This is a genomic window from Actinokineospora inagensis DSM 44258 (genome assembly GCF_000482865.1).
Taxonomy (GTDB): Bacteria; Actinomycetota; Actinomycetes; order Mycobacteriales; family Pseudonocardiaceae; genus Actinokineospora; species Actinokineospora inagensis.
On record NZ_AXWW01000029.1, the window covers coordinates 1 to 54221 of the forward strand.

At 70.7% G+C, this 54221-nt stretch carries 66 protein-coding genes; 27 read left to right on the top strand and 39 right to left on the bottom strand.

The features are described 5' to 3' along the window. Positions 1 to 33 precede the first annotated feature (33 nt). The 3 genes from H504_RS0112415 to dnaG are packed head-to-tail and all read right to left on the bottom strand — an operon-like array spanning position 34 to position 3286. Positions 34 to 798 (bottom strand): trans-aconitate 2-methyltransferase, encoded by a 765-nt coding sequence (locus tag H504_RS0112415; protein WP_026423034.1) that lies wholly within the window; start codon positions 796 to 798, stop codon positions 34 to 36. A 51-nt stretch (positions 799 to 849) separates the two neighbouring features. Next, on the bottom strand, positions 850 to 1377 hold the full coding sequence (locus H504_RS0112420) for a hypothetical protein (RefSeq protein WP_051385768.1): 528 nt from the start codon (positions 1375 to 1377) through the stop codon (positions 850 to 852). Positions 1378 to 1381: 4 nt separating this feature from the next. Then, positions 1382 to 3286: a DNA primase gene (gene dnaG / locus H504_RS0112425; protein WP_026423036.1), complete on the bottom strand. Its 1905-nt coding sequence runs from the start codon at positions 3284 to 3286 to the stop codon at positions 1382 to 1384. A gap of 90 nt (positions 3287 to 3376) precedes the next feature. On the opposite strand from dnaG, the gene H504_RS34700 reads away from it, so the two are divergent. Next, a complete protein-coding gene (locus tag H504_RS34700; protein WP_084467615.1) occupies positions 3377 to 4354 on the top strand; it encodes a sigma-70 family RNA polymerase sigma factor in 978 nt (325 codons plus the stop codon). A 367-nt stretch (positions 4355 to 4721) separates the two neighbouring features. Here the strand turns inward: H504_RS34700 and H504_RS0112435 are convergent, their stop codons facing one another. The 3 genes from H504_RS0112435 to H504_RS0112445 all read right to left on the bottom strand — a co-directional run bounded on the left by H504_RS0112435 (position 4722) and on the right by H504_RS0112445 (position 7788). After that, positions 4722 to 5801 (bottom strand): serpin family protein, encoded by a 1080-nt coding sequence (locus tag H504_RS0112435; RefSeq protein WP_026423037.1) that lies wholly within the window; start codon positions 5799 to 5801, stop codon positions 4722 to 4724. 121 nt (positions 5802 to 5922) lie between these two features. Further along, entirely contained in the window at positions 5923 to 7185 is a 1263-nt protein-coding gene (locus H504_RS0112440) for a deoxyguanosinetriphosphate triphosphohydrolase (protein ID WP_035304183.1), read from the bottom strand. Positions 7186 to 7203: 18 nt separating this feature from the next. Continuing rightward, complete coding sequence (locus H504_RS0112445) at positions 7204 to 7788, bottom strand: YdcF family protein (RefSeq protein ID WP_425394056.1); 585 nt, start codon at positions 7786 to 7788, stop codon at positions 7204 to 7206. Positions 7789 to 7999: 211 nt separating this feature from the next. On the opposite strand from H504_RS0112445, the gene H504_RS34705 reads away from it, so the two are divergent. Next, positions 8000 to 8806, top strand: a complete 807-nt coding sequence (locus H504_RS34705) for a hypothetical protein (protein ID WP_157440367.1) — start codon at positions 8000 to 8002, stop codon at positions 8804 to 8806. A 170-nt stretch (positions 8807 to 8976) separates the two neighbouring features. Here the strand turns inward: H504_RS34705 and H504_RS0112455 are convergent, their stop codons facing one another. Together H504_RS0112455 and H504_RS0112460 are read right to left on the bottom strand one after the other, a co-directional pair. Continuing rightward, a complete protein-coding gene (locus H504_RS0112455; protein ID WP_026423040.1) occupies positions 8977 to 10371 on the bottom strand; it encodes a glycine--tRNA ligase in 1395 nt (464 codons plus the stop codon). 89 nt (positions 10372 to 10460) lie between these two features. Beyond that, on the bottom strand, positions 10461 to 10835 hold the full coding sequence (locus H504_RS0112460) for an antibiotic biosynthesis monooxygenase (RefSeq protein WP_026423041.1): 375 nt from the start codon (positions 10833 to 10835) through the stop codon (positions 10461 to 10463). Between the two features lie 26 nt (positions 10836 to 10861). On the opposite strand from H504_RS0112460, the gene H504_RS0112465 reads away from it, so the two are divergent. The 3 genes from H504_RS0112465 to H504_RS34715 all read left to right on the top strand — a co-directional run bounded on the left by H504_RS0112465 (position 10862) and on the right by H504_RS34715 (position 12185). After that, a complete protein-coding gene (locus tag H504_RS0112465) occupies positions 10862 to 11179 on the top strand; it encodes a DUF6703 family protein (RefSeq protein WP_342668773.1) in 318 nt (105 codons plus the stop codon). A gap of 152 nt (positions 11180 to 11331) precedes the next feature. After that, entirely contained in the window at positions 11332 to 11712 is a 381-nt protein-coding gene (locus H504_RS34710; protein ID WP_084467602.1) for an ArsR/SmtB family transcription factor, read from the top strand. Further along, positions 11709 to 12185, top strand: a complete 477-nt coding sequence (locus H504_RS34715) for a Fur family transcriptional regulator (RefSeq protein WP_245614217.1) — start codon at positions 11709 to 11711, stop codon at positions 12183 to 12185. Before H504_RS34710 ends, H504_RS34715 begins: the two co-directional genes overlap by 4 nt. Before the next feature lie 20 nt (positions 12186 to 12205). On the opposite strand, the gene H504_RS0112480 is transcribed toward H504_RS34715, so the two are convergent. The 18 genes from H504_RS0112480 to hemW form a co-directional block, all read right to left on the bottom strand. Further along, complete coding sequence (locus tag H504_RS0112480) at positions 12206 to 12970, bottom strand: TIGR03943 family putative permease subunit (RefSeq protein WP_026423043.1); 765 nt, start codon at positions 12968 to 12970, stop codon at positions 12206 to 12208. Next, entirely contained in the window at positions 12970 to 13995 is a 1026-nt protein-coding gene (locus H504_RS0112485; protein WP_051385771.1) for a permease, read from the bottom strand. The genes H504_RS0112480 and H504_RS0112485 overlap by 1 nt, the downstream gene beginning before the upstream one ends. A 235-nt stretch (positions 13996 to 14230) precedes the next feature. Then, the gene (locus tag H504_RS0112490) at positions 14231 to 14632 is read right to left on the bottom strand and encodes a hypothetical protein (RefSeq protein ID WP_026423045.1); all 402 of its coding nucleotides are present in this window, start codon (positions 14630 to 14632) and stop codon (positions 14231 to 14233) included. After that, positions 14629 to 15477 carry an isoprenyl transferase gene (locus H504_RS0112495; protein ID WP_026423046.1) on the bottom strand — a complete coding sequence of 283 codons (849 nt, stop codon included), beginning with the start codon at positions 15475 to 15477 and terminating at the stop codon, positions 14629 to 14631. Before H504_RS0112495 ends, H504_RS0112490 begins: the two co-directional genes overlap by 4 nt. 73 nt (positions 15478 to 15550) lie before the next feature. After that, positions 15551 to 16333, bottom strand: coding sequence for a DNA repair protein RecO (gene recO, locus H504_RS34720; RefSeq protein WP_051385772.1), 783 nt, complete (start codon positions 16331 to 16333; stop codon positions 15551 to 15553). Between the two features lie 28 nt (positions 16334 to 16361). Continuing rightward, positions 16362 to 16655, bottom strand: coding sequence for a DUF2752 domain-containing protein (locus H504_RS34725; RefSeq protein WP_051385773.1), 294 nt, complete (start codon positions 16653 to 16655; stop codon positions 16362 to 16364). Between the two features lie 17 nt (positions 16656 to 16672). Then, the gene (era, locus tag H504_RS0112510; protein WP_035304185.1) at positions 16673 to 17581 is read right to left on the bottom strand and encodes a GTPase Era; all 909 of its coding nucleotides are present in this window, start codon (positions 17579 to 17581) and stop codon (positions 16673 to 16675) included. A 50-nt stretch (positions 17582 to 17631) separates the two neighbouring features. Continuing rightward, entirely contained in the window at positions 17632 to 17961 is a 330-nt protein-coding gene (locus H504_RS34730; RefSeq protein ID WP_035304186.1) for a hypothetical protein, read from the bottom strand. Continuing rightward, on the bottom strand, positions 17958 to 18293 hold the full coding sequence (locus H504_RS0112520) for a hypothetical protein (protein ID WP_026423048.1): 336 nt from the start codon (positions 18291 to 18293) through the stop codon (positions 17958 to 17960). The genes H504_RS34730 and H504_RS0112520 overlap by 4 nt, the downstream gene beginning before the upstream one ends. A gap of 2 nt (positions 18294 to 18295) precedes the next feature. Next, positions 18296 to 19636, bottom strand: a complete 1341-nt coding sequence (locus H504_RS34735; RefSeq protein WP_084467605.1) for a hemolysin family protein — start codon at positions 19634 to 19636, stop codon at positions 18296 to 18298. Between the two features lie 6 nt (positions 19637 to 19642). Next, the gene (gene ybeY / locus H504_RS0112530; protein ID WP_026423049.1) at positions 19643 to 20182 is read right to left on the bottom strand and encodes an rRNA maturation RNase YbeY; all 540 of its coding nucleotides are present in this window, start codon (positions 20180 to 20182) and stop codon (positions 19643 to 19645) included. Between the two features lie 22 nt (positions 20183 to 20204). Continuing rightward, on the bottom strand, positions 20205 to 21269 hold the full coding sequence (locus H504_RS0112535) for a PhoH family protein (RefSeq protein ID WP_084467607.1): 1065 nt from the start codon (positions 21267 to 21269) through the stop codon (positions 20205 to 20207). A gap of 99 nt (positions 21270 to 21368) precedes the next feature. Then, positions 21369 to 21710 (bottom strand): histidine triad nucleotide-binding protein, encoded by a 342-nt coding sequence (locus H504_RS0112540; protein WP_026423051.1) that lies wholly within the window; start codon positions 21708 to 21710, stop codon positions 21369 to 21371. A gap of 603 nt (positions 21711 to 22313) precedes the next feature. Beyond that, on the bottom strand, positions 22314 to 23048 hold the full coding sequence (locus H504_RS0112545) for a 16S rRNA (uracil(1498)-N(3))-methyltransferase (protein ID WP_026423052.1): 735 nt from the start codon (positions 23046 to 23048) through the stop codon (positions 22314 to 22316). Further along, positions 23045 to 24199, bottom strand: coding sequence for a molecular chaperone DnaJ (gene dnaJ / locus H504_RS0112550; protein ID WP_026423053.1), 1155 nt, complete (start codon positions 24197 to 24199; stop codon positions 23045 to 23047). Before dnaJ ends, H504_RS0112545 begins: the two co-directional genes overlap by 4 nt. Positions 24200 to 24259: 60 nt before the next feature. After that, positions 24260 to 25282: a heat-inducible transcriptional repressor HrcA gene (gene hrcA / locus H504_RS0112555; protein ID WP_026423054.1), complete on the bottom strand. Its 1023-nt coding sequence runs from the start codon at positions 25280 to 25282 to the stop codon at positions 24260 to 24262. 66 nt (positions 25283 to 25348) lie between these two features. Further along, entirely contained in the window at positions 25349 to 25630 is a 282-nt protein-coding gene (locus tag H504_RS0112560) for a HEAT repeat domain-containing protein (protein ID WP_026423055.1), read from the bottom strand. Positions 25631 to 25881: 251 nt separating this feature from the next. Then, positions 25882 to 27087 (bottom strand): radical SAM family heme chaperone HemW, encoded by a 1206-nt coding sequence (gene hemW, locus H504_RS0112565; RefSeq protein ID WP_026423056.1) that lies wholly within the window; start codon positions 27085 to 27087, stop codon positions 25882 to 25884. Positions 27088 to 27237: 150 nt separating this feature from the next. Here hemW and H504_RS44015 point away from each other — a divergent pair, with 150 nt between their 5' ends. From H504_RS44015 to H504_RS0112630, 13 genes are all read left to right on the top strand, one after another. Further along, positions 27238 to 27324 (top strand): putative leader peptide, encoded by an 87-nt coding sequence (locus tag H504_RS44015; protein WP_425394057.1) that lies wholly within the window; start codon positions 27238 to 27240, stop codon positions 27322 to 27324. Positions 27325 to 27441: 117 nt separating this feature from the next. Then, positions 27442 to 29130 carry a nitrite/sulfite reductase gene (locus H504_RS0112575; RefSeq protein WP_026423057.1) on the top strand — a complete coding sequence of 563 codons (1689 nt, stop codon included), beginning with the start codon at positions 27442 to 27444 and terminating at the stop codon, positions 29128 to 29130. Further along, positions 29127 to 29285 carry a hypothetical protein gene (locus H504_RS0112580; protein ID WP_026423058.1) on the top strand — a complete coding sequence of 53 codons (159 nt, stop codon included), beginning with the start codon at positions 29127 to 29129 and terminating at the stop codon, positions 29283 to 29285. Before H504_RS0112575 ends, H504_RS0112580 begins: the two co-directional genes overlap by 4 nt. Beyond that, positions 29282 to 29968 (top strand): phosphoadenylyl-sulfate reductase, encoded by a 687-nt coding sequence (locus H504_RS0112585; RefSeq protein WP_026423059.1) that lies wholly within the window; start codon positions 29282 to 29284, stop codon positions 29966 to 29968. Before H504_RS0112580 ends, H504_RS0112585 begins: the two co-directional genes overlap by 4 nt. Then, on the top strand, positions 29968 to 30900 hold the full coding sequence (gene cysD, locus H504_RS0112590) for a sulfate adenylyltransferase subunit CysD (RefSeq protein ID WP_051385775.1): 933 nt from the start codon (positions 29968 to 29970) through the stop codon (positions 30898 to 30900). Before H504_RS0112585 ends, cysD begins: the two co-directional genes overlap by 1 nt. Beyond that, on the top strand, positions 30900 to 32255 hold the full coding sequence (locus H504_RS34740; RefSeq protein ID WP_035304187.1) for a sulfate adenylyltransferase subunit 1: 1356 nt from the start codon (positions 30900 to 30902) through the stop codon (positions 32253 to 32255). Before cysD ends, H504_RS34740 begins: the two co-directional genes overlap by 1 nt. Before the next feature lie 33 nt (positions 32256 to 32288). Next, complete coding sequence (locus tag H504_RS0112600) at positions 32289 to 33377, top strand: ABC transporter substrate-binding protein (RefSeq protein WP_026423061.1); 1089 nt, start codon at positions 32289 to 32291, stop codon at positions 33375 to 33377. A gap of 28 nt (positions 33378 to 33405) precedes the next feature. After that, the gene (locus H504_RS0112605) at positions 33406 to 34194 is read left to right on the top strand and encodes an ABC transporter ATP-binding protein (protein ID WP_026423062.1); all 789 of its coding nucleotides are present in this window, start codon (positions 33406 to 33408) and stop codon (positions 34192 to 34194) included. Beyond that, a complete protein-coding gene (locus H504_RS0112610; RefSeq protein ID WP_084467609.1) occupies positions 34181 to 35167 on the top strand; it encodes an ABC transporter permease in 987 nt (328 codons plus the stop codon). Before H504_RS0112605 ends, H504_RS0112610 begins: the two co-directional genes overlap by 14 nt. A gap of 7 nt (positions 35168 to 35174) precedes the next feature. Continuing rightward, the gene (locus H504_RS0112615) at positions 35175 to 35900 is read left to right on the top strand and encodes a sirohydrochlorin chelatase (protein WP_026423064.1); all 726 of its coding nucleotides are present in this window, start codon (positions 35175 to 35177) and stop codon (positions 35898 to 35900) included. 298 nt (positions 35901 to 36198) lie between these two features. After that, complete coding sequence (locus H504_RS0112620) at positions 36199 to 36816, top strand: hypothetical protein (protein ID WP_026423065.1); 618 nt, start codon at positions 36199 to 36201, stop codon at positions 36814 to 36816. 75 nt (positions 36817 to 36891) lie between these two features. Next, a complete protein-coding gene (locus tag H504_RS0112625) occupies positions 36892 to 37344 on the top strand; it encodes a DUF4396 domain-containing protein (protein WP_035304188.1) in 453 nt (150 codons plus the stop codon). Positions 37345 to 37354: 10 nt separating this feature from the next. Then, positions 37355 to 38131: an enoyl-CoA hydratase family protein gene (locus H504_RS0112630; protein WP_026423067.1), complete on the top strand. Its 777-nt coding sequence runs from the start codon at positions 37355 to 37357 to the stop codon at positions 38129 to 38131. 445 nt (positions 38132 to 38576) lie between these two features. On the opposite strand, the gene H504_RS0112635 is transcribed toward H504_RS0112630, so the two are convergent. From H504_RS0112635 to H504_RS0112650, 4 genes are all read right to left on the bottom strand, one after another. After that, the gene (locus tag H504_RS0112635; protein WP_026423068.1) at positions 38577 to 38831 is read right to left on the bottom strand and encodes a hypothetical protein; all 255 of its coding nucleotides are present in this window, start codon (positions 38829 to 38831) and stop codon (positions 38577 to 38579) included. Positions 38832 to 38940: 109 nt separating this feature from the next. Continuing rightward, positions 38941 to 39234: a barstar family protein gene (locus H504_RS0112640; RefSeq protein WP_026423069.1), complete on the bottom strand. Its 294-nt coding sequence runs from the start codon at positions 39232 to 39234 to the stop codon at positions 38941 to 38943. After that, complete coding sequence (locus tag H504_RS0112645) at positions 39231 to 39617, bottom strand: guanyl-specific ribonuclease (protein WP_026423070.1); 387 nt, start codon at positions 39615 to 39617, stop codon at positions 39231 to 39233. Before H504_RS0112645 ends, H504_RS0112640 begins: the two co-directional genes overlap by 4 nt. A 9-nt stretch (positions 39618 to 39626) precedes the next feature. Further along, entirely contained in the window at positions 39627 to 39842 is a 216-nt protein-coding gene (locus H504_RS0112650; RefSeq protein ID WP_026423071.1) for a hypothetical protein, read from the bottom strand. Between the two features lie 67 nt (positions 39843 to 39909). Here H504_RS0112650 and H504_RS0112655 point away from each other — a divergent pair, with 67 nt between their 5' ends. Continuing rightward, the gene (locus H504_RS0112655; RefSeq protein ID WP_026423072.1) at positions 39910 to 40875 is read left to right on the top strand and encodes a zinc-binding dehydrogenase; all 966 of its coding nucleotides are present in this window, start codon (positions 39910 to 39912) and stop codon (positions 40873 to 40875) included. Here the strand turns inward: H504_RS0112655 and H504_RS0112660 are convergent. From H504_RS0112660 to H504_RS0112670, 3 genes are all read right to left on the bottom strand, one after another. Further along, positions 40865 to 41914, bottom strand: a complete 1050-nt coding sequence (locus tag H504_RS0112660) for an alpha/beta fold hydrolase (protein WP_026423073.1) — start codon at positions 41912 to 41914, stop codon at positions 40865 to 40867. The genes H504_RS0112655 and H504_RS0112660 overlap by 11 nt on opposite strands. 82 nt (positions 41915 to 41996) lie before the next feature. Continuing rightward, positions 41997 to 43019, bottom strand: coding sequence for an NAD(P)H-dependent flavin oxidoreductase (locus H504_RS0112665; RefSeq protein ID WP_051385784.1), 1023 nt, complete (start codon positions 43017 to 43019; stop codon positions 41997 to 41999). Positions 43020 to 43772: 753 nt separating this feature from the next. Next, entirely contained in the window at positions 43773 to 44690 is a 918-nt protein-coding gene (locus tag H504_RS0112670) for a TIGR04222 domain-containing membrane protein (protein WP_026423075.1), read from the bottom strand. Between the two features lie 93 nt (positions 44691 to 44783). Between H504_RS0112670 and H504_RS0112675 the strand changes: the two genes are divergently transcribed. Then, positions 44784 to 45209: an HD domain-containing protein gene (locus H504_RS0112675; RefSeq protein WP_026423076.1), complete on the top strand. Its 426-nt coding sequence runs from the start codon at positions 44784 to 44786 to the stop codon at positions 45207 to 45209. A 187-nt stretch (positions 45210 to 45396) separates the two neighbouring features. Here the strand turns inward: H504_RS0112675 and H504_RS0112680 are convergent, their stop codons facing one another. Beyond that, entirely contained in the window at positions 45397 to 45771 is a 375-nt protein-coding gene (locus H504_RS0112680; protein WP_026423077.1) for an MmcQ/YjbR family DNA-binding protein, read from the bottom strand. A gap of 97 nt (positions 45772 to 45868) precedes the next feature. Here H504_RS0112680 and H504_RS0112685 point away from each other — a divergent pair, with 97 nt between their 5' ends. Further along, a complete protein-coding gene (locus tag H504_RS0112685) occupies positions 45869 to 46261 on the top strand; it encodes a DUF3224 domain-containing protein (RefSeq protein WP_026423078.1) in 393 nt (130 codons plus the stop codon). Position 46262: 1 nt separating this feature from the next. On the opposite strand, the gene lepA is transcribed toward H504_RS0112685, so the two are convergent. Further along, complete coding sequence (gene lepA, locus H504_RS0112690; protein ID WP_026423079.1) at positions 46263 to 48110, bottom strand: translation elongation factor 4; 1848 nt, start codon at positions 48108 to 48110, stop codon at positions 46263 to 46265. Between the two features lie 98 nt (positions 48111 to 48208). Between lepA and H504_RS0112695 the strand changes: the two genes are divergently transcribed. Then, the gene (locus H504_RS0112695) at positions 48209 to 48502 is read left to right on the top strand and encodes an ArsR/SmtB family transcription factor (protein ID WP_026423080.1); all 294 of its coding nucleotides are present in this window, start codon (positions 48209 to 48211) and stop codon (positions 48500 to 48502) included. A gap of 9 nt (positions 48503 to 48511) precedes the next feature. On the opposite strand, the gene H504_RS0112700 is transcribed toward H504_RS0112695, so the two are convergent. Further along, positions 48512 to 48892, bottom strand: a complete 381-nt coding sequence (locus H504_RS0112700; RefSeq protein ID WP_026423081.1) for a VOC family protein — start codon at positions 48890 to 48892, stop codon at positions 48512 to 48514. An 82-nt stretch (positions 48893 to 48974) separates the two neighbouring features. On the opposite strand from H504_RS0112700, the gene H504_RS0112705 reads away from it, so the two are divergent. Beyond that, positions 48975 to 49412: a type II toxin-antitoxin system PemK/MazF family toxin gene (locus tag H504_RS0112705; RefSeq protein ID WP_026423082.1), complete on the top strand. Its 438-nt coding sequence runs from the start codon at positions 48975 to 48977 to the stop codon at positions 49410 to 49412. Here H504_RS0112705 and H504_RS34745 read toward each other — a convergent pair. From H504_RS34745 to H504_RS0112720, 3 genes are read right to left on the bottom strand one after another with little or no spacing between them, the layout of a single operon-like run. After that, entirely contained in the window at positions 49397 to 49885 is a 489-nt protein-coding gene (locus H504_RS34745) for a hypothetical protein (RefSeq protein WP_051385777.1), read from the bottom strand. The two genes, H504_RS0112705 and H504_RS34745, sit on opposite strands and share 16 nt — an antisense overlap. Positions 49886 to 49918: 33 nt before the next feature. After that, a complete protein-coding gene (locus tag H504_RS0112715; protein ID WP_245614219.1) occupies positions 49919 to 51070 on the bottom strand; it encodes a helix-turn-helix domain-containing protein in 1152 nt (383 codons plus the stop codon). Continuing rightward, positions 51045 to 51761 (bottom strand): hypothetical protein, encoded by a 717-nt coding sequence (locus H504_RS0112720; protein WP_026423084.1) that lies wholly within the window; start codon positions 51759 to 51761, stop codon positions 51045 to 51047. Before H504_RS0112720 ends, H504_RS0112715 begins: the two co-directional genes overlap by 26 nt. 157 nt (positions 51762 to 51918) lie before the next feature. Between H504_RS0112720 and H504_RS0112725 the strand changes: the two genes are divergently transcribed. The 4 genes from H504_RS0112725 (at position 51919) to H504_RS0112740 (ending at position 54045) form a co-directional block, all read left to right on the top strand. Next, entirely contained in the window at positions 51919 to 52863 is a 945-nt protein-coding gene (locus H504_RS0112725) for an SPFH domain-containing protein (RefSeq protein WP_026423085.1), read from the top strand. Then, positions 52863 to 53069, top strand: coding sequence for a type II toxin-antitoxin system antitoxin (locus tag H504_RS0112730; RefSeq protein ID WP_026423086.1), 207 nt, complete (start codon positions 52863 to 52865; stop codon positions 53067 to 53069). Before H504_RS0112725 ends, H504_RS0112730 begins: the two co-directional genes overlap by 1 nt. 142 nt (positions 53070 to 53211) lie before the next feature. Next, on the top strand, positions 53212 to 53475 hold the full coding sequence (rpsT, locus tag H504_RS0112735; protein WP_026423087.1) for a 30S ribosomal protein S20: 264 nt from the start codon (positions 53212 to 53214) through the stop codon (positions 53473 to 53475). Positions 53476 to 53544: 69 nt separating this feature from the next. Next, on the top strand, positions 53545 to 54045 hold the full coding sequence (locus H504_RS0112740) for an acyl-CoA thioesterase (protein ID WP_035304190.1): 501 nt from the start codon (positions 53545 to 53547) through the stop codon (positions 54043 to 54045). Positions 54046 to 54221: the final 176 nt, after the last annotated feature.

Consider the following 54221-nt stretch of genomic DNA (forward strand, 5'->3'; position numbering starts at 1 on the left):
CCCCCCCGGCGCGGCCGGGGGGTACCACCGAGTTCAGCGGACGCGGGCGACGAAGAAGACGCGGCGGAACGGGAACCAGGTGGTGCCGTCCGGGCGGCGGGGGTAGGCCTCGGCCAGTCGCGGGGCGAGCTGGGACCGGAAGTCCGGCCACTCGTCGTCGGTGAGCTCGGCGCGGATGGGGCGCAGGGCGGTGCCGGTGATCCACTCCAGCACGGCGTCGTCGCCGTCGAGGCGCTGCAGGTAGGTGGTTTCCCAGGCGTCCACCTCGCAGCCCGCGGCGCTGAGGAGTTCGGCGTAGCCGTCGGGGTTGAGGGTGGCGTCCTCCTCGCGCAGGCGCACCCGTTCGAGGCGGTCGTACCACTGGGGTTCGGCGACGAGCTCGCGGATCAGGGCGTGCGACGGGGCGTTGAAGTTGCCGGGGACCTGGACACCGAGCCAGGCGCCCGTGGGCAGCGCGGCGACCCACCGGGGCAGCAGGTCGGGGTGCTCGGGGACCCACTGCAGGGCCGCGTTGCTGATCACCACGTCGGTCAGCTCGTCGGGAACCCACGCGCGCAGGTCGGACTGGCCGGCCGCGACCCCCCGGGACTGGGCCGCGGCGACCATCTCGGCCGAGGAGTCGATCGCCGTAAGGCGGGTGTTCGGCCAGCGCTGGGCCATGGTGACGGTGAGGTTGCCGGGGCCGCAGCCGAGGTCGACCACCGCCCGCGGGCTCTCCGCGCGAACCCGGGCGAGCAGGTCGAAGAAGGGGCGGGCCCGGTGGTCGCTGAAGCTCAGGTATTTCGCCGGATCCCACATGGACGCCTCCCAAATAAACCGTACGTACGTACTGTTACAGTACCGCGTCGGTCAGACGTCCGCGAGCCCTTCACCCATCCGTTCGGCGACCTCGTGCGCGATGGACCGCACCAGGTCCAGGTCGGCCCCGGGATCGGGCCGGACCTGCAGCACCGTGCCGTCCCGACCGGGCACCTTGCGCTGCACGAACCACGCGCCCCCACCGGGCAGATCGCGGTGGTGGCGGGACCGGATCGACCCGGTGACCCGCCGGTGCACGGCCTGCGGCAGCTTCCCGGGGCGCTCGACGACGAACCGCAGGGGCGCCCGGTCGGCGAGCACCACGGCCTCCCCGGCGGACTCCACCTCGTCCGCCTCGGTGATCACGAAGGTGCCGTTGTCCCAGGTCGCCTTGGACACCAGGTGCCAGCCGATCCGCCGCGGGCCGTCGTCGGTGGGCACCCACAGGCCCAGCGTGGACGCGGCCAGCAGCCCGCCGCCGCGCACCGGCGACCAGGACACGATCGCCTCGGTGGGCGCCAGCGCGCCGGTGAACCCCGGGGGCGTGCCCCGGAACAGCCTGGCCAGCAACCCGCTCACCGGGTCACTCCATGCCGCCGCGGGCCTGCATCCCCAACGCCTTGTGCCACTCCTCCATTGCTACCAGATCCCCCCAGAGCGCCCGCGCCTCGTCCGGCTGTTCCACCGGGGACACCCGCTGCAGCCGGGACTTGATGTCGGCGATCTGCCGTCCGACCAGTTCCCGCTGCAGCGCGGCGAGGATGGCGGCGGCGTAGCGCTCCGCGGCGGCGTTCTTGTTCGGCAGCGGCATCGGCTCCACGGCCAGTTCGCTGACCAGCCTGCGCACGGTCGGCGCGACGCAGTTCCTGGTGACCGCCTCCAACAGCTCCGCGCCCGCGAGCCCGCTGGCGGCGCCGCCCGCGTCGAGCACGGCCCGGTGCACCACGGTGTACGCCGGGTGGGTGAACGCGTCGACCGGGATCGAGTCGTACATCGGCCCAGCCAGCGCGGGCTCCTGCAGGGCCAGCTTGAGGACCTCCCGCTGGGCGCGCAGCAGCACGTCGTCCGGGGCGGGCCGCGGCGGGCCGTCGGCCTCGACGGCCAGGGCGCCCTGGTTCGGGTTCGCCGCGACGCGCGCCCGCCGGGCCGGGGCGACCCCGGCGGTCTCGCGGACCCGGCGGACCACGGTCAGCGGGTCGTCCCAGCCGACCCAGCCCGCGAGCTGGCGGGCGTAGTCGTCGCGCAGCGAGTGGTCCTTGATCCGGGCGACCAGCGGGACGGTGCGGCGCAGCGCCTCGACCCTGCCCTCGGCGGTCTCCAGGTCGTGGGTGGCCAACTCGGCGCGGATGGCGAAGGTGAACAGCGGCCGCCTGCGCGCCACCAGGTCCTTCACCGCCACGTCGCCCTTGGCCTGGCGCAGCTCGCACGGATCCATGCCGTCCGGGGCGATGGCGATGAAGGTCTGCGCGGCGAACTCCTGCTCGCCCTCGTCGAACGCCTTGCGCGCGGCCTTCTGACCGGCCTCGTCGCCGTCGAAGGTGAAGATCACCTCACCGCGGAAGGCGTCGTCGTCCATCAGCAGCCTGCGCAGCACCTTGATGTGGTCGACCCCGAACGCGGTGCCACACGAGGCGACCGCGGTGGGCACCCCAGCGGCGTGCATGGCCATCACGTCGGTGTAGCCCTCGACGACGACGACCTGGTGCCGCTTGGCGATCTCCCGCTTGGCCATGTCCAGGCCGAACAGCACGGTGGACTTCTTGTAGATCGGGGTTTCCCTGGTGTTGAGGTACTTGGCCTGGATCTGGTCGTCGTCGAAGATGCGCCGCGCGCCGAAGCCGACCACGTCGCCGCCGATGTCCTTGATCGGCCACAGCAGCCGCCGGTGGAACTGGTCGATCGGCCCCTGCCTGCCCTCCTTGACCAGACCGCCCTTGATCAGCTCGTCCACCTCGAACCCGCGACCGAGCAGGTACTTGGTGAGCTTGTCCCAACCCACCGGGGCGAACCCGCAACCGAACGTGGTCGCGGCGGCCTCGTCGAAACCGCGCTGGGCGAGGAACTCGCGGGCCTTCACCGCTTCCGGGGTGCGCAGTTGCTCCGCGTAGAACTCCTGCGCGGCCTTGTGCGCGTCGACCAGCCGGGACCGGGTGCCGCGGTCGCGCTGAACGCTGGTGCCGCCGCCCTCGTAGGTCAACTGCAACCCGACCCGCTCGGCGAGCCGCTCCACGGCCTCGACGAACGACAGGTGGTCCATCTTCATCACGAACGCGATGACGTCGCCGCCCTCACCACAGCCGAAGCAGTGGAAGGTGCCGTGCGTGGACCGCACGTTGAACGACGGCGTCTTCTCGTCGTGGAACGGGCACAGCCCCTTGAGCGCCCCCCCACCGGCGCGGCGGAGCTGCACGTACTCGCCCACCACGTCGTCGATCCGGCTGCGCTCACGGACCTGCGCGATGTCACTTTCCCGGATGCGTCCAGCCACGGTCGTCCAGTCTATGCGTGCGGTGCGGCTCACCCCGACCAGGGCGGGGCCGCTCATTACGATGGCGGTGTGACGGTCACCGACGAGGCCATGGCCCGGGACTTCCAGGCGCACCGCGACCACCTGATGGGCGTGGCCTACCGACTCACCGGCACCCGCGCCGACGCCGAGGACGCCGTCCAGGAAACCTGGCTCCGACTGTCCACAGTGGAGGAACCTGGCGCCATCCGGAACCTGCGCGCCTGGCTGACCACGGTGGTCGGCCGGGTCTGCCTCGACCGGTTGCGCTCCGCCACCGCCCGCCGGGAGAGCTACGTCGGCCCGTGGCTGCCCGAGCCGGTGGTGACCCCGCTGGGCTCCCCGGTCGGCGAGGACCCGCTCGACGCCGCCGTCCGCGACGACGGCCTGCGCATCGCCGCCCTCCTCGTCCTCGACCACCTCACCCCGGAACAGCGGGTCGCGTTCGTCCTGCACGACGCCTTCGACGTGCCGTTCGCCGACATCGCGGGCACCCTGGGCTGCACCGAGGCGACCGCCCGCCAGCACGCCACCCGGGCCCGGCGGGCCATGGCCAAAGCCGATCCGCCCGCCAGGGCAACGCTCGACGAGCAACGCGCCGTGGTCGAACGCTTCGTCGCCGCCATCGCCTCCGGTGACATCAGCCGGGTGCTGTCGCTGCTCCACCCGAACACCGTCCTGATCGGCGACGGCGGCGGCAAGGCCCGCACCGCCCGCCACCTCATGGTCGGCCCGGACAAGGTGGCCCGGTTCTTCCTCGGCCTGTACCGCCTGCACGGCTTCCTCACCCTCGCGGGCCAACCGGTCCTGGTCAACGGTGACCTCGGTGTCCTGCTCACCGAGATCCCAGCGGGCCCGCACAACGGCGGCCGCGACCGCCGCATCACCACCTTCGCCCTCCGCGACGGCCTCATCACCGCCATCTACGACATCGTCAACCCGGACAAGCTGACCACCATCCCCGACCAGCCCGACGACTCGACTCCGACCACCCCGAACGGCAACCCGGCCGAACAGCCCCACCAGTCCCACGACCAGCCCGGCGACTGACGTCCAGCGATCACCCAGGCCAGACCACACTCGCCTGAAGACGCCCGGCAACCACGCCCAACGAGCCCCCTTTACCCAACGGTCTCCGCTTGCCCTACGGCTTCCGCCTGCCCTACCGACTCCACCCGGCCGGCCAGTCCCACCCGACCATTGAGTTCCGCTCGCCCAACGGACTCTATCCCTCCAACGGGCTCCGACACGGACCCCGCTCGTCCAACAGGCTCTGCTCGTCCAACGACCTCCGCGCACCGGGTGACCATCCCGGCGCGAACGGTGCCCGGCGGACCGGGAGTCCACATGCGACGCTCGGAACGCGCCCAGAACCACCTCACTCATGATTGTCCCCCTTTTTCAGTCAACGATTCGGTCAAGACGGGTCGGTGACCCGGGCCAGGAAGTACACGGCGCCCGCCGTGCGGTGGCGGACGACGAGCAGGAACGGGCGGTCGACGGTGATGTCGATCGGCTTGGGCGGGATGGACATCAGGCCGATCAGACCCGCTGTCGCGGCGGCGCCCTCCAGGCCGTTCTCGTCCACGCGGAGCACCGACTCGTGCAGGATCGACTGGGCGTACAGCGGCGCGGAACTGATCGCGGACAGGTCGGCCGCCGGGGTGAAGACGGTGGTGACACCGAGTTGGTTGAGCGGACCGGTGAGATCGGCCTGGGTCGAGATGTCCAGCTTCGGCATGCGGAGGTGGACCTGGGTCGGTTCGAGCGCGGCGAACAGCGCGGCCAGCGAATCCCCGGTCAGGTTTGCCTCGGCCGGGGCGAACGGGCCCTCGGGCAACAGGACGACGGCTTGGACGGCGCCGACAGCGGGGATGCCGATGGCCTGCCAACCTCCCCGGGACACGTACGGCAACTCGCCGGTGACCCGCATCATCGGCAGGTTGACGCTGCCCACCGGCGTGGCGAACGGGCTTTCGCCCTCCTCCGGGTCGAACTTGTGCAGCCAGGAGGACTTCAGGTACAGCGCGTTGACCACTGTGGACACTGTGTCGGAGCGGATCGACCCGGCGGGCAGCAGTTCCGGGATGAGGCCGCGGGTGGTCTCGGCGACGTCGGCGTTGATGTCGGCGCGGGCCTTCTCCGGCTCGGCCAGGAACGGGGCGTTGCGGACCGTTCCCGCCAAATCCGCCAGGCGCTCGGTGAAGCCGGGGTCGATGTCGATGGCGGCGTCGGCCCACAGGGTGTTCGCCACCGCGATGGCCGGGGTTTCCTGGCCTTGCCAGGGCTCGTCGAGCGTGCTCGCGGCGGTGAGCACGCGGGTTGTCTCGTCGAGATCTCCGAGCAGGGCGCGCAACTCCGCCTCGGTCTGACCGCGGGCTCCCCTGGTCAGCAGGGTGAGCGCGCTCGCCGCCGAGAACGGTGACCAGCACACCTGCACGGTCGGGTTCTCGGCGACGACGCGGTGCACGGCGAGGGCGAAGTCCAAATGCGACACTGTGTTCTCCCGCTGGTCGTGGCCGGTTCCTCCGGATGCCGACCAGTGTGCCGGCTCAGCGGGATTCGTCGCGGAAGTTGTCCACAGGCCCTTGACAAGGCTCCCCGTGGCGGAACACCGCCTAACAGAACGCGGAGTGCCAGCTCGCGGCCTGCGCGTCGGTCAGCGAGGCGACCTGGTCGACGACCACACGCAGCCGTCCGGCGTCGTCGGCGGCCGCGTGCCAGGCGGGTTGGAAGGCGGGTTCCAGCGCGGTCGGGGCGCGGTCGGCGAGGGTGGCGACCAGGTCGGCGATGACCTCGCGTTGGCGGGCCTGCAGGGCGAGCCGGTCGGGGTCGCTCATCACGTAGTGCACGGCCATCGCCTTGAGCAGGGCGACTTCGGCGGCGACCAGCGGTGGCACGACCAGGTCGGCGGCGTACCTCGTCAACGGGTCCGGGCCGTGGACCGAGCGGGTTCCGGTAACGGCTGCCGCTGCGAAGCGGCCGACCAGTTCACTGGTCAACCGCTTGAGCGCCACCTGCGCGCCGAGCGACCCGTCGTACTCTTGGCCGACCAACTCACGCACGACAGGTAGCGCCAACAGTCCCGTGGCCGCTTCTTCCAGCAGTGACAAGGGTTCTGTGGAGAAGTGCTTGGCAGCGAGCTCCGCGACAACTGCCCGTTCTACCGGATCTGCCAACGACGGCAGGGAGATCCGGCCGGAGCGCACTCCGTCTTCGACGTCGTGCACGGAGTAGGCGACGTCGTCAGACCAGTCCATTACCTGCGCCTCTAGGCACTGTCGGCCATCGGGCGCACCGACGCGCATCCAGTAGAAGACAGGCAAGTCGTCGTCGTAAGCACCGAACTTGGCCATCCCGGGTCTACGCGGCCACGGGTACTTGGTGGCGGCGTCGAGGGAGGCTCGCGCGAGGTTGAGACCGTGCAGGGCACCGTCGTCGCCGAGGACCTTCGGTTCGAGGCGGGTCAGGATCCGCAGGGTCTGCGCGTTGCCCTCGAAGCCGCCGCAGGGCTCGGCGACCCGGTTGAGAGCCTGCTCCCCGTTGTGACCGAACGGCGGGTGACCGATGTCGTGCGCCAACCCGGCCGTGTCGACGACGTCCGGATCGCAGCCCAGTTCATCGGCGATACCGCGACCGATCTGCGCCACCTCCAACGAATGGGTCAACCTCGTTCGGGGGATGCCGTGTACCTCTGAACCCTCGTGTGGTCCGACCACCTGGGTCTTACCCGCGAGCCTGCGCAACGCGGCCGAGTGCAGCACCCGCGCACGATCCCGGTTGAACGCCGTTCTGGCAGCGGGGGTCGACCCTGCCAGCACCGCACCCTTGGGCGGCTCGGCGAACAGGCGCTCAGTGTCCTGATCGGTATAACCGTGCACAGACAGAGCCTACGTCCGTCAGCCGACTTCTTCGTCCAGAGCGATGCCGTCGGCGGAAGCGTTGGTCGAGCGGTAGTACAAGAGGGCCGCCGTCTCCCGCAGGATGTAGCGCGCCTGGGTCTCCCGCGTCTGGACGATCGGGCCCGAGTGTGTCGGCGAGGTCCAGGCGTCCAGGCCAGCGTCCTTGGCCATGGTGCGGGCGCGCAGCGAGTGCCACGGGTCGCTGACGATCACCGCCGTCGACCAGCCGCTCTGCTTGGCCTTCTCGGCGACCGCCTTCAGCGTCCCGAGCGTGTCGTTGCCTTCCCCGACCGTGACGACCTTGTCGTCGGGGACCCCGTGCTCGACCAGCCACCGGCGACCGGCCTCGGCCTCGGTGAACCGATCACCGGCCCGACGCCCACCGCCGGTGACGATGTGGTTCGCCACGCCCTGCTCGTAGAGGGCCTTGGCCTGGCGCAGCCGGGCCTCCAGCACCTTGGACGGTTTGCCCGCGTACTGCGCCGCGCCCAGGACGACCACGATGTCGGCCCGGTCCCGGTTGTCGATGCGGGCGACCTGCCACACCCGGAACGCGGTACCGCCCACGACGAGGATCCCCATCAACAGCACGCCGATGAGCAGCCTGCGCAGGAACCGGCGAACCGGGCGGGGGTGGGGAGGCACGCGGAGCATCCTTCCAGAACGGTCGGTCGTCGCCCTGGGTCGGGCCGGTCAAGGCGAATCCCCGGAAGTTATCCACAATCGCCACGGCTGTACACAGGTCCGCGGCCGGGGGTTCCGAGTACTCGTGAACCAGGGTTACCTCGGTCCCATGCGAACGAACCGCACGAACGCCGATGTGATCGTCCTGGCCGACTCCGGACCGGGCAGGCTCCGCCGACTCCGCGCCGCGCTGCACCTCGCCCACCCCGACGCCGTTGTCACCGGGCGGGAAGCCCTGTGGCTCAACGGGGTGTCGGTGCCGCCGCGGGGCGCGGTGCACCTCGTCGTCCCGGTCGAACGGCCCAGCCGGGCAGACGGGTCGGTCATCGTGGAGCACTCCACGCGCATGCCGGACCCGTTGTGGCGGCGCGGCATCCCGACCGCCCCGGTGGCGCGGGCGACGGTCGACGCGTGTCGGCGGATGTCCGTGGCCGAGGAGGTCCGCGCGCTGATCCGGACCACCGAGGATCACGTGCCGATCGGGGATCTGCACGGGGAACTGGCTCGGGCGCCTGCCCGGGGGACCATGACGCTGCGCCGGGTGCTGGCGGACATCGATCGTGGGTTGCGCGCGGACTCGGCGCGGGCGGCGGCCGACCTGATCGCGCTGGCCGGGTTGCCGCCGCCGAGGTGGACAGCCCGGCTGAGCACCGTGGCGGACGTGCACCTGGCTGTGGTGGACGCGTGGTGGGACGACATCGGGCTGGCGTGGGACTGCGACCTGCACCAGCCCTGGAACCCGCGACCGGAGACCAGGGCACTCACCCGCGCGGCCCGGCTGACTGCGGTGGGCATCGTGCCGGTGCACACCGATCCGGCGCGGGTGCTGCTGGAACCCCGAGCGGTGGCGGGCGAACTGCGCGGCGCCTACCAGTTGGCGACGGCTCGCCCGCGGCCGCGGGTGGTCATGTCCTGAAGTGGAACGAGGTCCGGACCATGCCGTGTACACGAACCGAGGAGGAGACCATGGTTGAGATCACCCCGAGCGCCCGCCCTGAGCACCGGGGCAAGCGAGATCGCCGGAGGCACGCCCTAAGACCACCCCGAGCCCGCAGACCAGGAGAGCGCCGGGGTGCCCTGCTGGAGTCAGCAGCCGATGAGGTGGCCCGCGAGATAGGACTCGAGGTTGTCGATGGAGACGCGGTTCTGCGACATCGTGTCGCGTTCGCGGACGGTGACGGCGTGGTCGTTGAGGGTGTCGAAGTCGACGGTCACGCAGAACGGGGTGCCGATCTCGTCCTGCCTGCGGTAGCGGCGGCCGATGGCGCCCGCGTCGTCGAAGTCGACGTTCCAGTGCTTGCGGAGGGCGGCGGCGACGTCGCGCGCCTTCGGGGACAGATCCGCGTTGCGGGACAGCGGCAGCACGGCGACCTTGACCGGCGCCAGACGGCGGTCGAGGCGGAGGACGACGCGCTTGTCGATGCCGCCCTTGGCGTTGGGGGCCTCGTCCTCGACGTAGGCGTCCAGCAGGAAGGCCATCATGGGGCGGCCGACACCGGCCGCCGGTTCGATGACGAAGGGGCGGTAGCGGGAGTTGGTGGCCTGGTCGAAGTACGACAGGTCGACACCGGAGTGGTTGGAGTGCGTGGTCAGGTCGAAGTCGGTGCGGTTGGCGACGCCCTCCAGCTCGCCCCACTCCTGGCCGCCGAACTGGAAGCGGTACTCGATGTCCACCGTGCGCTTCGAGTAGTGCGACAGCTTCTCCCGCGGGTGCTCGTAGAGCCGCAGGTTGTCCTTGCTGATGCCCAGGTCGGTGTACCAGCGGGTCCGCTCGTCCACCCAGTACTGGTGCCATTCGTCGTCGGTGCCGGGCTCGACGAAGAACTCCAGCTCCATCTGCTCGAACTCGCGGGTCCGGAAGATGAAGTTGCCCGGGGTGATCTCGTTGCGGAACGACTTGCCGATCTGGCCGATGCCGAACGGCGGCTTGCGCCGCGAGGTGGTCTGCACGTTGAGGAAGTTCACGAAGATGCCCTGCGCCGTCTCCGGCCGCAGGTAGTGCATGCCCTCCTCGCTCTCGACCGGACCGAGGTGGGTCTTGAGCATCATGTTGAACTCGCGCGGCTCGGTGTACTGGCCGCGGGTGCCGCAGTTCGGGCACGGCACGTCGGACACGTCGTTCTCGGCGTTCTCGGCGACGTCCTTGCCGGTGCGGGCCGCGTACTCCTCCGCCAACTGGTCCGCGCGGAACCGCTTGTGGCAGGACGTGCACTCCACCAGCGGGTCGTGGAACGCGTTGACGTGCCCGGAGGCCGCCCACACCTGGCGCGGGAGGATCACCGACGAGTCGAGCCCGACCACGTCCTCCCGGCCCTGCACCACGCTTTTCCACCACGCGCGCTTGATGTTGTCCTTCAGCTCGACCCCGAGCGGGCCGTAGTCCCAGGCCGACCGCGTCCCGCCGTAGATCTCCCCAGACGGGTAGACGAAGCCACGGCGCTTGCACAGGCTGACGACGGTGTCGATCCGGTCGGCTGGCACGACCCCTCCTGCTCGGGACTCAACGGGCGAGGTAGCCAGCGTAGTCTCCGCGGCCCGCTGGGCCGTCCGGGGGACGCCTCCGCGCGAGATCAGCGGGCGGTGGTAGGTCCCGACGCCTCACCGAGGCGCACCGTGTCCGCGTCGGCGGCGAGCAGGCTGACGTGCTGCCGGACCTCGCCGGTCTGCGCCTCCAGCACGACCTCGTACGCGGCGGGTTCGGTGGTGTCGGCCCGGCCGAGGAACGGGATGACCTCGGTCCGCACGTCGAACGGCGACAGCGCCCGCCGGTACGCCGACACGGACGCGAACTCGACGGTCAGCACCCACGTGTCGGCCACCTCGGTGGAGCGCGCCAGCAGACCGCGCAGGCACCCGGGTTGGGCCAGCAGCAGTTCGAGCGCGCGGCGGGCCCGTTCGGTGAACGGCTCCGCCTCGGCGGCGGTGAACCTGGCGATCAGCAGCACGTGGTGCGCCCTTCTCCGGCAACGGGATGCGAGGATGCGGCACCGTATACCCACCGAGCCGGGGAGGGATCGTGCGGCGGACGCGTGCGACGAGGACACCGCTGCTGGCGGGCAGCGGACCGCTGGCCAAGGTGCCCGCGGGCCTGGTTTTCCTGCTGGTCATCGCCCTGTTCACCACGGGGGTGCTGGTCGGCGGCCCGCTCGGGGCGCTCCTGCTCGGGGTGTTGGCGGCCGGGGTCGCCGTGTTGCTGGCCGCGACCTGGCGGGTGCTGGCGCCCGTGCAGCGGGTCGGGCGCGTGGTGATCCTGGTGCTGCTGGTGGCGATCGCGCTGAAAGTGCTGTGACCGCACCGGATCCGCGCCATCGGGATGATCACTCGAACGGCCCGGCGAACTGTGTGTGAACGAGAGGTGGGAACAAGGGCCGCTGTCAGCGGGAAATACGCCTAAGATGAACACGGTAACCATCACCCGTCCCCCGGGAAGAGGAGAGGACGATGTCGATCGTGACCTCGGGAGAGCCGCGGGCAGCCGCCGAGCAGCACGAACACTCGTCCGACCGCCCGGTGGTCCAGACCGCGCACCGCCGCCCGACGGCGACCCTCGGCGCGGCGGGCGACCTGCTGCGCGCGTTGGCCGCGCCGGTGCGGATCGCCATCGTGCTGGAGCTGCGAGTGGCGAACCGCTGCGTGCACGAACTGGTCGACGCGCTCGGCGTGGCCCAGCCGCTGATCAGCCAGCACCTGCGCGTGCTCAAGTCGGCCGGGGTGGTCTACGGGGAGCGGCACGGCCGGGAGGTCGTCTACCGCCTTGTGGACGAGCACCTTTCGCATATCGTCGTCGACGCAGTTGCCCACGTGGAGGAAGGCGACCGGTGACGACGGAACGAACATCGGCGACCGTGCCGGGCAGGCGGTCGACCCGACAGCGAACGGCGGTTGCCCACCTGCTCGACCAGCTCGACGAGTTCCGCTCGGCCCAGGAACTGCACGAGGAGCTGCGCAAACGGGGCGAGGGCATCGGGTTGACCACGGTGTACCGCACCCTGCAGTCGCTGGCCGACGCGGGCGAGATCGACGTCCTGCGCACCGACTCGGGCGAGGCGATCTACCGCCGTTGCTCCAGCCACCACCACCATCACCTGGTGTGCCGGGTGTGTGGGCACACGGTGGAGGTGGAGGGCCCGGCGGTGGAGCGCTGGGCCGACCGGGTGGCGGCGGAGAACGGTTTCGCCGAGATCAGCCACACCGTGGAGATCTTCGGCACCTGCGCGCGCTGCACCGGGCACCTCCCGGTTGGTCCCCTCACCGTGCACCTGACCGACGAGATCCCGGCCGATCCCCTGCCCTAGCCCGCGGTCGGCCGCCGACGTCACGTCTCGTAGGGGTTTTCCGGCTGGTGGATGCGGGTGATCGACCGGACGTCAAGGGTGGAGACGTACTCGTCGGTGAGGGTTCCGGTGCCGGGGCGGAGTCGGCCGACCACGTGCAGCCACGTGTCGTTGGTGAGCCCGGTGAGGTCGCCGCCCGCCAGTTTGACCTTGACCGGGAAGGCGTCCGCGGCGCAGCAGGCGATGACGAGGCGGGCGAGGTAGGTGTCCTTGCCCTGCACGGCGATGAAGCCGGTGAGCTGGACCTCGCGGTTGGTCAGCGAGTTGAGCGAGTCGAACGAGGCCCGCGCGGAGAAGTCGCTCATGGTGACCGGGACCGGGTTTCCCGGTGGTAGCGGGGAGAACGCCATCTTCGACGTGCCGCTCGCGACCCGGGTGGTGGCGACCCGGGTGTCCGCCCGGTTGATCGAGTCGGCGCCGAGGGCGGGTGGGGCGATCAGGAAGATGGCCAGCACCGGGACCACCAGCAGCCACGCGCTGCGGGCCTGGTGCTGGTGGCCGTCCACGTCATGGTCGTCATGGTCGTCAGCGTCATGGTGGGCGTGTTCGGGATCCTCGGTGGCGCGCTTGCCGAACAGGTCGCGGGCGATGGAGACGAGGGCGAGGACCAGCATCACCGCGCCGCCGCCGAGCAGCCAGTACCGGTGCGACGGCTTGACGTACTGCAGGTAGGCGCCGGTGATGCTGATCTTGAGCAGCGCCCCGCCGACCAGCACCAGCAGGATGTTCTGGGTTTCCCGCCGCATCACGCGCCCCCGAGGAAGACCAGGCCGGACAACACGGCGCAGCAGACCGCGACCACCAGGGTGGCCGGGGCGAACCGGAGCGCGAACCGCTTGCCGAACGTGCCGACCTGCAGTGCGAACAGCTTCACGTCGATCGCCGGTCCGACCACCAGGAACACCAGTTTCGGCAGCAGCGGCATCCCGGCGATGGAGGCGGCGACGAACGCGTCCGCCTCGCTGCACAGGGCCAGGAACAGGGCGAGCACGGCCATCACGAACACGCCGAGCACGACCTGCGAGCCCAGCGAGTCGACCCACGCGCGCGGGATGACGACGTTGAGCACCGCCGAGGTGAGGCCGCCGATGACCAGGAATCCGGCCGCGTCGACCAGGTCCGCCCGGGACGACTCGAAGAACAGCCGCCACCGGGACCGACCGTCCAACTCGGCGGCGCGGCGCAGGGCGCGCTCCACGATCCACTCGGCCTTGCCGAACCGCGCCCACAGCCAGCCCATGACGATCGCCGTCCCCAGCGACCCGGCCAGCCGGGCGAAGACCATCCCGGGGTTGTTCGGGAACGCGACGCTGGTGGCGACCAGCACGACCGGGTTCACCGCGGGTGCCGCGAGCAGGAACGCCAGGGCCACCGACGACGGCACGCCCTGCTGCATCAGCCTGCGGGCCACCGGGACGGCCGCGCACTCGCAGGTCGGCAGCGCCACCCCGGCCACCCCGGCGATCGGCACCGCGAACACCTGGCGGCGGGGCAGCAGCCGGTTGAGCACCCGCCCCGGGATGAACGCGGCGATCGCCCCGCTGATCAGCACGCCGAGGACGAGGAACGGCAGCGCCTGCACGCAGACCGCCACGAAGATCGTCGACGCCGTGCGCACCGCCGGGGCGTCCAGCCACCGCACCAACTGGTCCTGCCCGAACAGGGCGACGACCAGGACGACGCACAGCACCTCCAGCGAGGTCACCCGCCGCCCGGACGGTCTTCCCGCCCTCGGCGCCTCGGTGATCTCCGCACTGGTTCCCGTGCTCATCCGCCCCTCCCCACTGGCCACCCAGCACACCCCCGGTTACTACGACGCCCGAGGGCATCCGGGGTGTAGCGGGCCGCCGAATTCCCCGACCGAGGTGAGCAGGCCCACTGCCTCACCCGTCGAATGATGCCGGCCCTGGCACCGCCGCGGGCGGCCGGGTTGAACTGCGTTCAACGGTCATACCAGCTCATTCACACCAATCGGGGGCGGTTTCCGACAAGCGGACCGGACCGGGTCAACCCTGGTCGAGCAGTTCCACGCGCAGTTGGGACGCGGTGGACACGACCAGCATCAGCAGGGTGCCCAGCGCGGGCAGCGCAAGCCCCTCAGCCGGGAAGGCGTAACGGAGGGTGACATCCATCCCCCGCTCGGTGTGCACCACGCCGAGGGTGCCGAACAGGCCCTGGCCCGCGCGTTCGGCGGCCGACACGGCCAGTTCGCGGTCGTCGGGCAGGTCCCACGCGACGACGCAGGTCAGGCTGAGCACGATCAGGCCCTCGACGAGCTCCATGGCCTGGACCGCGCACGGCACGTCGGCGTGCCGGAAGGTGAGCGCGCCGTCGCTGTCGACGGTGACGTCGTGGTAGCTCTCCAGGGCCTCGCGGGCGCGGCCGATGAGGTCGGTCTCGGTGGTCATTCGGCCTCGGTCTCCTCGGCGAGTTTGGCGGCGACCTCGGCGGAGTCGGCTGCCCCGCCGAACCGCCGGTCGCGACGGGCGTAGGTCTCGATGGCGTCCCACAGGTGCACCCGGTCGAAGTCGGGCCACAGGTGGTCCTGGAACACCAGTTCGGCGTACGCGGACTGCCACAGCATGAAGTTCGACGTGCGCTGCTCACCGGACGGCCGGATGAACAGGTCGACGTCGGGCATGTCCGGCCGGTACAGGTGGCGGGCGACGGTGCGCTCGTCCACCTTCTCCGGGTTGATCTTCCCGGCGGCGACCAGCCTGGCGATCTCCCTGGCGGCGTCGCCGATCTCGGCGCGGCCGCCGTAGTTGATGCACATCGCCAGGTTGAGCACCGTGTTGTGCTGGGTGCGCTCCTCGGCGACCTCGAGCTCGGTGATCACGCTCTGCCACAGCCGGGGGCGTCGACCGGCCCAGCAGACCCGCACGCCCATCTCGTCGAGCTCGTCGGTGCGGTGCCGGATGACGTCGCGGGAGAAGCCCATCAGGAACCGGACCTCCTCCGGGCTGCGCCGCCAGTTCTCCGTGGAGAACGCGTAGAGCGAGAGCCACTTGACGCCCATCTCGATGCAGCCGCGCGCGGCCTCGACGACCCTGGCCTCGCCCCGTTTGTGGCCCTCGACCCGGGTCAGCCCGCGCTGGTTGGCCCAGCGGCCGTTGCCGTCCATGACGATGGCGACGTGCCGGGGGACGAACTCGGCGGGGATGGCGGGGGGTCGGGCGCCGGAGGGGTGCGGCTCGGGGGGCGAGATCGGTCGCCCCGCGCTGTGCCTGCTGGTGCGCCGCCGTCGCAGCATCGGTCCCGCAACCTCCCCATTCCCACCGGAATCCAGCCGCCGATGCTACCCGGCGGTCCACTGCGGACCGGGGTCAGCCCTCGCCTGCCTCGACCGGGGTCGGCCGGGGCGCCGGACCGGTGAACGGGCGGCGTTCCACCAGCGGGAGCGACCGCAGTTGCCGTTCCAGGTGCCACTGCAGCAGGGCGGCGACCAGGCCGCTCGCCTCGCGGCGGGTCGAGTCGGTGGCGGCCTCCGCGTGCGCCCAGCGGCCGTTGGCCAGGGCGTCCAGCAGCCGCAGCACATCGATCGGGGGGCTGGCCGAGCCCGGCGGTTTGCAGCGCGGGCACACCGAGCCGCCCGCGTGCACGTTGAACGCCCGGTGCGGACCCGGTTCACCGCACCGGGCGCACTCGGTGACGGCGGGCGACCAGCCCGCGAAAGCCAAGGCGCGCAACAGGAACGCGTCGAGCACCAGGGAGGCGTCCCGCTCGCCGTCGGCCAGTGCCCGCAGCGCGCCCGCCACCAGCAGGTACAGCCGCAGCACCGGCTCGCCCTCCTCGGCGGACATCCGGTCGGCGGTCTCCAGCACCGCGCACCCGGCGGTGTAGCGCTGGTAGTCGCCGACGATGCCGGCGCCGAACGCGTCCAGGGTCTGCACCTGGGTGATCACGTCCAGCGTGCGGCCGGTGTAGAACTGCACGTCGACGTGCGCGAACGGCTCGACCCGGGCGCCCAGCCGGGAGGTGGTGCGGCGCACGCCCTTGGCGACGGCGCGGACCTTGCCGTGCTTCTGGGTGATCAGCGTGATGATCCGGTCGGCCTCGCCGAGCTTCTGCACGCGCAGCACGACGCCGGTGTCGCGGTACAGGCTCATCGGCGCATCCTCCCACGTCGACCGGGGTTCACACGTACAGACCGGCGGCCGGGATGTTGCGCACCACGAACCACACCGCGACCACAGCCAACGTCGCGTACCGGCTCCACGTCCAGTCCAGCCACGTCGACACCTTCCTCGACCGGACCCGGCCCACCACCCAGGCGGCGCCGACCCAGCCGAACAGCACCAGGAACACCAGGCTGACCGCGTTGTAGTGCACCGCGTCGGCCCAGCGGCCGCGCAGCAGGCTCAGCAGCATCCGCGTTCCGCCGCAGCCGGGGCAGCACAACCCGGTCAACGCCTTGACCGGGCACTCCACGTCAGCACCGCCCCACGTCAGAACCCGAGGCGGCGCAACTGCTTCGGGTCGCGCTGCCAGTCCTTGGCGACCTTCACGTGCAGGTCGAGGTAGACCCGGCTGCCGAGCAGACCCTCGATCTGGCGACGGGCGGTCGACCCGACGTGCTTGAGCCGCTCGCCGCGGTGACCGAGCACGATGCCCTTCTGGCTGGCCCGCTCCACGTACAGCAGGGCGTGCACGTCGACCATGTCGTCGCGTCCCTCGCGCGGGACGATCTCCTCGATGGTGACCGCGATGGAGTGCGGCAACTCGTCGCGCACCCCCTCCAGCGCGGCCTCCCGGATCAGCTCGGCGACCAGCGTGGCCTCCGGCTCGTCGGTCAGCTCGCCGCCCGGGTAGAGCTGCGGGCCCTCCGGCATCCGGGCCACCAGCAGGTCGGTCAGGGTGGTCACCTGGAACCCGTCGACCGCCGACACCGGCACCAGTTCGGCGAACTCCATCACCTCCTGCAGCGCCAGCAGTTGCGCGCCCACCTGGTCGGGGGACACCAGATCGGTTTTGGTGATGATCCCGATGACCGGGGTGCGCCGGGCCACCTTGGTCAGCTCGGCGGCGATGAACCGGTCACCCGGGCCGACCTTCTGGTCGGCGGGCACGCAGAAGCCGACCACGTCGACCTCCGACCAGGTCTCCCGGACGATGTCGTTGAGCCGCTGCCCGAGCAGGGTCCGCGGCCGGTGCAGGCCCGGGGTGTCGACGATCACCAACTGGGCGTCGTCGCGGTGCACGATGCCGCGGATGGCGTGCCGGGTGGTCTGCGGCTTGTTGGACGTGATGGCGACCTTGCCGCCGACCAGCGCGTTGGTGAGTGTCGACTTCCCCGCGTTGGGCCTGCCGACGAAGCAGGCGAAACCGGAACGATGGCCCTGGGCGGTGCTTGTCACCAGGTCATTGTGCCCCTGGTCGCCCGGTCGGGGGTGACCGGTGCGGCCTGCTACCGCGTACCGGCGGGCGCGACCCGGTTGAGGGCGAGGGTGGCGGGCAGGTCGGTGCCGGGGCCACCGGCGGCCAGCCAGGCGTCGATGTCGTCGAGCACGGTGTCGTCGAGGACGAACCCGAGCCACACCGGTTTGGCGCCCTTGACCTGCACGACGACCACGTTGGACGTCTCGCAGGTGTCCAGGCACTCGGCGACGCGGACGGTGCCGCCGTGCCTGGCCGCGATCTCGCGGAGCCTGGTCAACTGCCTGCCGTGGTCGACCGTGGGGTGCTTCTTGACCGTCCCGCAGCAGCAGTCGCGACAGACGGTGATGAGCGGGCTCACCTGATGGTGTCGACGACGGTGCCCGCCGCGTCCGCGCGCAGCACGGGGGCGTCGGGGGCGAGGTCGTGCACGGCGGCCAGCGACTCGGAGTCGACGGCACCCGCGTCGGTGACGACGGCGGCGGCCTCCAGGCCAGTGGCCCCGCTGGACACGGCCGCGGCGACGGCGGCCTGCAGCGCGGTCAACCGCAGCGACGGGAGGGCGACGGTGACGGCGGCGTACGTGCGGCCGTCGGTGTCGCGGACCGCGGCACCCTCGGCGGCACCGGTCCTGGCCCGGCTGGACCGGGCCAGGGTGACGATCTTGGCGTCCTCCGGGTCGAGCTCAGCCACGCTCACCGCTCCTCTCCCACTCCGGTGCGCTCCCAGTCCTGGTCGTCGACCGGGACCTCGTCGACCGGGGGCGGCGGGTCGACCTGGCGCACGACCACGGAGGTGATCCGCACCCGGCCCCGGTTGTCCTTGCCGCCCTCGGCCCGGAACCGTAGCCCGGTGATCTCCGCCTCCGCCCCGGGAAGTGGCACACGTCCCAGCCGCTGGGCGAGCAGACCGCCGACGGTCTCCACGTCCTGACCCTCCAGCCGCAGCCCGAACAGCGCGCCGAGGTCCTCGACCGGCAGCCGGGAGGACACCCGCACGGCGCCGTCGTCGAGGTGCTCGACCGGGGGGCGGTCGTCGGTGTCGGACTCGTCGGTGATCTCGCCGACGATCTCCTCCAGGATGTCCTCGATGGTGAGCAGGCCCGCCGTGCCGCCGTACTCGTCGACCGCGATGGCCAGGTGGTTCTTGGAGACCTGCATCTCGCGCAGCAGGTCGTCGACGCGTTTCGTGTCGGGCACGAACGAGGCGGCGCCCATCACGTCGGCCACGGTGGCGGGCCGGTCGCGGTTGTCCAGGGTGGTGCGGACCAGGTCCTTGAGGTTGACCACGCCGACGATGTCGTCGACGCTCTCGCCGATCACCGGGATGCGGGTGTAGCCGGTGCGCAGGGACAGCGCGAGCGCCTGCCGGACGGTCTTGGTCTGCTCGATCCACACCATCTCGGTGCGCGGCACCATGACCTCGCGGGCGATCGTGCCGCGCAGCTCGAACACCGAGTGGATCATCTCGCGCTCGTCGGCGTCGACAACGCCGCGTTCCTCGGCCAGGTCGACCAGCTCGCGCAGCTCCACCTCGGAGGAGAACGGACCCTCGCGGAAGCCCTTACCGGGAGTGATGGCGTTACCGACGAGGATCAGGAATCGAGAGAGAGGACCCAGTACGGATCCAAGAGCGCGTACCGGTCCAGCGGCGATGAGCCCGACGCCGTAAGGATGTTGACGGCCGATGGTGCGCGGCCCGACACCGACCAACACGTACGACACGACGATCATGCCGACAGCGGCAACGAGCCCGGACAGCCACGGCGGGTTGATCGAGCGGGCGCAGACGAAGGTGACCATCACCGTCGCCGCCAGCTCGCAGCCCAACCTCAGCAACAGCAACAAGTTGATGTGCCGCGGCCGCTCCGAGACGACCGCCAGCAGTTGCCGCGCCCCCGCCCGACCGGCGCGGACCAACCCCTCGACCCGGGCCTTCGACACCGCTGAGAGCGACGCGTCAGCCGCGGCGAAACTACCCGCGGCCAGGACCAGCAGGACGGCGATGACCAGCAGACCGGCCGAATCGGCGGACACCTCGGGTCAGTCCTCGGGTTCGGCGAGACCGACCGCGCCGAGCAGCTTGTCGTCCTCCACCCGCTGCGCGGCCCGGCGGCGGGCGTCGGCGGCGGCGGTGCGGAAGTCGGCCAGGATCCGCTTCTGCAGGGTGAACATCTCCCGCTCCTCGGCGGGCTCGGCGTGGTCGTAGCCGAGCAGGTGCAGCACGCCGTGCACGGTCAGCAGGTGCAGCTCGTCGAGCAGGCTGTGCCCGGCGGTGCGGGCCTGGTCCTTGGCGAACGCCGGGCAGAGCACGATGTCGCCGAGCAGCGCCGGACCGGACTCGGAGGCGTCCGGGCGGCGGGCCGAGTCCAGCTCGTCCATCGGGAACGCCATCACGTCGGTGGGGCCGGGCAGGTCCATCCACCGCTCGTGCAGGTCGGCCATCACGTCCAGCTCGACCAGCAGCACGGACAGCTCGGCGAGCTTGCTGACGTTCATCCGGTCCAGCGCGAACCGGGCGGCGGCGACGATGGACGCCTCGTCCACCGCCACCCCCGACTCGTTGGCGATCTCGATGCTCACCGGGTCATTGTCCCCGTTCGCCCTACCGGCCCCCGCGCCTGCCCCCGCCTGCCCGCACGGGTCCGCGCTGCTCCTCGGCCGCGTCTTGGGCGACCTGCCAACGCTCGTACGCGTCGACGATGTCCGCGACCAGCCGGTGCCGCACCACGTCCGCGCTGCTCAGCTCGGCGAAGTGCACGTCGTCCACGCCGTCCAGGATGCCCTTGACCACCTTGAGGCCGCTGCGCTGCCCGCCGGGCAGGTCGATCTGGGTCGTGTCGCCGGTGACCACGATCTTCGAGCCGAACCCCAACCGGGTGAGGAACATCTTCATCTGCTCGGGGGTCGTGTTCTGCGCCTCGTCCAGGATGATGAACGCGTCGTTCAGGGTCCGACCGCGCATGTACGCCAACGGGGCGACCTCGATCGTGCCCGCCTGCATCAGCCGCGGGATCGACTCCGGGTCGATCATGTCGTGCAGCGCGTCGTAGAGCGGCCGCAGGTACGGGTCGATCTTCTCGTAGAGGGTGCCGGGCAGGAACCCCAGCCGCTCCCCCGCCTCGACCGCGGGCCGGGTCAGGATGATCCGGTTGACCTGCTTCGCCTGCAACGCCTGCACGGCCTTGGCCATCGCCAGGTACGTCTTGCCGGTACCGGCCGGGCCGAGCCCGAAGACGATCGTGTTCGCGTCGATCGCGTCCACGTACCGCTTCTGGTTCAGCGTCTTCGGCCGGATCGTGCGGCCACGGCGGGACAGGATGTCCAGGCTCAGCACCTCGGCGGGCGACTCGGCCGAGTCCGACGACAGCATGGCGACCGTCCGCCGCACCGTGTCCGGCCCGACCTGCTGCCCGCGCGCGGCCATGGTGGTCAACTCGGTGAACACGCGCTCCGCGAACGCCACGTCCGCGGACGCCCCCGACAACGTCACCTCGTTGCCGCGAACGTGCACGTCGGCGTCCAGCAACTCCTCGGCCACGCGCAGGTTCTCGTCCCGGCGCCCCAGCAGCGCCAACACGGCGGCCTCCGGGACGGCGAACCTCGACTGCGCGTCGTGCGTCGGCGTGGCAGGAGTACGGGGGTTCTCCCCAGGTGCGGTACCCGTCACGTGCCCTCGGTCCTGCCTTCTGCGCCCACGCGCCTCCGGTGCTCCAGCCCCACCGATGCTAGTCCCCCCAGCACCGCCGCCGCACCGGAAAAACCCCCGTCACCGCCCAAACCCGCTCAACCGCTCCCCACCCAACACGTGCATGTGCGCGTGGAACACCGTCCGCCCCGCGTCGTCCCCCGTGTTGAACACAAACCGATACCCCGACTCCACAACCCCCTCCCGCCGAGCCACCTCACCCCCACCCCTCAGCACCGACGCCAACAACCCCGCATCCCCCGCCAACTCCAACGCCCCTTCGTAATGCACCTTCGGCACCACCAGCACATGAACCCTCGCCAACGGCGAGATGTCCCGAAACGCACAAACCTCCTCATCCTCATACACCACGTCCGCCGAAATCTCCCCCGCCACAACCCCGCAAAACACACACTCAGCCATAACCCCCACCCTATCCACCCACCGATCCCCCAGAACACCAGCAACCCAAGGCACAACAGAGAAGCAGCCCAAGAAGACGCCTCCACCACCAGGCCCTCACCCACCATTGGCGACACAAGCCCATTGGATACCCACCCGACGTGAGGGCCGACAGGCCCACACGAGCAAACGCCGGGTCCGCCGCCCCCCGCACCACGGGCGACACAAACCCATTGGATACCCACCCGACGTGAGGGCCGACAGGCCCACACGAGCAAACGCCGGGTCCGCCGCCCCCCGCACCACGGGCGACACAAACCCATTGGATACCCACCCGATGTGAGGGCCGACAGGCCCACACGAGCAACGCTGGGTCCGGCGCCTACCGCACCGTGGGGGTCCGGGGGGTCGCCCCCCGGGTATGTGGCGGCTTCCCGGGGGAAGGAGAGCTTCAGCTCTACGAACACGGGGGAGGAAGCCGCGCGGGCGGTGAAGCCTGGGGGTCGCTCCACCGCCCCGCGCGGCGCCGCCGGACCGAGGGGGGAGGTGTCCGGCGGTAGTCAGGCGAATGCGCTTCGGAATAACTGAAACGCTTTGCGGATAAAGGGTAAACCCTGGGCCTGGCTAGCGCCAGCGGGCGGTGAGGGCGCCCAGGGCGCCCAGGGCGACGGCCGCGGCGGTGGAAGTCCGCAGTACTGCGGGTCCGAGCCGGACGGATCTGGCCCCGACCTGCTCAAGGGCGGTCAGTTCGTCGGGGGTGATGCCGCCTTCCGGGCCGACCACGAGAACAAGATCACCCGATTCGGGTAGTGGGACATCGACCAATCGGGTGGCGAGGTGGGCTTCCAGGACCAGGGTGAGGGCGCTGGTCCTGGCCAGGGCGACCAGGTCCGGGAGCGCCGCGGGCGCGGTGACCTCGGGGACCCAGGGGCGGCGGGCTTGTTTGGCCGCCTCGCGGGCGGTGCCGCGCCACCGGGCGAGCGCTTTGTCGCCGCGGGGGCCGTCTTCCCAGCGGGCGATGCTGCGGCCCGCGCGCCAGGGGACGACGGTGTCGACACCGGCCTCGGTGGCGAGTTCGACGGCGAGTTCGCCGCGGTCGCCTTTGACGAGGGCTTGGGCGACGGTGATCCGCAGGTCGGGGCGGGGTTCGGTCCAGCGCCGGTCGATCAGCAGGTCGAGGTGGTCCTTGCCAGCCGACTCGACGACGCATTCGGCGAGTTCGCCGCGGCCGTCGCCGACGCGGAGGCGTTCGCCCGCGCGCAGCCGTCGCACGGCCGCGGCGTGCCTGCCTTCCGGGCCGTCCAGGGTGAACGGCCCGGCGGCGGGCAGCGCGTCGACCAGGAACTGGGCCAGGGTCATCGACGGGAGCGGAACTTGGCGAACAGGCCGCCGGTGCGGCTGTTCGCCGTGGCGAGCGAGTGCTGTTCCTCGCCGCGCAGGGTGGCCAGTTCGCGGACCAGCTCGGCCTGGCGGGCGTCGAGCCGGGTGGGGATGTCCACCTCGACGTGCACGTGCAGGTCGCCGCGGCCGTCGACCCGGCCGGTGGAGCGCAGCCGGGGCAGGCCGCGGCCGGTCAGCAGCAGTTCGGCGCCGGGCTGGGTGCCGGGTTCCAGCTCCAGTTCGATGCGGCCGTCGATGGCGTCGAGCGGGACGACCGCGCCGAGGACCGCGGTGGTCATCGGGATGCGCAGGGTGCAGTGCAGGTCGGCGCCCTCGCGTTCGAAGGTGGCGTGCGGCAGCTCCTCGACCTCGATGTAGAGGTCGCCGGCCGGGCCGCCGCCGGGGCCGACCTCGCCCTGGCCGGACAGCCGGACCCGGACGCCGTCGGCGACGCCCGGCGGGATCTTGGCGGTGATGGTGCGCCGCGCCCGGACCCGGCCCTCGCCCGCGCACTGGCGACACGGGTCGGGGATGACCTCGCCGAGGCCGCGGCAGGTGGGGCAGGCGCGGGCGGTGACGACCTGGCCGAGGAACGAGCGCTGCACGGACTGGATCTCGCCGCGGCCGCCGCAGGTGTCGCAGGTGACCGGGCTGGTGCCCTCGGCGCAGCCGGAGCCGCGGCACAGGTCGCACAGGATCGCCGTCTCGACCGCGATCTCCCGGCTGATGCCGGTGGCGCACTCCTCCAGCGACATCTGGACGCGCAGCAGCGCGTCGGACCCCGGCTGGACCCGGCTGCGCGGGCCGCGACCGCCGCCGCCCGCACCCGCGGCGCCGAAGAAGGCGTCCATGATGTCGCCGAGGCCGAACCCGCCGAACGGGTCCCTGGCACCGCCGCCCCCGCCGCCGCCGTTGCCGAGCGGGTCGCCGCCCATGTCGACGATCTTGCGCTTCTGCGGGTCGGAGAGGACCTCGTAGGCCGCGGTGACCTCGCGGAACCGGGTTTGCGCCGCCTCGTCCGGGTTGACGTCGGGGTGCAGCTCGCGGGCCAGCTTGCGGTAGGCGCGCTTGATCTCCTCGGAGGTCGCGTCCCGACCGACCCCGAGAGTGCCGTAGTAGTCCCTCGCCACCTGTCCAGTCCTCCTGCCCCGGGCACGCCGGGGCGCGTTGATGCCTGTTCGACCGACCCTCTACCGACCGAGGATCTCTCCGACGTAGTTCGCCACCGCGCGGACCGCGGCGATGTTCGTGGGGTAGTCCATCCTGGTCGGCCCGACGACACCCATCCCACCCAACAGCGTGGCACGGGTTCCGTAGCCGATGGAGACCACCGAGGTGGAGCGCATCTCCTCGGCCTCGTTCTCCTCGCCGATGCGCACCGTGATGGTGCCCGGGTCGGCGGTCGCGGCGAGCAGTTTGAGCACCACGACCTGCTCCTCCAGCGCCTCCAGGACCTGGCGCAGCGAGTGGGGGAAGTCGGCGACGCTGCGGGTGAGGTTCGCGGTGCCGCCGAGCACCAGCCGCTCCTCCGGGTGCTCCACGAGCGACTCGACCAGCACGGTGGCCACCCGGATGACCACGTCGCGCAGGTCGGCGGGCGCCGCCTCCGGCAACTCGGCGACGCTGGCGGCCGCGTCGGCCATCCGCTTGCCCGCCAGGGTCGTGTTGAGCATGCCGCGCAGCCGGGCGACCGACTCGTCGGTGACGACCTCGCCGAGGTCGACCATCCGCTGGTCGACCCGGCCGGAGTCGGTGATCAGCACCAGCATCAGCCGAGCCGGGGTGATCGCCACCAGTTCGAGGTGGCGGACGGTGGACGTGGTCAGCGTCGGGTACTGGATCACCGCGACCTGGCGGGTCAGTTGGGCGAGCAGCCGGACGCTGCGGCGCATCACGTCGTCGAGGTCGATGGCGCCGTCGAGGAAGCTCTGGATGGCCCGGCGCTCGGCGGTGGACAGCGGCTTGACCTCGCTGAGCCGGTCGACGAAGAGCCGGTAGCCCTTGTCGGTGGGGATGCGGCCCGCGCTGGTGTGCGGCTGGGTGATGTAGCCGTCCTCCTCCAGCGACGCCATGTCGTTGCGCACGGTGGCGCTGGACACGCCGAGGTTGTGCCGCTCCACGATGGCCTTGGAGGCCACCGGCTCGTGGTCGCGGACGTAGTCGGCGACGATCGCGCGCAGCACCTCGAAGCGCCGCTCGTCGGCACTGCCCACCGGTCACCTCCCTGGACGGTTCGGGTCTCCCGACCAAGTTTACGGAGCACGGGCGGGCGCCGGTGGTCAGCGGGTGCGGCCCGCTTGGCGGAGGTTGCGCAACGCGGCCGACGCGGCGATCCGGACGATGGGGTCGGTGTGCTCGGTGGCGCCCGCGATGATCTCGTTCGAGCGCGGTCCGCCGATCAGGCTGACCAGGTAGAGGGCCTTGCAGGCGAGCACCGTGTCGGTGTCGCCGACGAGCTCGGCGAGGTGCGGTAAGGCGTCGTCGCCGAGCTCGGCGGCGGACTCGTAGTCGACGGCGGCGGTGGACAACCGCTGCCGGACGTGCTGGAGGGTGACCGGCATCCTGGGGACTCCTCGCGCTCGGGCGTGCTGCCCAGAAGAGGAGCGGCCCGGGGTCCAGATACGCCCGCTGCCGAAGTCGGGTCGAAGGTCCCCACCCGACCAAGATCAGCTACGAGCCGATTGACCCATTGTCCGGACATTCATCAGCTCGGTCGTCGAGTTTTCTGGTGACCGCACCCGCGACGCGATTTCCGCTGTATGAACATTCGCCAATGTCAATTGTTCGGACATTAACTGACGTGAGCCGCGGGTCAGGTCAGGCGTCGGACCACGGCGTCGGCCAACAGGCGGCCCCGGTCGGTCAGCACGCACCGGCCCGCGGCGAGGGAGTCCGCGTCGAGGAGCCCGTCGTCGACCGCGGCCCGCGCCTCAGCGGTGTCATCGAGGAGGTCCACCGAGATGCCCTCGGCGAGGCGCAGTTCCAGCAGCACTCGCTCGAAGCGCTGGTCGGCGAGGGTGAGGACCTCCCGGGCAGCCGCGGGCGACTTCCCCGAAGCGAGGAGTTCCGCGTAGCGGGCGGGGTGCTTCACGTTCCACCACCGCACACCGCCGACGTGGCTGTGGGCACCGGGGCCCGCGCCCCACCAGTCGCCGCCGAGCCAGTAGCCGAGGTTGTGGCGGCAGCGGGCCGCGTCCGACGACGCCCAGTTCGACACCTCGTACCAGCGCAGACCCACCGCGGACAGGGCCTGGTCGACCTGCTCGTACCGGTCGGCCAGGACGTCGTCGTCGGGCATGGGCAGTTCGCCGCGGCGGACGCGGCGGGCCAGGGCGGTGCCCTCCTCGACGATCAGCGAGTACGCCGACACGTGGTCGACCCCGGCGGCCAGGACGGCGTCCAGCGAGGCGGCCAGGTCCTCGGGTCGCTCCCCCGGCGTCCCGTAGATCAAGTCCAGGTTGACGTGCGCGATCCCGGCCGCTCGGGCCTCCAGGGCGGCGGCGACGGCGCGGCCGGGGGTGTGGGTCCGGTCGAGGACGGCCAGCACGTGCCGGGCCGCGGACTGCATGCCGAGCGAGACCCGGGTGTACCCGGCGTCGGCGATGCCCGCGAAGAACTCCGGCGATGTCGACTCCGGGTTCGACTCGGTGGTGACCTCGGCGGTGCCCGCGAGCCCGAACACGGACCGGACGGCGTCCAGCACCTGGGACAACCCGTCGGCGCCGAGCAGTGACGGTGTGCCACCGCCGACGAACACGGTGTCCGCGACCGGCGGCGACCCGAGCACCCCGGCGGCGAGGTCGAACTCCCGCCGCAGCCCCGCCAGCCACGACTCTGGCGACGCCGAAGTCCCCAACTCGCCCGCCGTGTAGGTGTTGAAGTCGCAGTAGCCGCAGCGCGTGGCGCAGAACGGGACGTGCACGTAGACGCCGAAAGGGCGCGTGCCGAGGCCCGCGAGCGCGGACGCCGGGAGGGCTCCGTCGTCGGGCGCGGGGTCGCCGTCCGGGGTAGCCGCCACCTGTCCGCACCTCCGAGTCATCCACACCGACCAGGCCAGTGTCCCAGGTCCGCCGGACGCCGTCGGTGACACCCGCGCACACCTGGTGACCTGCGTCCCAGCATGCGGATGGCGGTAGACCACACCGTGGACGCGTGGCACGCTGAGCCCATGTCCGCGACCGAAGTCTTCCTGGTGGCCCGCCGCCACGTGGACTTCCAGCGCGTGTGCAGCGCGATGTGCCGTCAGTCCCACTGACCCACCGCGCCCCAGTCGCATTCAGCAGGCGTCGGGTGTGCCGCTGAGTGATCCCCCGCACCGCCGCCCGGGGTCGTCGCGGCGCGCACGAGCGCCCCGACCCCGGAGGAACCACCGGTGTCCCCCACCACACCCCCCACCTCCCGTAAGCCCGCCCCGCAGCGCCGGGGTGAGGGCCAGTGGGCGCTCGGCTACCGCGAGCCGCTGAATCCGAACGAGCGGTCCAAGAAGGACGACAACCCGCTGAACGTGCGGGCCAGGATCGAGAACATCTACGCCAAGGGCGGGTTCGACAGCATCGACCCCGGTGACCTGCGCGGCCGGTTCCGCTGGTACGGCCTGTACACCCAGCGCAGGCAGGGCATCGACGGCGGCCGGACCGCGACGCTGGAGCCCGAGGAGCTCGACGACGAGTACTTCATGCTGCGGGTGCGCATCGACGGCGGCGCCGTCACCACCGAGCAGCTCGCGGTGATCGGCGAGGTGTCGCAGACCTACGCGCGCGACACGGCGGACATCACCGACCGGCAGAACATCCAGTACCACTGGATCCGGGTCGAGGACATGCCCACGATCTGGCAGAAGCTCGAAGGCGCGGGCCTGACGACCATGGAGGCCTGCGGCGACAGCCCGCGCGTCATCCTCGGGTCGCCGGTGGCGGGCATCGGCGTGGACGAGGTCATCGACGGCACCCCCGCGATCCACGAGATCACCCGCCGCTACGTCGGCGACAAGGCGTTCTCGAACCTGCCGCGCAAGTTCAAGACGGCCGTGTCCGGCCTGCCGGACGTGGCGCACGAGATCCACGACATCGCGTTCGTCGGCGTGGTGCACCCCGAGCACGGGCCGGGGTTCGACGTGTGGGTCGGCGGCGGGCTGTCCACCAACCCGATGATCGGGCAGCGGCTGGGCGCGTGGGTGCCGCTGGACGAGGTGCCGGACGTGTGGGCCGCGGTGATCAGCGTGTTCCGCGACTACGGCTACCGGCGGCTGCGGCACCGGGCCCGGATCAAGTTCCTGGTCAAGGACTGGGGCCCGGCGAGGTTCCGCGAGGTCGTGGAGCAGGAGTACCTGAAGCGGCCGCTGATCGACGGACCGGCGCCCGAGGTCCCGGCCGTGCCGTACGACCACATCGGCGTGCACAGGCAGAAGGACGGCAAGTTCTACGTCGGCGCCGCCCCGATCGCGGGCCGGGTGTCCGGGTCGACGCTGGTGGAGATCGCCAAGGCGGCCGAGCGGGTCGGGTCGAACCGGGTCCGGTTCACCCCGCAGCAGAAGCTGGTCGTGCTGGACGTGCCCGAGGCCGAGGTCGCCGGGCTGCAGGCGGAGCTGGCCAAGCTGGGGCTGCAGACCGAGCCGTCGCCGTGGCGGCGCGGGGTGATGGCCTGCACCGGGATCGAGTTCTGCAAGCTGGCCATCGTCGAGACCAAGGCCCGCGCGCACGACCTGGTGGCGGCGCTGGAGACCCGGTTGGTCGACATCACCGCGGGCATCACCGCCCCGATCGCGGTGCACATCAACGGCTGCCCGAACTCGTGCGCCCGGATCCAGACCGCCGACATCGGGCTCAAGGGCCAGATCGTCACCGACGACGACGGCAACCAGGTCGAGGGCTTCCAGGTGCACCTCGGCGGCGGGCTCGGCCTGGACGCGGGCTTCGGCCGCAAGCTGCGCGGGCACAAGGTGACCGCCGCCGAGCTGTCGGACTACGTGGAGCGGCTGGTGCGCAACTTTGTCGCCCAACGGGAGCCGGACGAGCGGTTCGCCCAGTGGGTCGGCCGGGCCGCCGAGGACGACCTGCGATGAGCGAGCGGGCGACCCCCTTCTACTGCCCGTACTGCGGTGACGAGGACCTGCGGCCGCAGGAGGAGCCGCACGCGGCGTGGCTGTGCGCCGGGTGCAGGCGGGTTTTCACGGTGAAGTTCGTCGGACTGAATCTCTCCGGGGAGGCAGCGAAATGACCACCACGTACCAGGCGCTGGCGGAGCGGGCCGAGCACGAGCTGGCCGAGGCGAGCGCGGCGGAGGCGCTGGCCTGGACCGCCGAGACCTTCGGCGACGGGTTCGTCGTCGCCTCGAACATGCAGGACGCCGTGCTGATCGACCTGGCGTACCGGGCGAAACCGGACATCGACATCCTGTTCCTGGAGACCGGCTACCACTTCGCGGAGACGATCGGCACCCGCGACGCGGTGGAGCTGGTCTACCCGCGGGCGCGGATCGTCAACGCCGCGGCCGAGCAGTCGGTGGCCGACCAGGAGGCCGAGTTCGGGCTGTTGAACAAGACAGACCAGACAAAGTGTTGCTTCCTGCGCAAAGTGGTGCCACTGCGGCGAACCCTCGCGAACTACGACGCCTGGGTGACCGGCGTTCGTCGGGTTGACGGGCCGACCAGGGCGGACACCCCCGTCGTGCAATGGGATTCACGCAACAACCTGGTAAAAATCAATCCCATCGCGGCGTGGAGCGATGACGAGTTCAACCGCTATATTTCCGACCACAGCATTCTCGAAAACCCGTTGGTGCAGGCCGGTTACCCGTCCATCGGGTGCGAGCCGTGCACGTCCAGGCCACTGCTGGGGCAGGACGCTCGCAGCGGCCGCTGGGCTGGCACGAGCAAGACCGAATGCGGACTGCACGGCTGATGGCGACGGGAAACACGACCTTGACATCACTGCGAACACAGCCCCTTGACGCGTTGGCGCGCCTGGAATCCGAGGCCATTCACATCTTCAGGGAGGTGGCTGGCGAATTCGACCGACCGGTGATCCTCTTCTCCGGCGGCAAGGACTCAACTGTACTGCTTCACTTGGCGGTAAAGGCGTTTTGGCCCGCACCCGTCCCATTTCCGCTACTGCACGTGGACACCGGGCACAATTTGGACGAGGTGATCCGGTTCCGCGACCACACCGTGGCGCGCTACGGCCTGCGCCTGGTGGTGGCGAACGTGCAGGACTACATCGACGACGGTCGACTCGAGGAACGTCCGGACGGGACGCGAAATCCTTTGCAGACAGTCCCGCTGCTCGACGGCATCACGAGCAACCGCTTCGACGCGGTGTTCGGCGGCGGTCGGCGTGACGAGGAACGGGCCAGGGCCAAGGAACGGATCTTCAGCTTACGCAACTCCTTCGGCCAGTGGGAGCCGCGCCGCCAGCGTCCCGAACTGTGGAACCTCTATAACGGCAGGCACCGCGCGGGCGAACACGTCCGTGTGTTCCCGCTGTCCAACTGGACCGAACTCGACGTCTGGCGCTACATCAAGCGCGAGGCGATCGAGCTGCCGTCCATCTACTTCGCGCACCGCCGAGCGGTGTTCCAGCGCGACGGGATGTGGCTGACGGCAGGTCCGTGGTTCGGACCGCGCCCCGGCGAGCCGGTACGGGAGTTGACCGTGCGCTACCGGACGGTCGGCGACGGTTCGTGCACGGGCGCGGTGCTGTCCGAGGCGGCGACCCTGGACGAGGTGATCGCCGAGGTGTCGGCGAGCCGCCTGACCGAGCGCGGGGCGACCCGCGCGGACGACCGGCTGTCCGAGGCCGCCATGGAAGACCGCAAGCGGGAGGGCTACTTCTGATGGGTTCCACCACGCAGGACCTGTTGCGCCTGGCCACCGCGGGCAGCGTCGACGACGGCAAGTCGACCCTGGTCGGCAGACTCCTCTACGACACGAAGTCGGTCCTCGCCGACACCCTGGACGCGGTGCACCGGGCGAGCGTGGACAAGGGACTGTCCACTCCGGATTTGTCGCTGCTGGTCGACGGGCTGCGCTCGGAGCGCGAGCAGGGCATCACGATCGATGTGGCGTACCGCTACTTCGCGACCCCCAAGCGGTCGTTCGTGCTCGCCGACACCCCGGGGCACGTGCAGTACACCCGCAACACCGTCACCGGCGCGTCAACGGCGCAACTGGCCGTGTTGCTGGTGGACGCGCGCAAGGGCGTGCTGGAGCAGACCCGCCGCCACGCCGCGGTGCTGGCGCTGCTCGGCGTGCCGCGGTTGGTGCTGGCGGTCAACAAGATCGACCTCGTCGACTACGACGAGGCCGGTTTCGAGGTGATCGCCAAGGAGTTCACCGACCACGCGACCGCGCTGGGCTACCCGGTCGGCTCGGTGCTCTCGATCCCGGTGTCGGCGCTCGTCGGCGACAACGTGGTCGACCGTTCCACCCGGACACCGTGGTACGTCGGCCCGACATTGTTGGAACATTTGGAGACGGTCCCGGTCGAGCCCGACCCGCACGACGCGCCGTTCCGGTTCCCCGTGCAGTACGTCATCCGCACCAACACCGCCGAGCACACCGACTACCGCGGTTACGCCGGTCAGATCGCGGCGGGCACGGTGCGCCCCGGCGACGAAATCGTTGTGCTGCCGTCGGGTCAGCGCAGCACGGTCGCCCGGATCGACACCCCCACAGGCGAACTGGCCGAGGCTGAAGCCGGTCGCTCGGTGACCCTGGTGCTGACCGACGAGATCGACGTCTCCCGCGGCGACCTCATCGCCGAGGTCTCCGGCGCCCCCGTCGCGGTGGACGAGTTCGACGCCACAGTGGCGTGGCTGTCGGACAAACCGCTGCGCCCGGGTGCCCGCGTGCTGGTCAAGCACGGCGCCCGAACGGTGCAAGCCGTTGTGCCCGAGTTGACCTCGCGGTTCGACGAGCAGCGGCTGACCACGGTGCCCGCCCCGGACTCGTTGTCGCTCAACGAGATCGGCCGCGTGATCGTGCGCACCGCGGAACCGCTGCCGGTCGACGACTACGCGGTTAACCGACGTACTGGCGCGTTCTTGGTGATCGATGCCGCCGATGGGTCCACTCTGGCCGCTGGACTGGTCGGGGCCGGACTGCAGGCGTTGTCCGCGAACCCAGATGACAACGGCGGTGCCACCACCGCCACACCGACCGCGGGGGACTTGGTCTCCCCCGGCCCGTAAGAAACCGTCCCCACCCCCGAAAGGCCCTCCCCCGTGAAGCGATCCCGCAGTTCCCGCCTCTTGGCCGCCGCCGCGGTTGTCCTGTCCCTCTCCGCGGTCCTCGCGGGGTGCTCCCGCGCCGACTCCGGTGACAGCGGCAGCAACGCCGCGGGCGGCACGACGGCGGCCGACAAGGGGCCCGCCACGGAACTGCGGTTGGGGTACTTCCCCAACATCACGCACGCGCCCGCGCTGATCGGGCTGGAGAAGGGCCTGTTCACCAAGGAACTGGGCTCGACGAAGCTGGTGCCGACCAAGTTCAACGCCGGACCCGAGGCGGTGAACGCGCTCTACGGCGGCTCGCTGGACGCGACCTTCATCGGGTCCGGACCGTCGATCAACGCCTACGGCAAGTCCGACGGCAAGGCGGTCCGGTTGGTCGCGGGCACCGCTTCGCGCGGCGCGCAACTGGTGGTCAAGCCGGACATCAACTCCGCGCAGGACCTGGTCGGCAAGACCGTGGTGACCCCGCAACTGGGCAACACCCAGGACATCTCGCTGAAGAAGTGGCTCGACCAGCAGAAGCTGACCGACCAGGTCAAGGTCCAGAACACCGAGAACTCGCTGGCGCTGGAGGAGTTCAAGAAGGGCAACGTCCAGGGCGCGTGGCTGCCCGAGCCGTGGTCGTCGCGGCTGGTGCTGGAGGCCGGGGCGAAGGTCCTGGTCGACGAGAAGGACCTGTGGCCCAACGGTGAGTTCCCGACCACGGTGCTGATCGTGTCCACCACCTTCCTCAACGACCACCCGCAGACGGTCAAGGCGCTGCTCAAGGGCCTCGTCGCCAGCGTGGACTACGCCAAGCAGGACGTGCCGGGCGCCAAGGACGCGGTCAACAAGCAGCTCAAGGCACTGACCGGCAAGGACCTGACCGGCCCGACGACCGACCGCGCGTTCGCGAACCTCAACTTCACGCTCGACCCGTACGCGGCGCTGCTGCCGCAGCTCAGCAAGGACTCGGTGACCGCGAAGATCTCCAAGACCGAGACCGACGTCAAGGGCTTCCTGGACCTCAAGCTGCTCAACGAGGTGTTGGCCGAGTCCGGCAAGCCCGCGGTGGACGCCGCGAACCTGGACAAGAAGTAAGCAGCGGGGCGCGAGGGAGGGGCTCGACATGGCAGTCGCACTGCAGGACCCGGTGGACACCGACGTGGCGGTCAGGCTGACCGGTCTGCACAAGGTCTTCGGCCAGGGTCGCCGGGCGGTCACCGCGCTCGACGGCATCGACCTGTCGGTCGGACCGGGCGAGTTCGTCTGCCTGGTCGGCGCGTCCGGTTGCGGCAAGACGACACTGCTGAACCTGATCGCCGGGCTGGAGACCCCGTCGTCGGGCCGGATCGAGCTGACCACCTCGCGCCCGGCGGTGATGTTCCAGGAGCACGCGCTGATGCCCTGGCTCACCGTCAACCGCAACATCGAACTGCCGCTGCGGCTGGCCGGGGTCGGCCGGGCGGAGCGGCAGGCCAGGGTCGCCGAGCTGCTGCGGCTGGTGAAGCTGGAGGGCACCGGCGGCAAGCGGCCGCACGAGCTGTCCGGCGGCATGCGGCAGCGGGTGTCGCTGGCCCGCTCGCTGGCGTCGGCGGTGCACGGCGCCGCGGACGGCAAGCAGGCGCTGCTGCTGATGGACGAGCCGTTCTCCGCGCTGGACGCGATCACCCGCGACCTGCTGCAGTCCGAGCTGCTGCGGGTGTGGCGGGCGACCGGCACGGCCGTCGTCTTCGTGACCCACGACGTGCGGGAGGCGGTCCGGCTGGGACAGCGCGTGGTGCTGCTGTCCTCGCGCCCCGGCCGGGTCGTCGACCAGTGGGACGTCGAGGGGCTCGGCGGCGCCGACGAGCTGACCGCGGTCGACACGATCAGCGCGAAGCTGCGAGAGGTGATCAGCTCCCATGCCGCGGCTTGACCAGGACGACCCCGTGTCCACTGAAGACGTGACGACCGGGAACGGCACCCCGGGCGAGAACGGCGCGGAACCGTTGAGCGCCAACGGTTCGCACAGTCCACAGCAGACTCCTGAGGTGGCCGACGCCGACGCCGCGATCGGTGGTCTCGACGCGCTCGACGCGCCGGACACCAGGCCGACCCGGTCGGTGCCCGCGCGGATCCTCAGCTCGGTGGGGCCGCCGGTGCTGGCACTGGTGCTGCTGATCGGGGTGTGGCAGGCGATCTGGGCGTCGGCGGTGCTGGAGGAACAGCAACTGCCCTCGCCGCTGACCGTCGCCAAGGTCACCTGGGACCTCATCCAGACCGGCCAGGTGTGGGAGTTCCTGTGGACCTCCATCCACCGCGCGGTGATCGGGTTCTTCATCGCGCTGGCCGCGGCGACCCCGCTGGGGCTGGCGCTGGCCAGGGTGAAGGTCGTCCGCACCGGGCTCGGCCCGCTGGTGTCCGGTCTGCAGAACCTGCCGTCGGTGGCGTGGGTGCCCGCCGCGGTGATCTGGTTCGGCCTGACCGACACGTCGATCTACTTCGTGGTGCTGCTCGGCGCGGTGCCGTCGATCGCCAACGGCCTGGTCGCGGGCATCGACCAGATCCCGCCGATCCTGCCCAGGGTGGGCAAGGTGATGGGCGCGGGCACCTGGGCCTCCGCCCGGCACATCCTGCTGCCCGCGGCGCTCCCGGGGTACCTGGCCGGGATGAAGCAGGGCTGGGCGTTCTCCTGGCGGTCGCTGATGGCCGCCGAGTTGATCGCGTCCTCGCCGGAGCTCGGCAACGGGCTCGGCCAGTACCTGCACAACGGCATGTCGCTGTTCGACATGCCGATGGTGATCACCGGCATCCTGTTGATACTGCTGGTCGGCATCGGCATCGAACTGCTCGTGTTCGCGCCGCTGGAGCGGATCACGCTGTCCGCCCGCGGTCTCCGGAAGTCCTGATCCCGTGATCCCACTGCTCGGTGTGGCCCACGGCAGCCGCGACCCCAGGTCCGCGGCCACCGTGGGCCGCCTGCTGTCCGGCGTCCGGTCACTGCGCCCGTCGTTGCTCGTGCGCGGGGCGTTCCTGGACCTGTCGTCGCCGCGGGTGTTCGACGTCCTCGGTGAGCTCTACGCGGACGGGCACCGCGAGGTCGTCGTCGTACCGCTGCTGCTCGGGCGGGCCTATCACGCTCGGGTGGACCTGCCGGGGCTGCTGGACGAGGCCCAGGGCGCCCTGCCGCACCTGTCGACGACGGTGACCGACGTGCTCGGGCCGGACCCGAAGCTGGAAGACGCCCTGCTGGCGCGGCTCGGGGAGGTCGGCGTCGAGCCGGGCGACCCGGAATTGGGGGTCGTGCTGGCCGCCACCGGGTCGTCGCACGCGCGGGCCAACGCCCGGGTCATCGATATCGCCGAGCGGTGGGCACATACGCGGGGCTGGGCTGGGGTCCGGGCCGCGTTCGCGTCGACCGCCACACCGGACGTCGCCGCCGCTGCCGCCGCGCTCCGCGCCCGTGGCGCCCGCCGGATCGCGGTCGCGTCGTACTTCTTGGCCCCCGGGCTGCTGCCCGACAGGGTCCGCGCCCAAGCGGGGCCCAACGCCGTCGTGGCCGAGCCGCTGGGTACCGCGGTCGCCGGTGTCGTGCTGGACCGTTACGACGAGGTCACCGCCATGGCCCAGCGCACGGCCTGATCGCATCAGCCGGTGGGAAGTCGGGCACTGCATTAGCGCGTGCCGACAACCACCCGGGCGGCCTCCCCGATCGCGCTGGGGAGCGCCGGTTCCGCCGTGTGAGTGCGCGCGGAGAGCCCCGACGACGGAACCGGGTCGCCCGCTCGGTCGGCCCACGTGACACATCGGGTCGCGACGGGCGGGGTCACGGAAAACCGAACGATGTGGGGAATGTTTGCCGGGTAGGCCGAACAGCGCAACCATGGACTCGCCGCGCGGCCGAATCCCCTTCAGACACACTCCTTGTCGAGGTGCTCAGATGAAGCCCACATTGCGCCGAGCCCTGTCCGCCGTCGCCCTCGCGGCGCTACCGGTGGTGGCGTTCGCCCCGCCCGCGTCCGCCGTGGCCGTCAACTACTCGTGCCAGGCCACCGCGCTCGGCTCCACCTACCCCTTCACCCTGTCCCAGCCCGCCACCGTCACCGCGCCCGCCAGTGTCGCGTCGGGTGGGTCGCTCAGCGTCGTGGTCGACCCGGACCCGGCGATCCTCCCGTCCACCGTGGGCACGTACACGTTGAAGCGGGTGGAGAACCTGGTGTTCAAGGTGCCGATCCCGGCCAACTCCACATACGTCTCGGGTTCGCTGTCCGGTGGCTCCGGTGTTGGCACTACGAGCCTGTCGGTGACCGGCGGTGTCGCGACTCTTACCGCGAACGGATCGGTGAACGGCGGAGCGACGTTCGAACTGCCCACGATCACGCTGAACCTGACCGCGGGCTCGCCGGGAACGATCCAGACGTCGTTGTACGGCAGCGGATACAGCGACCCCGGCCTGACCGCGACCGGCGTGGTGCACGTGGTCTTCGTGGACGTCAACGTGCCCGCGGCCTGCTACCCCAACCCGAACCCGGTACTGACCACGACAACCGTCGTGTGACGGTGTGACCGAGACCGCGGGGTGAGACCTCCTCATCCCGCGGTCTTGATACCCCCCAGGGGTATAGTCGGCGGCATGGAACAGCACACCCCGTCCCCTTGGCGGCAAGCGGCCGCCGCGACCCTGCACTGCCTCACCGGCTGCGCGATCGGCGAGGTGCTCGGCATGGTCGTCGGCACCGCCCTCGGCTGGTCGAACCCCCCGATCGTGGTCCTGTCGACCGTCCTGGCCTTCCTGTTCGGCTACAGCCTGACCATCATCCCGGTCCTGCGCGCGGGCGTGCCGTTCCGCCGGGCCCTGCCGATCGCGCTCGCCGCCGACACCGTGTCGATCGCGGTGATGGAGGTCCTGGACAACGCCGTCATGGTCACCGTCCCCGGCGCGATGGACGCGGGCCTGGGCACGGCGCTGTTCTGGCTGTCCCTGGCGTTCTCGCTCGCCGTGGCGTTCGCGGTGACCGTGCCCGTGAACAAGTGGCTCATCGGCAAGGGCAAAGGCCACGCCGTCATGCACCACTACCACCATTAGGGTGGGCGACATGGCCGACGAGTTGGTGCACTACGCAGAGGACAAGGGTGTCGCACGGATCACCCTCGACTCCCCGCACAACCGCAACGCCCTGTCCGCCCAACTCCGCCGCGAACTCCGCGACCACCTGACGAGGGCGACCGACGACCCCACCGTCCGGGTCGTCGTGCTGGACCACACCGGCCCGGTCTTCTGCGCGGGCATGGACCTCAAGGAGGCGGGCGGCGCGTCCTCGTCCGCCCAGGGCGTCAACGAGTTCCCGTCGATCCTGCGCCAGATCTGGGAGTGCCCCAAGCCGGTCGTCGCCGCGCTGGCGGGCCCCGCCCGCGCGGGTGGCGTCGGCATCGTGGCGGCCGCCGACATCGCCGTCGCCGCCGACACCGCGACGTTCGCCTTCACCGAGGTGCGCATCGGCATCGTCCCCGCCGTCATCTCGGTCACGGTCCTGCCGCGCCTGCTCCCCCGGGCCGCCCACGAACTCTTCCTCACCGGCGAACAGTTCTCCGCCGCCCGCGCCGTCGAGATCGGCCTGCTCAACGCCACCGTGCCCCCGAAGGCGCTGGCGAACGAGGTCGCCCGCTACACCACCATGCTCTCGCTCGGCGGCCCCATCGCCCTGGCCGCCACCAAGGCCATGCTCCGCCGCCCCCGCCCCACCGACATGGCCGACGACTTCACCGAGATGCTCGCCCTGTCCGCCGGTTTCTTCGCCAGTCCCGAGGGCCAGGAGGGCATCACCGCCTTCGCCCAGAAGCGCAAACCCCACTGGGTCCCCAACACAGACTGACCCGGCGAACTCTTCGGCCCATCACGAACAGACAAATAAGAGATCGCGACGGACAAATAAAGGGCGCCGAAAGTCCGCACCGGAACGGACTCCCCGGCAACGAGCTGCTCCGAAGGAGTGCTCCCGCACCTTTTCCTTGCGCACCTCGGGATATGTCGGCAACCTTGGGTACGCACCACCCGAGAAAAAGTCGACGCGCCGCAGGCAAATTGTAGATGCCACGACACCGACAACATTCGGACAAACTCCACGAGGAGCGGCCCATGTTGAAACGTGTGTTCACGACCACCGGGATCGCGGTGGCGGTCCTGCTACTGGGAGCCACAGCGGCGACAGCGGAAACCACCGGGATCAACTCTTCCGCCGACTTCACCGGAAAACTGACGAAGAACCAGACGACCTGGTACGAGGTCCCGCGGACCATCACGGTCAGCGGCAGCAACATCTACGTGCAGAAGTCGGACGGCCCGGCCGTCGACGTCATGTGGTACAAGTGCGGCGACCACAACACCCACGGCGCCTGGTACCCGCTCGCCAATCCTGACCCCACGCCGAGGATCCGGATCGGGACCGATTTCGCCGCCAACACCAGATTCTGCCTCGCCGCCAAGGACCACGGCAGCAATTCGACCGACACCTGGTCCGGCACCGTGTGGTGGAACGTCAAATCCCGACCCGCGAATTCCGCGACAAGGGCCACGACCCCGCACCCCGGCCGGGGCCGTGGCTGTTCACCGAATTCCCGCCAGGTCCGCCACCGGCCCCCGTCGATGTGTCACCCGAGGCGCGTTTCCCGGCAGGCGGCAAGGTCAGCGGATGTCGATGGTGAGGGTGCGGTCGGGCGTGGCGAACGCCGTGACGGCGTCGGCGCAGGACTGGCGGATGGCCGTGTGGGCGGCGGGGTCGGCGGTGGCGAGGGCGGCCGAGTGGGTCCACACCACGTGGATCTCGCCCGCCGGGAGCCAGCCGAGGTCGGTGAGGCAGTCGTGCAGGGCGTCGAGGTTGTGGCCGAACCAGTCCGGAAAGGACAGCGCGTCGGCGAAGGCGGTCAGCACGGCCGCCTTGGTGCGCAGGGGCGCGCCGTCGATGGTGTAGTCGGTCATCGGGCGGGGTCCACGGGCACGAAGGTGGCGTAGTGGTCGGCGGTGTAGAAGAGTTCGTGGGCGGCGCCGGTGATGAGGCGGCGGGCACCGCGGTCGCGGCTGCCGGGCGTGGGCACGGTGTACTCCCGGTAGTAGTCGGCGGCGCGGGCGGGCAGGTGACGCTCCCGGTTGCCGAACACGACGCCGTCGTTGGCCGGGTACGGGAACGGGCCACCGCGTTCGATGAGGTGCCAGGTGGCGGCGGCCTCGGCGGGGAGGGTCGACAGGGCAACGGGGCCCGCGTTCCCCTGGTCGGAGTGGCCGAGGCCGCGGATCACCCAGCCCGCGACGACCAGCAGGACCAAGCCCACCAGGGCGACGGTGATGCGTCTGCGTGAACCCACCCGGTCAGCCTACGAATCGGTGTCGGGCCGCGAGCCGAGGGGCGGCTCGTCCCCGGACCCGCCGAGCTTGGCCGACGCGTAGTCGACCACCCGGTCGATGAACCAGGCGACCACCACGCACAGCGGCAGCAGGATCGCCATCACCAGGGCGAACTGGAGCGGGAACGACAGTTGGATCAGCCACAGCTCCACGTCGTTCCACCAGTCGGACAACCCTTGCACCACGAAACCGAGAGTAGACCTTGGCCACGTCCGTGCGGCGCGGACCACCCGACATGGTTAGGTTCGTCGCATGTTCGCCGTCTACGCCGCCGCGCCGAGCCCGGACGACCCGCTGACCACCCTCAGCACCGGGGAGCGGCCGGAACCCGAGGTGCCGGACGGTTTCGTCGCGGTCACGGTGCGGGCGGCGAGCCTGAACATGCACGACCTGTGGACGCTGCGCGGCGTGGGCATCAAGGCGGACCAGTTCCCGATGATCCTGGGCTGCGACGGCGCGGGCGTGCTGGCCGACGGCACCGAGGTCGTGCTGCACTCGGTCATCGGCGACCCGTCGTGGTCGGGTGAGGAGACCCTCGACCCGCGGCGGACGCTGCTCACCGAGAAGCACCAGGGCACGTTCGCCGAGACGGTCGTCGTGCCCGCCCGCAACGTGCTGCCCAAGCCCGCCGCGCTGAGCTTCGCCGAGGCGGCGTGCATGGGGACGGCCTGGCTGACCGCCTACCGGATGCTGTTCGTGAAGTCCGAGCTGCGGCCCGGCCAGACCATGCTCGTCCAGGGCGCCTCCGGCGGCGTCTCGACCGCGCTCATCGAGCTCGGCAAGGCAGCGGGCATGCGGGTGTGGGTCACCGGCCGCACCGAGGAGAAGCGCGCGCTGGCCAGCGAGCTGGGCGCGCACCAGACGTTCGAGTCCGGCGCCCGCCTCCCCGAGCGGGTCGACGCGGTCTTCGAGACGGTCGGCAAGGCGACCTGGGCGCACTCGATGAAGGCCCTCAAGCCGGGCGGCGTCATCGTGGTCTCCGGCGCCACCAGCGGCCCCGACCCCAGCGCCGACCTCCAGCGGCTGTTCTTCCTCCAACTGCGGGTGGTCGGCTCCACCATGGGCACCCGCGACGAGCTCGCCGACCTCCTCCGCTTCTGCGACCTGACCGGCGTCCGGCCGCGGATCGGCACCCAGCTCCCGATGGAGCAGGCCCGCACCGGTTTCGAGCGGATGCTCGCGGGCGACACGGCCGGGAAGATCGTCTTCACCCGCTGACGGTGGCGTGGAACCGGTCGATCAGCGGCCACGTGCCGTCCCGGGCGGCCCGACCGGTGAGCACCCCCAGGTGACCGCCCGCAGCGGTGACGAAGCTGGTCGTCGCGGCCGCCGGTAGCAGGTCGACCAGGGCCCGCGCCGCCCTCGGCGGGGCGATCGCGTCGTCCCGACCCGCGATGACGAGTGTGGGCTGCTTGACGGCGGCCAGGTCGATCTCAGTGGCACCGAGCGCGAGGCTGCCACGGGCAAGGGCGTTGGCCCGGAAGAACGAGTGGTAGATCTGGGCGACCGCGCGCCCGGGGTAGGCGATCATCGCGGCGGTGAACCGGTCGACCGCCTCGATCTGGGCCAGGAAGTCCCGGTCACCCAGGTTCCGCGCGATCGCGAACGGCTTGGTGAGGTGCTTGTCGAGAGCGCTGATCTGGAACGCCCGCCGCACCAACGGCGCCGGGATACCGCCGAAAGCCCGGTACAGCGCGGGAAACAGCACCCGACCGGTCACCGCGTCGAGCGGCCGCAACGGAACCAGCAACCCGATCGCGTCGAAGTCGAACGGGCTGGCGACAACCGTCAACGACGCGATCGGACGCGCTCCCATGCGGGCGGCGGTGAGCACGGACAAGATCCCGCCCAGGCACCACCCGACCACGTGCACCGGTCGACCGCCGGAATGCTCGTGCACCCGGTTCACCGCTGCAGGCAGGACGTCCTCGACCCAGTGCTCCAGCCCGAGCCCCCGGTCCGCGAACCCGATCTCGCCGTACTCGACCCCGTAGACCCGGCGCCCGCCGGTGACCAGGTGCTCGACCAGACTGCACCCCCGCCGCAGGTCGAAGCAGGAGTCCGGCACGGCCAACGGCGGGATGAGCAGCACCGGGTCACCAGTGGCACGGACACCCTTGGGCCGGTGGTAGGCGTACACAGCCCGCGTCCGCCCCGCGTCGACCCGGGTCCGCGGCACCCGCCGACAATCGGCGAGCCCCCCGAACAACACCCGCTCCGCCACGTTGCCCGCCGCCCTGGCCACGAACCCGGCCATTCGACACCCCCTTACCTACTCCGGAGTCAAGTAAGCCTGACCGCCCACCCACCTGCCCACCGCCTGTGGGAAACCGCACAGGTCACCCGGTGACGCCGAGCCTGCGGGCCAGCACGGTCGCGGCGGCCTTCGCATCGGTGATGAGTTCATGGATCAGGTCGGCGACCGGGATGTCCTTGGCGAGGCGGTACGCCTGTCCCGCCCACAGCGACATGCCGTCCGCGTCACCCGCCTTGCCCGCGGCGGCGCGGACCGGGCGGGTCAGGTTGTGCAGGTCGGGATACGCGCTGGGAGCGCCTTGGTGCTCCACGATGAACCGGTTGACCAGGCCCCGCGCAGGACGACCGGTGAACGCCCTGGTCAACGTTGTTTCCCGCTCGCCCGCGGCCAGCGCCGCCCGCTGGGTCGCGTTGGTCCCGGCCTCAGGACACCGCATGAACACCGTGCCCAGTTGGGCCGCCACCGCCCCCGCCGCCACCACGGCCGCGATGTCCGCGCCCGTGGTGAGCCCACCGGCCGCCACCAACGGCAGGTCGACATCGGCCGCGATCAACCGCAGCGCGGGCAACAGGTCGTACAACGGAGCACCACCCGGATGAGCCGGGTCGTCGGTGAACACACTCCGATGCCCACCGGCCGCCCCACCTTGAACGCACAGCACATCCGCCCCGCGCTCAGCCGCCGCCCTCGCCTCACCCGGCGTGGTGACGGTGACGACCACCGACGCCCCCGCCTCCTTCAACCGGGCCACGTCCTCGACCCCGGGCAGCCCGAAGGTGAACGACACCACCGGAATCCCGGTCTCCACCACCACATCGACCTTCGCCGCGTAGTGGTCGTCATCCCACGACGCCGTTCCCGCCTCAACCCCGTACCGCTCCCGGGCTTCGGCGCCGACCAACTCCCCATACCCCGAAAGGTCCTCAGTGGACTTCACACTCGGCACGAAGATGTTGACCCCGAACGGTTTCCCGGTCAGCTCCCGAGTCCTGGCGATCTGCTCCCGCAACACCCCCGCCGTCACATACCCGGACGGCAGGAACGCGAACGCCCCCGCCTCCACCGCCCCCGCCACCAACTCGGGCGAACTCACCCCACCCGCCATCGGGGCGACGACAATCGGAACGGCCAACTCCGCGATGGGATCAGTGATCACCACCCGACCGTACCGCCCCCTCCCGTCCAGACCCGCCCCACAACCCCCATTCCCCGCCGACATCACACACACCCCACCAAGCCGGATCACCCCGCCCACCCGACACGCCGCCAGACCGCCCCAGCCCCGCCGCCGATCTCCGCCATCCGATCTCGGAGACCAGCAGCCAGTCGTTCGCCAGCCCCGCCTCAACCGAGCCATCCGACCCGAGCCAGGCACACCCAAGCCCAGCCCAACCAAGGCCCGGCTCACCCAACCCCGACACGCTGAGTTCTGTCGGCCCAAGCCCACCCAGCTCAACCAAGTCCCCGGCTCACTCGAACCCAGCACGCGGAGTCCTGTCCACCCAAGCCCGTCCCGAGCCCGGCTCACCCGAACCCGGCAGGCTCAAGCCCGGCTCACCCAAGCCCGGTTCACCCAAGCCCGGTTCGCTCAAGCCCGACCCGCCCACGCAGGCACGCCCGAGTCCGTCCGGCCAGCCTGAAGCCTTCCGCGTCGCTGCCAGGGGCGAGCGCGCCGATGCCATAGCCCACAAAGGACGTACCGACGAACACGCCCGCCCGGCTTCCCCGCCGAACGGCCACATCCAGGCCCGAGCTCACCAAGCCGAGCCCACCCAAGCCCGTCCCACCCAGCCAGGCCCGTCCCGTCCCGTCCGAGCCCAGGCCGCCCCGGTCCCGGCGCGCCCACCGGGCGAGTGGGTCAGCCGCCGCAGCCGCCTCCGCCGCAACTGCTGCCACAGCTACTGCCGCAACTGCTGCCCGAGCTGCAACTGCTCCCGCTGCTGCAACTGCTGCTTCCCGAGCTGTCGGTCCAGGAGCCCGAACCGCTCATCGGCTGGCGGACGTGCTGGGCGAAGATCGAACCCAGGTCGTCGTCCGGGTAGGCCATGAGGCCGTAGAGGGCGACGGGGGCGAGCACGCCCACACCGAACAGTCCCGCCGCGGCCGCGCCGCCGGTGCGCGGGTTGGTGACCCGGGCGCGGGTGAGCGCCGCCTTGCCGTATCGGGTGGCGCGCCGCCCGCGTCCGGTGCTGCCCAGGACGATCCTGGCGATGATCCACACGAACAGGGTGCCGACCAGCGACAGGGCCAGGTAGGTGACCGGGCGGTTGTGCGAGACGCCGTTGGCCAGCCGGACGGCGCCGACGACCAGGACCACGGGGAACAGCAAGTGGACGCGGCGCAGGGCGCTGCCCCTGGTCGAGGTCAGGTAGCCCCGCTCGACCAGGCCGTCGGCTAATCGCCTGCCCAGGTCGCTGGTCGCGAAGCCGAGGCCGCCGCGGGACGAGAGCTTGTGCGACCGGCCGATCCCCCGCAGGACCTCGGCCTGCACCGGGTCGCCCGGTGAGCCGGAGCCGGTGGGGGTGACTGTGCCGGACCGGTTGACCCGGACGGCGCCACGGGCCACCAGGCCCGCGAGGGCGGTGTCCTCCACCCGGCCGGGGCCGCCCGCAAGGTACGCGAGCTCGTACGAGTCGAGCTGCCCGGCGTCGCGCGCGGCCTGCCCGCCGGTGCCCGCGACCAATCGGACGGCGATGGTCATGGCGAACACCGCCGCGACCACCACCCAGTAGACGACCAGGAACTGCGGGCCGGTCAGGCCCCACGGCTCACCCATCACCCCTCCTCACCAGCACGCGCGACGCGCTCAGTGTGCAACACGATCGTGTGACCGCCGCGCGGTTTCGCGCGCACCGGTTAGATTCCGGACATGTTCACCCTGGACGACGCCATCCGGATCGCCACCGCGGCGCACGGTGACCAACTCGACAAGTCCGGCCGCCCGTACATCGAGCACCCGCTGCGGGTGATGGCGCGGGTCGACACCGAGGACCAGCGGATGACCGCGGTGCTGCACGACGTCGTCGAGGACACCCCGGTCACCCTGGCCGACCTGGCCGCTGCGGGATGCCCGCCCACGGTCGTGGCCGCGGTCGACGCGATCAGCAAGCGGCCGGACGAGTCGCAGACCGACTACCTGACCCGGGTGGTGGCCGACCCCATCGCCCGCGTGGTCAAGCACGCCGACATCGCCGACAACTCCTCCCCCGCCCGGCTGGCCCAGCTCGACCCGCCGACCCAGGCCCGGCTGGCGGCCAAGTACGCCGCCGCGCTGCAGTTCCTCGCCACCCACTGAGCCTCCCCTCGTCAACGCCTGCCCCGAACCACCACCTGCCCCGATCCGCGTCCCACAGCGGCCGGGCACGACTACGACCACCGCGACCGCGGCTCGGTTCCACCGAACCGCCCCGGAGCCGCGCGCGATCCCAGCCGTCCACCGGAACCGGACACATCAGACCCTCGATCGGGTCCACTGCGGACGGTTACGTCGACCGCGCGTCCAGCTCCGCCACCAACTGCTTCGGCGCGATCACCCGGTACCCCTCGTCGACGATCTCGGCGATCTCCGCCCAGTCGACGTCGACGTCCAGGTACACGCCTAACCACCCGCGGTGACCGACGTACGGCGGCCGGTAGAACCGCTCCGGGTCCTCGGCCACCAACTCCGCCTGCACACCAGGGGGCGCCGGGCACCAGAACCCGATCCGGTTGCTGTCGTGGTGGTTGTGCGCGTACGTGGTGAACATCTTCTTGTCCCGCACGAACCACGACGGTGAGCCGTGGCTGATCCGCTCAGTGGCCGCGGGCATGGCCAGGCAGATCTCGCGCAGCTCGCGAAGACCGATCTGGATGTCCATGGTCCCTCCTTCCGCTCGACGTCCGACACGGACAAGAATCGCGCATCCGGCCGAAACGCGTCGGAAGTTGTCCACAGGCTCCGGGGAGGACCTTGATATGCAGGCGAGTGGGACGTTCACAGTGGACGCGTGGGAGCCGGAAACCCCGTACGACCAGCACGACGGCATCGACCTGGGCCACACCACACTGCGCAAGACGTTCGCCGGTGACCTGGTCGGCACCAGCGAGGTGCACATGGTGTCGGCCATGGTTGCCGGTACGCGGTCAGCCGCCTACGGCGCGATCGAGCGGGTCGATGGCACCCTGGCGGGCCGCACCGGCACCTTCGTGCTCCAGCACTCCGCGACCGCCACGGCTGACAGCCAGTCGTTGACCATCACCGTGGTGCCGGACACCGGAACGGGTGAGCTGACCGGGATCGCGGGCACGCTGACCATCGACCGCACCGACGGTCAGCACAACTGGACCTTCGACTACACGATCGGCTGAGCTACTTCTTGCCCTTGGCCTTGTCCGCCGACTCGTCGGTGGACAAGGCGGCCACGAACGCCTCCTGCGGCACCTCGACCCGGCCGACCATCTTCATCCGCTTCTTGCCCTCCTTCTGCTTCTCCAGCAGCTTGCGCTTGCGGCTGATGTCACCGCCATAGCACTTGGAGAGCACGTCCTTGCGCAGGGCGCGGATGGTCTCGCGGGCGATCACCCTTGACCCGATGGCGGCCTGGATGGGCACCTCGAACTGCTGGCGCGGGATGAGCTCGCGCAGCTTGGTGGCCATCTTGGTGCCGTAGCCGTAGGCCGACTCGCGGTGCACGATCGCGCTGAACGCGTCCACCGCCTCGCCCTGCAGCAGGATGTCGACCTTGACCAGCTCGGCGGCCTGCTCGCCGGACTCCTCGTAGTCCAGCGAGGCGTAGCCGCGGGTGCGGGACTTCAGGTTGTCGAAGAAGTCGAAGATGATCTCGCCGAGCGGCAGCGTGTAGCGCAGTTCGACCCGGTCCTCGGACAGGTAGTCCATGCCGCCGAGCTGGCCGCGCTTGCTCTGGCAGAGCTCCATGATGGTGCCGATGTAGTCGCTGGGGGCGATGATCGTGCACTTGGTGACCGGCTCGTAGACCTCGGCGATCTTGCCGACCGGCCAGTCCGACGGGTTGGTCACGGTCAGCTCGCGGCCGTCGTCGAGCAGGACCCGGTAGACCACGTTGGGCGCGGTGGAGATCAGGTCGAGGCCGAACTCGCGCTCCAGCCGGTCGCGGGTGATCTCCAGGTGCAGCAGGCCGAGGAAGCCGCAGCGGAAGCCGAACCCGAGCGCGGCGGAGGTCTCCGGCTCGTAGTCGAGGGCGGCGTCGTTGAGCTGCAGCTTGTCCAGGGCCTCGCGCAGGTCGGGGTAGTCGGAGCCGTCGACGGGGTAGAGCCCGGAGTAGACCATCGGGCGCGGTTCGCGGAACCCGGCCAGCGCGTCGGTCGCGCCCTTGCGCTCCGAGGTCACCGTGTCGCCGACCTTGGACTGGCGGACGTCCTTCACGCCGGTGATCAGGTAGCCCACCTCGCCGACGCCGAGACCCGCGCTGGGCTTGGGCTCCGGGGAGATGATGCCGACCTCGAGGAGTTCGTGGGTGGCGCCGGTGGACATCATCCGGATCCGCTCGCGCGGGGTGATCTTGCCGTCGACCACGCGGATGTAGGTGACCACGCCGCGGTACGTGTCGTAGACCGAGTCGAAGATCATCGCGCGGGCGGGCGCGTCGGCCCGGCCGACCGGGGCGGGCACCTGACGGACCACCTCGTCGAGCAGTTCCCGCACGCCGATGCCGGTCTTGGCCGACACGCGCAGCACGTCACCGGGCTCGCAGCCGATGATGTGGCCGATCTCGGCGGCGTACTTGTCCGGGTCGGCGGCGGGCAGGTCGATCTTGTTGAGCACCGGGATGATGTGCAGGTCGCGCTCGAGCGCCATGTACAGGTTCGCCAGCGTCTGCGCCTCGATCCCCTGCGCTGCGTCGACCAGCAGGATGGCGCCCTCGCAGGCGTCCAGGGCGCGCGAGACCTCGTAGGTGAAGTCGACGTGGCCCGGCGTGTCGATCATGTGCAGGACGTGGTCGGCGCCGTCGAGGGACCAGGGCAGCCGCACGTTCTGCGCCTTGATGGTGATGCCGCGCTCGCGCTCGATGTCCATCCGGTCGAGGTACTGCGCGCGCATCGCCCGCTCCTCGACCACGCCGGTGATCTGCAGCATCCGGTCGGCCAGGGTGGACTTGCCGTGGTCGATGTGCGCGATGATGCAGAAGTTCCGGATCTGCTCCGGCGCGGTGAAGGTCGTGTCAGCGAACGTAGCCACTCAGGTCCTCGCATAATCAGGGGTGCCCCCATCGTCCCATGCCCCGGCGCCGGGTTCGCCCGTTGCCCTGTATATGCCTGCTCGGTAATGTCGGGGTGGTGGCGACCACATTCACCGTGTTGGCCGAGCCGACCCGCAGGCGGATCCTCGACCTGTTGCGGGAGCGGCCGCGGTCGGTCGGCGAGCTGGTCGGGGCCCTGGGGCTGACCCAGCCGGGCACGTCCAAGCACCTGCGCGTGCTGCGCGAGGCAGGGCTGGTCCGGGTCCGCCGGGACGCCCAGACCCGCTGGTACGAACTGCGCGCGGAACCGCTCGCCGAGGTCGACGAGTGGTTGGCGCCCTACCGGCGGTTGTGGTCGAGCGGCATCCACCACCTGGACGCGGTGGACTAGCCGGATTGCTCAGGGTGTGCGCGAGTCCAGCCGCATCGGGTGATCGGCGGGAACCTCGACGAGCACGATCCGCACCCCGTCCGGGTCGGCCAGCCACGCCTCCCGCAGCCCCCACGGCTCCAGCCTGGGCTCACGTGCCAACTCGACGCCCCGGTCCGCCAGTTCCGCCGCCGTCGCCGCGAGGTCGCGCACCTGCAGCCACAGCGCGAGGTCGGGGCTCGCCGCCGAACCGCCCTGGCCGGAGAGCTCCAGGTAGCCGCCGCCGAGGAAGAACACGGTGCCGCCCGGGAACTCGCGGAACACCGCCAGCCCCAGTCCGTCGCGGTAGAACGCCAGGGATCGGTCACGGTCGCGCGGGTGGACGATCACCCGGCAGCTCAGGAACTCCACACCTACCAGTACTACCGACCGGTCCGCGACACCGCAGCGCAAACTCTGCGCGGGGTGCCCAACCGGCATTACGCTCCCAGCCGTGCGAACCTCCTCAGACGACCCGCGTCCCGCGACCGGCGCGGTGTGGCAGGTGCCCACGAGCGACCGCCCGGACAGCATCAGCTACGCCCCCGACCTCGACGGCGACGCCGACCCCGGCGAGATCGTGTGGGCCTGGGTGCCCTTCGAGGACGACCCGGAGCGCGGTAAGGACCGGCCGCTGCTGGTCGTCGGCAGGCACGGGGCGACACTGCGGGCGCTGATGCTGACCAGCAAGCAGCCGCACCACCACGCCGACCACGACTGGCTGGAGCTGGGCGCGGGCGGCTGGGACCAGGACGCCCGGGTGTCCTACCTGCGGTTGGACCGGCTGTTCGAGCTCGGCGAGCACGACATCCGGCGGGAGGGCTCGATCCTGGAGCCGGACCGGTTCGCCCTGGTCGCCGACGCCCTGCGCGACCGCTACGGGTGGCGCTGACCGCCCGACTCGATGACGCTGCGGCTGCGCGCCATCCGACGGATGGCGTTGACCAGGCACAGCGCCGCCATGACGACCACGAGGCCGCAGAACACGCCGACCGGCCACTCGTAGTTCTCGGCCAGCTCCCAGGTCTCCTTGACGGCCAGGAACAGGCCGCCCGTGCCGACGAACATCCACGCCGCGCCGGTGTCGATGAACCACACGAGTTGGCCGCGCTGCTCGGGGGACAGGGCCGCCATCACCATCGCGCGCTGCCGCTCGGAGCGGCGCCTGCCCAGCCAGTACCGGACCGGCGGCAGCAGCCACCACCAGGGCGAGACCTTCGGCAACCGTTCGACATCGGCTCGGGCGGACTCGAACTCCTCCTGCTCGAGATTCTGCTCGTTGAGTTCGAGGGCGGCTTGGTAGACGGGTCCCGCGACCAGCAGCCAGGCGCCGAAGAAGCCGAACCAGGCGATCACCGAATGCACGCGGTACAACCTGCCACGGACGAACCGGACACGCTAGACGAGCCGCAGTACCGGTTTGTGTTCGCGCACTCCGAGCAGTTGCCTGGTACGCGGCACGCTCCACGCCAGTTCGTGTGCCAAGTCCGGGACGGACAGTCCTGACAGGGTGAACGCCTCGGACAGCAGAACCGGTTGCTCCCCGGGGTAACCGCCAAGAGGGTCTGGCGCAAACCCGGGCTGTTCCTTGAGTTCGTTAAGACGCTGGTAGGCCCGTCCGGCTGAAGAGTCCGACAGCAGTCCCAGCTCGCGACAGCGGTATACGAGCGAGTGCACTGAGACGCCCCACACGTCCCGTAGTTGCGACAACCTGCGTAGGTCGAGCCGCTTGGGCAGCTCTGGGCCGATCGATGCGCGGGGGGTGAGGAATTCCGCCGCGAACGCGTTGGCCTCACGTTCCTGAGTGGAGTCACCGGGAGTGGTTTCTCCGTGCAGGACAAGGTGACCCAGTTCGTGCGCCGCACTGAACCGGTGTCGGTAGACGTCGTCGGTGAGGTTGGGGGTCAACACGATGACGGGACGGGGCAGCACGGACGTCGAAAACGCGTCAACCGTGCGGAGATCCTCGTCGCGCTCGGGCGTGTGCACGACGATGCCGTGCGCTTCCAGTCGTCGCACGAGGTGGGTCACCGGGCCGGCGCCGAGCCCCCACGCGGCTCTTAGCGCGCGCGCTGCCTCGGCGGGACGGCCGGGCAACTCCGGGTGGATTTCCCCACCGGCGAAACCAGGGAGATTGACCAACGGGAGCTGCACACGCTTCTCCAGCGCATAGGTCAACTCCCAGACCTGCTCGGTTAGCGCTACCGCCTTCGCTCGCTGGTACGCGCGTGTGCTGCGCAAGCTGCGGAAGTGCGCGGACGAGGGATCCAGACGCGCTAAGGGCCTCCCAGCTAGGAAGAAGGACAGCGGTACCTCAAGCGCGTTGGCCAACCGCGGCAGTAGATCCGGGCGAGGACGATTGGTTCCCATCTCGTACTGGCTCACCGCCGCGGGAGTGACACCGAGTTGCTCAGCCAACCAGCGCTTGGTTTTCCCCGTCAGATTGCGCGCCTGGGTGAGCCGGGCCGGGTCGAATGCCTCGTGCACGGCGGCGGGTGAAGGTGTTCCTGTCAGCCTGGTGTGCTCACTCATCGCCGTCCGCTGCGTCACTGTGGTCAGGTTCCGGTTCCGCGGCGGGGTGTTCGGTGGCGGCCCCGCGCGGACGGAGGTCAAGGCTAGGCTGCGCACCCTGGGTGAAGGTGGCGGCGTCCACGACCGACCCGATCGGGGTGCCACCCAGGTCGATCCTCTCCGGCGCCCAGAGCAGCCTGCCGTCGTCGTCCAACGCGGACGCGACGCCCCACCACGCGCCGAGGACCTCGTCGCTGTCGGCGTTCGCGGCGTAGGCGACGTAAACCACGGTCAGGTTCGACGCTAAGTCCACATCCAACTCGTCGAACAGGGTGACCGGCGGCCGCACGCCCTGCTCACGGGACACCTGGCGCGGGATCTTGGCGTCGAGCCTGGCCAGGGTGACCGGCGTCTGCAGCGAGTCGGCGAACCGGAACGGGATGATCACGCGGCCGTTGACCACCGCCAACGTGTACGGCGCGCCCTTGGGGTGGAACGGCTCATACCCGGGCAGACCCGCGAACTGCTCGGCGAAGAGGCGGTGACGGGCGACCCAGGCACTGCCGTACGGGTGGTTGTCGACAACACCGACACCGCGGCCCGCCTCGCCCACCGTGCGCGCGGCCCGCTGTCCCAGCGTCAGACCCGCGGCCACGCACCGGACCACCTCGACGGCCTGCGCCCCGAACTGCTCGACCGCCCAACTCGACGGCGTGATCACACCGGCCACGACACCCTCCCGCGAACGTGACTTACGCGACGTCGTCCACAGTAGCACTTCAGCTTAACTTCTCAGCTCATTTATCCCACTTGATGCACGCGAGTCGCCCTCCGGCCAGAAAAAGTGATATCACTTTGCTAATCCAGAGCTAGCCCAAGGGGGACTCATGAACGCCACCCACGTCGAACACCCGCTGATGCCCGCGCCGCACGTCCGCGAACGGCCCGCGTTCGGCGCGGCGGGACTGCCGATCGCCTTGGCCGCCTTCGTGCTCGGGCTGGCGGGCCTCGCGCTGATCGCGACCGGCCTGGCGGTGGTCACCGACCACCTCGGCGGCGCCCACGGACTGGGGGTGGCCGCGATCGTCGTCGGGGTGCTCGTCACGATGGGCGCGGGCCTCACCGGGGGCGGTCTGGTGGTGGTCGCCCCCGGCGAGGCCAGGGTCGTGCAGTTCCTCGGCCGCTACACCGGCACCGTGCGGCTCGACGGGCTGCGCTGGGTCAACCCGTTCACCACCCGGCTCAAGGTGTCCACCCGGATCCGCAACCACGAGACCGCCGTCATGAAGGTCAACGACGCCGAGGGCAACCCGATCGAGATCGCCGCCGTCGTCGTGTGGCAGGTCCAGGACACCGCCCGCGCCATGTTCGAGGTGGACAACTTCGTCGGGTTCGTCGCCATCCAGACCGAGACCGCGGTCCGGCACATCGCCGTCACCTACCCGTACGACTCGCACGGCGCCGAGAACACGCTCTCGCTGCGGGACAACGCCGAGGAGATCACCCAGCGGCTCTCCGCCGAGATCGCCGCCAGGGTCGAGGCCGCCGGGGTCGGCGTGATCGAGTCGCGGATCACCCACCTCGCGTACGCCCCGGAGATCGCGGGCGCCATGCTGCGCAGGCAGCAGGCTGGCGCGGTGGTCGCGGCCCGGCAGCGGATCGTGGAGGGCGCGGTCGGCATGGTCGAGCTCGCCCTGGACCGGCTGGCCAGCCGCGAGGTGGTCGACCTGGACGAGGAGCGCAAGGCGGCGATGGTGAGCAACCTGCTGGTGGTGCTGTGCGGTGACCGTGACGCGAGTCCGATCGTCAACGCGGGTTCGCTCTACCACTGATGGCCGAGCGGAAGAAGGTCCTGCTCCGGCTGGACCCGGCCGTGCACGACGCGGTGGCCCGGTGGGCGGGCGACGAGCTGCGCAGCACCAACGCGCAGATCGAGTTCATGCTCCGCCGGGCCCTCGCCGAGGCCGGACGGCTCCCGGACGCCGCGGGTGGTCTGCCCAGGCGGGGGCGGCCCGCGAAGGAACGGCCCGAGGAGTAGCCGCCGGTCGCGGACTGTTAGCCTTGACCGTCGCGCCGTGCGGCACTCCGCCCAGGAGGAGACCTGCGCAAGCAGGGCCACTGACCGGTCCCCGGTCCACACGCGGCGCGACGATCCGGTACTGACCTCGAGGAGAACCCCTATGGCGAACATCAAGTCCCAGTTGAAGCGGATCAAGACGAACGAGAAGGCGCGCCTGCGCAACAAGTCCGTCAAGTCCTCGGTCAAGACCGCGATCCGCAAGTTCCGCGAGGCCGCCGAGTCCGGCGACCAGGCCAAGGCCCAGGAGCTGCTGCAGGTCGCCAGCCGCAAGCTGGACAAGGCCGCAGGCAAGGGTGTCATCCACCCGAACCAGGCCGCCAACAAGAAGTCGGCCATGGCGCAGCGGGTCAACAAGCTCGGCTGAGCCCAGACTCACACGACGGCGCCGTCCCCGCGGGGGCGGCGCCGTCGCTGTGTGCGCCAGACTGCCGACATGGACCCGAAACCCACGTCGGCGGCGAGGACCTCGCTGTCGCACATCATGACCTCGGTGGACACCAACCTGCTCGGCACCGTCCACGGTGGAGTCATCATGAAACTGGTCGACGACGTGGCGGGCGCCGTCGCCCAACGCCACGCGGGCGGCCCCGCCGTGACCGCGGCCATGGACGGCATGACCTTCCTGCACCCGGTCCGGGTAGGTGACCTCGTGCACGCCCACGCCCAGGTCAACTGGGCGGGCCGCTCGTCGATGGAGGTCGGGGTCCGCGTCCTCGCCGAGCCGTGGGACCGCGCGGGCGTCCCACCCACCCGCGTCGCCACCGCCTACCTGGTCTTCGTCGCCGTGGACGACCAGGGCGCCCCCCGCAGTGTCCCCCCGGTCGTCCCGGAGACCCCCGAGGACGAACGCCGCATGCGCGAGGCCGAGATCCGCCGTCACCACCGCCTCACCCGCCGCGACGAGATCCTGGCCAGCCGCACCGCCACCCACTGACCCACCCCGCGCCAAGATCAACCGCCACAAGAGCCCCCGAATACACAGGGTAGGCAGGGAGGCCGACAAGATCGCCGCTGATGGCCACCGGCAACCGTGTTCGCGCCCGCCCGGACCTTTGCCTCGGCACCGTCGACCAAGGGCCAGCCACGGGACGGCGCAGGCAGGGCCCCGTC

Excerpts from the sequence above, each read along its gene's own strand:
- H504_RS0112415 (WP_026423034.1), bottom strand. The coding sequence starts at position 798 with ATGTGGGATCCGGCGAAATACCTGAGCTTCAGCGACCACCGGGCCCGC.
- H504_RS34700 (WP_084467615.1), top strand. The coding sequence starts at position 3,377 with ATGGCCCGGGACTTCCAGGCGCACCGCGACCACCTGATGGGCGTGGCC.
- H504_RS0112445 (WP_425394056.1), bottom strand. The coding sequence starts at position 7,788 with ATGGGGATCCTCGTCGTGGGCGGTACCGCGTTCCGGGTGTGGCAGGTC.
- H504_RS34705 (WP_157440367.1), top strand. The coding sequence starts at position 8,000 with ATGCGAACGAACCGCACGAACGCCGATGTGATCGTCCTGGCCGACTCC.
- H504_RS0112465 (WP_342668773.1), top strand. The coding sequence starts at position 10,862 with ATGCGAGGATGCGGCACCGTATACCCACCGAGCCGGGGAGGGATCGTG.
- H504_RS34710 (WP_084467602.1), top strand. The coding sequence starts at position 11,332 with ATGTCGATCGTGACCTCGGGAGAGCCGCGGGCAGCCGCCGAGCAGCAC.
- H504_RS0112480 (WP_026423043.1), bottom strand. The coding sequence starts at position 12,970 with ATGCGGCGGGAAACCCAGAACATCCTGCTGGTGCTGGTCGGCGGGGCG.
- H504_RS0112485 (WP_051385771.1), bottom strand. The coding sequence starts at position 13,995 with ATGAGCACGGGAACCAGTGCGGAGATCACCGAGGCGCCGAGGGCGGGA.
- H504_RS0112490 (WP_026423045.1), bottom strand. The coding sequence starts at position 14,632 with ATGACCACCGAGACCGACCTCATCGGCCGCGCCCGCGAGGCCCTGGAG.
- H504_RS0112495 (WP_026423046.1), bottom strand. The coding sequence starts at position 15,477 with ATGCTGCGACGGCGGCGCACCAGCAGGCACAGCGCGGGGCGACCGATC.
- recO (WP_051385772.1), bottom strand. The coding sequence starts at position 16,333 with ATGAGCCTGTACCGCGACACCGGCGTCGTGCTGCGCGTGCAGAAGCTC.
- H504_RS0112540 (WP_026423051.1), bottom strand. The coding sequence starts at position 21,710 with ATGGCTGAGTGTGTGTTTTGCGGGGTTGTGGCGGGGGAGATTTCGGCG.
- H504_RS0112545 (WP_026423052.1), bottom strand. The coding sequence starts at position 23,048 with ATGACCCTGGCCCAGTTCCTGGTCGACGCGCTGCCCGCCGCCGGGCCG.
- H504_RS0112560 (WP_026423055.1), bottom strand. The coding sequence starts at position 25,630 with ATGCCGGTCACCCTCCAGCACGTCCGGCAGCGGTTGTCCACCGCCGCC.
- H504_RS44015 (WP_425394057.1), top strand. The coding sequence starts at position 27,238 with ATGTCCGCGACCGAAGTCTTCCTGGTGGCCCGCCGCCACGTGGACTTC.
- H504_RS0112580 (WP_026423058.1), top strand. The coding sequence starts at position 29,127 with ATGAGCGAGCGGGCGACCCCCTTCTACTGCCCGTACTGCGGTGACGAG.
- H504_RS0112585 (WP_026423059.1), top strand. The coding sequence starts at position 29,282 with ATGACCACCACGTACCAGGCGCTGGCGGAGCGGGCCGAGCACGAGCTG.
- cysD (WP_051385775.1), top strand. The coding sequence starts at position 29,968 with ATGGCGACGGGAAACACGACCTTGACATCACTGCGAACACAGCCCCTT.
- H504_RS34740 (WP_035304187.1), top strand. The coding sequence starts at position 30,900 with ATGGGTTCCACCACGCAGGACCTGTTGCGCCTGGCCACCGCGGGCAGC.
- H504_RS0112605 (WP_026423062.1), top strand. The coding sequence starts at position 33,406 with ATGGCAGTCGCACTGCAGGACCCGGTGGACACCGACGTGGCGGTCAGG.
- H504_RS0112610 (WP_084467609.1), top strand. The coding sequence starts at position 34,181 with ATGCCGCGGCTTGACCAGGACGACCCCGTGTCCACTGAAGACGTGACG.
- H504_RS0112620 (WP_026423065.1), top strand. The coding sequence starts at position 36,199 with ATGAAGCCCACATTGCGCCGAGCCCTGTCCGCCGTCGCCCTCGCGGCG.
- H504_RS0112625 (WP_035304188.1), top strand. The coding sequence starts at position 36,892 with ATGGAACAGCACACCCCGTCCCCTTGGCGGCAAGCGGCCGCCGCGACC.
- H504_RS0112630 (WP_026423067.1), top strand. The coding sequence starts at position 37,355 with ATGGCCGACGAGTTGGTGCACTACGCAGAGGACAAGGGTGTCGCACGG.
- H504_RS0112640 (WP_026423069.1), bottom strand. The coding sequence starts at position 39,234 with ATGACCGACTACACCATCGACGGCGCGCCCCTGCGCACCAAGGCGGCC.
- H504_RS0112655 (WP_026423072.1), top strand. The coding sequence starts at position 39,910 with ATGTTCGCCGTCTACGCCGCCGCGCCGAGCCCGGACGACCCGCTGACC.
- H504_RS0112660 (WP_026423073.1), bottom strand. The coding sequence starts at position 41,914 with ATGGCCGGGTTCGTGGCCAGGGCGGCGGGCAACGTGGCGGAGCGGGTG.
- H504_RS0112665 (WP_051385784.1), bottom strand. The coding sequence starts at position 43,019 with ATGGCGGGTGGGGTGAGTTCGCCCGAGTTGGTGGCGGGGGCGGTGGAG.
- H504_RS0112670 (WP_026423075.1), bottom strand. The coding sequence starts at position 44,690 with ATGGGTGAGCCGTGGGGCCTGACCGGCCCGCAGTTCCTGGTCGTCTAC.
- H504_RS0112675 (WP_026423076.1), top strand. The coding sequence starts at position 44,784 with ATGTTCACCCTGGACGACGCCATCCGGATCGCCACCGCGGCGCACGGT.
- H504_RS0112680 (WP_026423077.1), bottom strand. The coding sequence starts at position 45,771 with ATGGACATCCAGATCGGTCTTCGCGAGCTGCGCGAGATCTGCCTGGCC.
- H504_RS0112685 (WP_026423078.1), top strand. The coding sequence starts at position 45,869 with ATGCAGGCGAGTGGGACGTTCACAGTGGACGCGTGGGAGCCGGAAACC.
- H504_RS0112725 (WP_026423085.1), top strand. The coding sequence starts at position 51,919 with ATGAACGCCACCCACGTCGAACACCCGCTGATGCCCGCGCCGCACGTC.
- H504_RS0112730 (WP_026423086.1), top strand. The coding sequence starts at position 52,863 with ATGGCCGAGCGGAAGAAGGTCCTGCTCCGGCTGGACCCGGCCGTGCAC.
- rpsT (WP_026423087.1), top strand. The coding sequence starts at position 53,212 with ATGGCGAACATCAAGTCCCAGTTGAAGCGGATCAAGACGAACGAGAAG.
- H504_RS0112740 (WP_035304190.1), top strand. The coding sequence starts at position 53,545 with ATGGACCCGAAACCCACGTCGGCGGCGAGGACCTCGCTGTCGCACATC.